Origin of the sequence: Psychroserpens luteolus (assembly GCF_021032705.1) — a bacterium.
Lineage (GTDB): Bacteria > Bacteroidota > Bacteroidia > Flavobacteriales > Flavobacteriaceae > Psychroserpens > Psychroserpens luteolus.
In genome coordinates this window covers 230,687-288,357 of sequence record NZ_JAHVXI010000002.1, presented here as the reverse complement: position 1 = coordinate 288,357, position 57,671 = coordinate 230,687, and the positions used below count along the sequence as shown (strand labels likewise).

Genomic DNA, 57,671 nt, shown 5'->3' with positions numbered 1-57,671 from the left:
GCTGTGTCAACAATAATATAATCGTATTGTTCTTTAACATTTTCGAAGAGATACTTTATGCGATCACTCATTAATAACTCTGCAGGATTAGGAGGTATGGTTCCTGAAGGAATCACATCTAAAAATTCGTTGTCCTTAACACTAACGGTAACATCTTTGATGCTTAATGATTTATCAGAAATGAAATCGGTAAGTCCTTTATTACTTTTTATTTTCAAGTAATCATTAACTCTGGGTACTCTAATATCTGTTTCTATAAGTAATGTCTTTTTCTCAGAAAAGGAGAATGAACTTGCCAGATTGGTCGTTGTATGTGATTTTCCTTCTTGAGCTGTAGTAGAGGTTACAAAAACAGTTTTACATTTTTTATCTACTTTTTGAAGCATGAAATTAACATTTGTTCTAATGATTCGAAAGGCTTCAGCTTTAGGAGAATAATCAACTTTGTTTACCACTTTAGTTTTGGTGTCAGCCTTGGGTATGTCTCCAATAAAAGGTGCTTTAACTAAGCGCAATACATCTTCTTTACTGTGAACTTTAGTATCAATTAGATCTTTAGCATAAATAAATGATACTGGGATGATGAGACCAATTAATATAGCGGTTAGGTAAATAATTTTCTTCTTAGGTGCTACAGGATCGTCATTTGTATAGGCATAATCAATAACTTTTGCGTTTGCTGTTGACATGCCAAGTGTAATTGCTGTTTCTTCACGTTTTTCTAATAAATAGAGGTAAAGGGACTCTTTGATATCTTGCTGACGTTTGATGTCTCTAAATTGACGCTCTTTTCCCGGTGCAGAATAAATTTGCCCACGAATTCTAGAATCTTCTCTGTTTAAGTTATTTAAGGTAATTTGATTAGCATCTTTAATATTGTTTAAACTTTGATTGAGATTGTTTTTTAGAGCTCTAATTTGATCATTTAGTTTGATAACCGTTGGGTTTTTCTCACTAGAGTTTTTAAGAATACGATCACGTCGTAGTACTAAATCATTATGATTTTGAGTAATCTGTGCCACATTACTATCAGTTATACCAATGTCTGCAGGTAGTAAATCTGTACCAGAATCGTTATTGTTTAGACGGTCGCTCATAAATTCAACCAATTGCAATTGATTGCTAGTTTGATTAATCTTTGCTTCCGTTTGACGTTCACTTTCTAGAAAGATATTAGACTGAGAGGATAAGGCAGTTAACCTGTTGTCTTTTTGTAATTTTTCAGCTGTAAAATCGACCTGTTCTAATTCGTTTGAAACAACATTTAAACGGTTAGTGATAAAATCTGAAGTGGCCTTTACAATAAGCTCTTTATCATTAATGACATCTGCATTGTATTTCTTAATGACCTCGTCTAATATTAAACGCGCCTTTTCTTTAATGCTTTCGTTTAAGGATAGTTTTATAACATTAGATTTATCTGTAGTTCCTATCTTAACCTTAGATAAATAAGCTTCAACAACACTGTGAATTGGTCTAATATGTATTTCAATAAAGGAGCCTGGTTGAGAGCCATATGCATCAATATTTGGTGTAATAACAAAGTCGCCAAAAGACCCTTTGACACGATCACCAAAACTATGTGTTGTGGTTTCTCCATCATCAAATTCTAAAAGCTTATTCGTGTTTACTTTTGACAATTCATATTGTTGCGCAGATATAATTTTTATGTATAGTGATTTGTGCACATCGGCTAATACAGAATCACTCAAGAAGAAATTTATATTAACAGGAGGGTTGGAGTAGATTTCTTCTTTTTTTACTTTTCCACTGACATAGTAGCTAATATTTAACTTTAGATCTTTAACGACTTGAGTAAGTATAGATCGTGATTTGATTACTTCTATTTCATCCACAACATTAGGAAGTGTAGATGAAAGTCCTCCATTTTGCAAAGAAGATATTTCAGATAAACTTCTAGAGTTTTCATCTTCTTTTAATTTTATTGTAGCATTGGCTTGGTACATAAATGTACTATATCTAATTTTTACAAATGCCGCAGCTAATGCTATTAATAGACAAAAAGCGATGAGTTTCCATTTAGATAGGTATAACTCAACCAAGTTTACTATAGTGTCTTTATTTGTTAGGGAATCTTGAGACATAATACTATAAATCTATTATTAGTTTCTGAAAATAAAAATTGCAGCTACTGTTGCAAGTGTTGAGATTGCAGAAATTAAAACACCTGTATTTGGCGTATACGAAGAGGTTTTAATTCTTGCACTATTTGGCTCTACATAAATGACGTCATTCTGTGTTAAATAATACACAGGAGAGTTAACAACGTTTATAGAAGTCAAATCATATTTTGCATATTTTTTCTTTCCATCAACCTCGCGAATTAAAAATACGTTATCTCTTTTTCCATAGATTGTTAAATCTCCTGCCAAACCTAATGCTTGCGTCAAAGAAATACGTTCACCTTCAACAGTATATGCTCCAGGTCTATTAACTTCTCCAAGAACCGTCACTGTAAAATTGATAAGTCGTATATTCACAATAAACTCCTTTACATATTCGCCAATCTTTTCTTTGAGCATAGCCGTTGCTTCCACGCGTGTAAGTCCGCCCATTTTTATAGTTCCAAGTACTGGGAATTCTATATTGCCTTCAGGATCTAATAAATATGTTTGCCTTAAAACGGTTGGTTGATTAGCAGCACCTCCAGAAGTATTATAAGCAACTGCAGGTAAATTAAACGCAGCTACAGATTCTGGAATTTCAGCAGACACATCAATGGTTAATATATCATTTGGTTTATATCTAATTTGAAAATTATTATCCAATTCACTCAAACTTACATCTGTAATTGGCTCATCTTGAAAATATACAAGCTCTTTTCTTGTACCGCAAGATGATAGTATTACAAAAGAAAATAAAAGAAATAATTTTAAAGTGTTACTCATATTTTGATGCATAATATTTTGATTTGGTCAGATTTATTTTTTTGAATCTAAGACTTCGTATTTAGAGTTGTTAGAAATGTATTCTGGAATAATTTCTTTGATTAAAGAAACAATTTCAAGATTTTGAGACTTAGAATTTAAAGTACATAAAGTTGCAATCTTATCACTTATGGTCAAAGTGTCGATAGCTTTAGTTTTAGCAATCATAATCTTTTCATGATAAGTTGGTCTTGTATTTTCACCATCGGCTAGTAATTCTTCATAAATTTTTTCACCTGGACGTAAGCCCGTTATTTTAATCTTAATATCTTCAGGATATCTCAACCCAGAAAGGATAACCATATTCTTGGCGAGGTCATAAATTTTCACAGACTCTCCCATGTCAAACACAAAAATTTCCCCACCATTACCCATGGTCGCAGCCTCTAATACTAACTGACAAGCTTCTGAAATGGTCATGAAATAACGCGTAATGTCTTTATGTGTTACAGTTAATGGGCCTCCATTTTCTATTTGCTTTTTGAACAATGGAATCACAGAACCATTAGAGCCTAATACGTTACCAAATCGAGTTGTTATAAATTTTGTCTTTCCTTTTCCCTGTAAGCAATTGACATAGAGCTCAGCAATACGTTTGGTTGCTCCCATAACGTTTGTAGGGTTTACAGCTTTATCTGTAGAAATGAGTACGAACTTGTTTACGCCATGTTTTACAGATAAACTGGCAATGTGTCTTGTGCCACCAATATTTACGCTAACAGCTTCGTAAGGATTGTTTTCCATTAAAGGGACATGTTTGTAGGCTGCCGCATGAAATACAATTTTAGGTTTATGAATCTGAAACAATTGTTCCATACGTCTAAAATCTCTCACGTCGGCAACAATAGCTGTGAACTTCTTTACGTCTTTTTGAACAAATTCCTGTTGTAATTCATAAAGTGGTGATTCTGCAGAGTCTAAAAGAATCAGTTTTTTATAATTATAGTTTGTGGCTTTCCTGGCTATCTCACTACCAATAGAACCTGCTGCTCCTGTGATTAAAATAATCTGATTTTCATATTCATCTAAAAGGGCAGGGTTAGTTATTGAAATAGGATCACGGCCTAGGAGATCTTCAATATTGACCTCTTTTATTTGACCAACACTTAAGTCACCATCGATCCAGTTTTGAACTGGAGGTACAATTTTTACTTTTAAACCAAGTTCAAATAAGAGTCCTGATATTTGTAATAATCTGGCCGACTCAATATTTTGAATAGAAATAATAACCTCCTCAACTCTATATTTTTCAATAAACTTTGGAGTAATTTTATCTAAACTATACACAGATAATGTATTTATCTTTTTACCTATTTTTCGTTCATTATCATCAATAAAACCTATAATGACGTGACTATTCTTTGGATCATTCGTTATAGCGTCATAGGTAATCATACCAGAATTTCCTGCTCCAAATATTAAAACACGTTTTTGTGTTTTAATATCCTGCATCAACTTATTGTACATGGATTTTATAAACAGTTTAAATCCAACAAGAAATAGAATATTGAGAAGTAAATGAATATAGATTATAGATCCTGAAATATTAAAAATACTTTCATAATTTAATCGTCTACTGAAAAAGGTAGATACAATTAAAATAGTCGCTAGAATATTAACGCCTATAATTATATTGATGACATCTTTAAAACCAGTAAATCTTACAACACCTTTGTAAGATCCAACAAGTAAAAAGCTAATAAGAGCAGCTAAAAATACAAACGGAATTTGTTTGAACATGACTACAAAATCAAAATCTAGATTGAAATTGAATCGTATAATATAGGCAGCAATAAAGGTAAACGCTACGATATTTAAATCGAAAAGCATTACCAACCATTTGGATGCATATCTATGTGAAATATTTTGTAGTAGACGTTTAATCATGCTCTAAAATACGTTTTTATTGCTGATGTTACTCTATTTATTTCATTTTCAGTCAAGTTGGAGCCACTAGGTAAACATAATCCTTTTTCAAATAAATCGTCGGAAACACCATTAAGATATTTGGGAGCATCTTTAAAAACAGGTTGTTGATGCATTGGTTTCCAAAGCGGTCTGGTTTCTATATTTACTTTTTCTAGTGCTAATCTGATAGACTCTCTCATGGTTTCAGAAGACGTTAAAAGACATGATAACCAGCGATTAGAAAAACACCCTTCAGGTTCATCAAAAAACTGAAGTTCTTCTATATCTTTTAAGTGTTCTCTATATGTATTAAAATTTTGTCTACGCGCATCTACACGACTATCTAAAACTTCCATTTGACCTCTCCCTATACCAGCTAATACATTTGATAACCTATAATTATAGCCAATAGAAGAATGCAAATATTCTACAGCCTTATCTCTGGCTTGAGTAGCCAAAAAAACAGCTTTCTCTTTGAGTTCAACATTTTTGGTAACAATAGCGCCTCCACCAGAAGTTGTAATAATCTTGTTTCCATTAAATGATAACACTGCGATATCACCAAATGTGCCACACTTAACCGATTTATAAGTACTGCCAAGAGCCTCGGCACTATCTTCTAAAATTGGAATATTATAAGTATTGGCTACATGATGAATTTCTTCAACATTGTAAGGCATGCCATATAGATGTACAGCAATTATAGCCTTTGGTTTTTTTCCTTTATCAATGCGATCTTTAATAGCAATTTCCAATTGTTCGGGGCACATATTCCATGTGTCACGCTCACTATCAACAAAAATTGGCGTGGCTCCTTGATAGACTATTGGATTTGCTGAAGCAGAAAATGTCTTTGTTTGACAAATGACTTCATCACCTTGACCAACTTTTAATAAAATAAGACCGATATGAATGGCAGCTGTGCCAGAACTTAAGGCAGCAACATGACTATCTTCTTTGAGATAGTTTTGAATATCGCTTTCAAAACCATTAACATTGGGTCCTAAAGGAGCTATCCAATTGGTTTCAAAAGCATTGTTAATATAAGATTGTTCTTTTCCGCTCATATGAGGGGATGACAACCAAATTTTTGATTCCATAATCAACCTGTTAAGTAAGTTTATTACTATACAACGTCTTGTTTAGTGAGGGATTTGGGTGAAATTTTATTGAATTACTACCTAGTTTATAGGTAAGAATCAGAAAAATTTCATGTTAAATATGCATTAATACCATAAAACCAACCAAATAAACACGATAAAAAACAATTTTTCACGTTAACTTAGAATTGTAGGTTTTACAAGAAAAGTTTAATCTTAAGAAGTAGACTTTATTTTAGTAGCTAAACCAGTCATAGTCTCACTCTCAAAATTATATTTCTCATTGAGCTTTTGATATGTTTTAAAGACCTCTTCGAGGTTTCTAAAATTGTCATCCATTTGAGTTCCAAAGTTATGGGGATGCCACCACAAGTGATAAAGTTCATTATTCTTAGCAGCGTGAGTCATTGCTTTTTTAATTCGTCTAACTTTTAGCGGTTCTAAAAATTTGAGTTTGCTACTATACGCTCTAAATAATCTACTAGATGGAAGGTTAAGTACATCTTTATTTTGGTTGATCTCTTTTACATTATAGGTATTAGCTCCTGTTACATTGATATAGGAATCTAAGAGTCTTAAAAATTTAAATATGTACCAACCATGATAGGATTTGGTGGTATGAATATTATAGATATATGCTTTTTCTTTACCTCTAAACGATGTAATACCATGTTTGTGGCAGACATCTAAATACGGCTTATCTATTGGCTTGTCGGCTTCAATCATGTTTCTAGGGAATACTATGCTCTTAATATCTATATCCAAGGGTTGTGCAATGGCTATTGCTGCTTTCAGATCTTCATCAAATTGCTCAACAGTTTGGCCGTGTTCATGACAGTAGAAATGGCAAAATGTATGAGTGCCTATTTCATGATTACCATTATCTCTAATTTTTTTGATTCCAGAGATAGCATAATGGAAGGGATCATTGTCTTCATTATCACCAATAGAATCAATAAGTGGATACGGGCTAAATTTTTTATGAAGATATGTGGGTTTATGCTTTGGGAGGTGGTTTAATAAATCATTTTTGTCTTTAGCAAATAAAAAACCAACGGTAGAGAACGTGATTTTTACACCATAAGCATCGCTCATCTCTAAAAGTCTGTCTATCACTTTTCCAACATTAGCGAGATTTTCTCTGTATTCATCAACAGATTTCTTATCAAAAACTCCCCAATGAATTTCATAATCTAAAGAAATAACAAAATGACCGTTCATAGCATGATTTAAATTCGCATCAAATGTAAATAAAATTAACAGTATTTTTTAATTCTCTTAATTGATTATAACTTTATAAAAATGTTACTTTTGCATCTCGTATTTGTAATTCAATGAAAACCAACCCATTTACATCTTCAATTTTTGAAAACACGTGGTCCAAGCACTTTAATGGGGGAAAGGATTTAGTGGCTTTTGAATTTATTAAAGGCTTGAAGTTTGTAAAGAATTCACCAAATGGTATTTATGTAAATGCTGGTAGAAATTTAACTAAGGGTTTATATTACGACTTAGATTTGACTAAGAGTGATTATAAAGGCAAGACATTTTTAATTTATGATGTGCCATCGTATTTTAATCTAGAAGAATTCAATGCAGCTTCTAATTCGTCATTACGACTCAAGACAGTATTTCAGTATCGTGGGTTTTTAATGGATATCACTTCCTTTAATTCTCAAGATGACTATATAAATTCCCAATTCAGCTCAAAAAACAGAAGAGAATTTCGTTCTAATCAACGTCGATTAGAAACCTGTTTTGATATTGATTATTCGTTTATACATGGTGGCATTTCTCAAACAGAATTTGATGCGCTTTTCAAGCATTTTTATGCCTTGCTAAGTAGGCGTTTTGCTGATAAACAAACGAACTACCACCATTTGAGTGCAAAAAAGTGGGGTTATTACAAAGACCTGGTATTTAGAATGTTGCAAGAAAAGAAAGCCTCGTTATTAGTCATAAGTAACACTAATACTCCAATAGGAATTACACTTAATTTTCACGCAGAAGATATACTTTTTGAGACCATTACTGTCTTTGATCCAGATTATTACAAATTCAGTATAGGTAAAACATCTATTATAAAATTGTTGGAATGGTGCTTTGAAAATAATTATAGAATTTCTGATTTTTCAAAAGGAGATTTCAGCTATAAGCACAAGTGGAGTAACCTTGTTTATGATTTTCATTATCATATTTTGTACGATTCTAAATCTATAATGTCTAGACTGAGGGCTCAATATGCTGTTTCATATTATAAATTGAAATTGTATTTAAGAGAAAAGAAGGTTAATGAATTGTATAGAAAATATAAGTTTTTTATCACAGGAGGTCACAAGGAAAAAGACGATAAAGCCTATGAAAACTATAGGTTTGAAAAAATGAATGATTTTGATCCGTCTGAAGACTATGAGTCTATAGATTTTGAATTAGACATGTATCGCTTTCTACGACAATTTGTGTATACGTTTATGTTTGCAAATCCTGAATCTATTAAAAATATAAAGGTTTTCAAGAACAAGGTTAAAAATGAGTTTGTTATTTCTGGATCTAAAAGGTCTCAAAAAATTATTTTTGATTAGAGCTTTTTATTTCTAGCATTCTATCACATTTTGAAAATGTTACGCCAGCTTTGTAATTATTAAATTGTTCCACATTTTTATTCCCTTTAAGCCATTCAATATAAATTGAAGCTGTATTAATTCCTGCTTCATGTGAGAACGGGTAACCTCCTCCAAATCTAGGATTTAGCTCTAAGGTGTAAAGTTGATTGTTAGCAATAAACACGTCGCAATCCAAACTTCCAATATGCTTGAGATGTTCTGATATTTTTTTTCCAATGGCTTCAAATTTTTTGTCGATTACAGATACAGCCTTATCGGTTTCTCCAGATCGCATATTTAGTTTTTCCCTTACGAAGGTTCCATAGTATTCACCATCAAAATCATTCACGATATCCATTCCAAATTCTCTACCATCCAATTTCTCTTGAATGAGAATTGCATTATCAATATCTTGCTCGCTTGCCGTATTTAATATGGACTTTTTTAGTTTTATATGTTGAAGTTTAAATGCCAATTCTAATTCTTCTCTCGACTCTGGAAAATCGATACCTATTGAGGCACTTCCCCAACGTGGCTTAACCACTAAAGGATAATCTAGCGCACCATCTTTAATAGCCGTTAATGCTTGTTTAAGGTTAGTATATGTTTGTGGTGTTTGTAGCCCGATAGATTTTAAAAAATTAAATGTTTCAATTTTATCAAATGCGATGTCGATTACCTTTTCATTAGAGACAATAATTTTTGTTCCAGTGGCTTCTATTTCTGTTTTATGTTTTGAAAGCAACGGAAGTTCTAAATCATTTAATGATATAACAGCGGTGATATGATGATCTATAATAATCTTCTTAAGCTCATCCATATAGGTGTCGTCATAAATACTTGGCACTAAAATCGCCAAATCTGCATCTACCATTGCAGGCGCAGTCAGGCTCATATCGGCAGCAATTATGCGACCTTCATCTTTAATTGCTTCTTTGAAGTAATTGATGAGATAATTGCGTCGGCCTGCACAAGTAAATAATAGGTTAATTGCCATGAGTTGAGTTTTGATTGGTTTCTGTTCCCATAAAATCAGGAACGATATCATTTTCTACACTGTAAATTCCGTCTTTTTTAAATACTTTATATACTGTTAAAAATAGAATTTTTATATCTAATATAAACGACATGTTTTTTACATACCAAACATCATATTCAAATTTTTGTTCCCAACTAATTGCATTTCTGCCATTTACTTGAGCCCAGCCAGTAATACCAGGTTTAATATGATGTCGTTGTTTTTGAAAATCATTGTATCGCGATAAATACCTAATCAATAACGGTCTAGGTCCAATAATACTCATATCGCCTTTAATGACATTTAATAACTGAGGTATTTCATCTAATGAGTATTTGCGAACAAAAATCCCGGCCTTAGTTAAGCGCTGAGAAGGAGGGAGGAGTTGACCATTAGCATCAGTTTTATCGTTCATGGTCTTAAACTTGATAATTTTAAAGATGCGTTCATTTTTACCAGGTCGTTCTTGATAGAAAAAAGCTTTTCCATTATTTTTAATCATAAGAACTAACCAAGTAATAGAAAATATTGGAAATAGTAAAATAAACCCAATACTAGCTGAGAGAATATCAAAAAATGGCTTAACAATATGTTTGTATAGTCCCATTAACCTAAACTATTATAATATTTTAAAATTTCACTCCACACAAATTCTTGCTCATAACGCTCCAAAATTCTAGATCTTGTATGGTTGATCATATCCTTTCTTTTTTTAGGATTGTCAATCATAAACTGCATCGCATTTTCTAAGGCCAATTCATTCTTTACAGGTATGACTAATCCATTAACTTTATCCTCAATAACCTCATTACAACCATTTATGTCTGAAACGATACAAGGTAAATACATGCAGCTACACTGCAGTACTACATTAGGAAAACCTTCTCTATAACTTGGAAATGTTAATACATCTGAAATAGCTACATATGGTCTAATGTCCTTTTGCATGCCAACTGCTAATATTTGATTGTTTTCTTTAATAAGTACTTCAGTTTCTGGTAATAAAGGGTCTAGATGATTCTCTCTTGGTCCAACCAAAATCAGTTTACATTTGAGTTGCTTTTTTGAGAGTCGGTTAAAGGCATTCACTAACTCATTAATACCTTTGTCTCTAACTATTCGTCCGATAAATATAAAAACTATATCATCTTTAGAAATGCCAAGCTCCTGTCTAAGTTCTGTTTTTGTTTCTTCTGAAACATGTGCTGTGTCATAGTGCTTGGTATCAATGCCATTAGAGCTTCCATTAGCAATAACCAATAATTTTTCTGGAGTTGTGTATTTGTTCTCAATAATGATCTTTTCTAATCCGAATGAATTGGGTAGAATTTTAGTAGAACAGCTATAAGTGAATTTTTCAACGGCATCTAATAACGTCCTCTTAGTGCCTTTAGTTTCCAATAAAGGGAGACCAGCAATAGTATGCAGTCTATGTGGTACACGAGCTAGTTTTGCAGCTAACATGCCTAATGTTCCGGCTTTGGGCGTATGCGTATGAACAATAAAGGGCTTTTCAGATTTAAAAAATTTATAGAGTTGATATGTTGCTTTTAGATCTTTTAAAGGTGTAATGGTCCTAGTCATCTCTACAACATGGGTTTTGATGCCTTCATTTTGCCTTACTTCTGCTAAAGCGTCACCATCTCCTGAAACACCAATAACGTCATAATGATCACTCATAAAGCGCGATTGACCTTTTAAGAGTGTTCTTAATGATGAAGGAACTGTTGTGATGCGAATGATTTTTTGCATACTAATTGTTAATTTGATTTAGCATGGTGTTAATAAAACTATCTATTGACCTTGATTTTATATAATCATTAAAATACAATTCTCTTTGGTTATTTGAACTCATTAAACCTTTATCTAGTGCTTCTTTTAAGGCATCAACACTATGTGTTTTACAGGTTATTATCCCTTTTATATTAGAAATTTCACCAGCGCATCTTGTACTTACAACCCTATCATTTTGAGACATCATTTGTAATAATACATTAGGAAAACCTTCAATTCTTGAGGATACCACACACAAGCGTGCCTTATTAAAAATAGGATATACATTGTTTACATAACCATATAAAATAACGCGCTCCTGTAAATTTAGGTATTCAATTTGATCTATAAGTTTTTGTTCTTCTTCAGTTGTGCCTACACCAAGAATCACCAATTTCAATGTTTTGTCTTCAAGTAAATTGAAGGCATCAATAAGAATATCAAAACCTTTTTCAGGAATAAAACGTCCAGCAGCTACTAAGAAATTATCAATTTCAAAATCGAAGGTTTCCTTTGCCTTTGTTGAAATTTCATCTAAATTGACTGGGTTTGGTATTACAACCACTTTGTCATTTTTCTTTAGCCACGGCAAGGCCTCTAAGAGTTGCTCTTTCATTAACGGTGTTTGACAAATAATGAGGTTGGCTTGCTTGTAACCCATTCGATATGCTGTTTTGTAGAGTAGGAGCTTGAATCCTTTAAATCTTAGAAAAATAGAAGTTGATTCTCTTAAAACTAGTTTAGTATGTTTTAGAATATTAACATATTTCAAAAAGCCAAGTAAACCGTTTACCAGCGCTTGCGAACTAATGGCATGTTCAATATGATTCGTTTTTTTTAGTCTTCTAATATATTTTGCAGCACTAAAAAAACCTTTGTAAACAGAACTGTTATCTAAATATACGATAGCGCACTTGTCTTCGAGAGATTCCCAACCATGGTGCTTTTTATTTACTAAAAAAACAACCATACAGTTTTTTCCTTGTGCAATAAAAAAGTTGATAATTGTAAATAACACTTGTTGTGCACCACCACCAATTAAATCATCAGGAAGCACAAAGAGCCAATCTATGGTTTCTTTCTTTTGCATCAGCTTTTAATTAAGTTAGTGAACACCTTTTCGTATTGCCCAATAATTTGTTCTTTACTGAATTTGTCGGTCACAGATTTGATGATTTGTAATCTATCTAATGGCTGCTTTCTAAGCTGATTAAGTTTTTCTTTTAATTCATTTTCAGAATTTACTAAAAACCCGTTAACGCCATCTACTACAATTTCAGATGTGCCGCCAGGTGCATTATAAGCAATGACTGGTGTCCCAACCGCACAACTTTCTAAAAGCGCATTAGGGAACCCTTCTGCATAAGAACCTTGGATAAATACAGTACTCTGTCTAAGGTGATTTTCTACAGTATTTGTAAAATCTATCCATTTCACTTTTTCAGTAAGGTTTAATTCTTCTACTTTATCCTTAATAAGTTGTTTATGTGGACCACTTCCAATAATAGTATACATAAAATCAAAATCTAATGCATTCAAGGCTTCTAAAATTCTATTATGACCTTTTTCATTGTGTAATCGTCCCACGGTAATATATTGTGGAATTGGGTTATCATTTGTTTCTATTTCCGAAGACAATACCTTTGTGATAGGATTGTTGATAATATGAACTTTATGTGCAGTTTTTGGACGCAACTCTATCAATTCATCAGCCATATCTTTTGATTGACAAATAATTGCATTCAAAAGTTTATAGCTTATTTTACTTAGTGTTTTACCAAAAGGTAAAGTCGTATTATTATGATAAATTTTAGTGATCTTTTTGATATTGGCCTCACGAGCTACAAACTTTGTTTTTCTAAAATATAAAGCTTGTATAGTGGTAACCGAAGTCAGGTGCGCAATGGAGGTCATTACAATTTGAGGTTTGATGGATCTTAATTTAGAGAAAATTCCGGTAACGCCTTGCAATACGCGATTTTTATTTAAAAAATGTGTTTCGACGCCTGTTACTGAAAATGCCGCATCCTTCTCAAAGCCAATGATTAACAGAATAGGTTCAAATTTAGTTTTGTCAAGATTTTGAGCAATGAACGATACAACGCGTTCTGCTCCTCCAGCTTTTAATGATGGTAGAATGAATAAGATTTTGATTGTTTTCTCCATCGCGTTATTATACAATAGACAGTCCTTTTCCGTTGTTATTAAGCCATTGCTTTAATACTAATAATTTCCATATTAGGGGATATCTGTTCCAGCTTCCATCCATATGCTGCCCAATCATAAATTGTACTTTTTCAATATCAATACAAGGTATGGATCTCAAAGCATCATCATTAAGTTCACTCAAAACAAAATCTTTAAGGTCTTCTTTAAACCAACGAGCAAATGGCATTGTAAACCCAGACTTTGGTCTATCAAAAATCTCTTTAGGAACAGATTGATACAACACATCTTTTAGGATGCGTTTCATATTTCCTTTTTGAAATTTAAATTCGGTTGGAAGAGAATTCGCAAACTCAACAACACGATGGTCTAGGAGAGGCGCACGCGCTTCTAACGAAAATGCCATGGTCGCTCTGTCTACTTTAGTGTTAATATCGAAATTGAGATAAGTTTTGGTGTCAAAGTTTGAAATACGTTCCACCAAATTTTTATGGTCGTGCATTAAATACTTAAGTTCATCCACCTCCCGATTGTTGTAATCTGTTTTGATAAATGATTGATCTACTCCAGTCATGGCACTCAAATAGGCTTCATTAGAATCTTTATATTGGATAGCTTTAGCGATTACCTTGAGTTTGTAATACGGAATCAGATTTAATCCCATAGCCGATAATTTTCTAAATGACTGTGGGAGTTTATAAATTTTACTGCCTTTTCGAGTCCAATTATACCGATGATACCCAATAAAACTCTCATCACCTGCATCGCCAGAAAGTGCTACTGTTACATGTTTTCTGGTATATTTTGCCAAAAGCATTGATGGGATAGCAGACGAATCTGAGAATGGCTCATCATAAAACTCGTTGAAGTTTTGGATAAGATCAATACCTTCATCATAATTACATTCTATAATATGATGATCGGTTTGTAAATGATCAGCAACCTTCTGTGCATATGCGCTCTCATCAAACCCTTTTTCATTGAATTTCACAGAAAACGTTTTAATTTTTGAGGAAGATGTTTGTGTGGCTTTTGCTGTAATTAATGAGGAATCTACACCTCCTGAAAGAAATACGCCAACAGGTACATCGGCAAATAATCGCGTAGACACAGCATCTTTCAATATGTCATCAAGTTCTTGCTTTGCATCTTCATATGAACCTTTAAATGGTCTTTCGTTTTTATAATCTATATCCCAATAGGGTGTTGAATTAAAATCGCCAGTGTTTAAATCAAACGTAAATAAATGGCCAGCTTTTAGTTTCTTTACTTCATTAAAAATAGATTGCGGATCTGGAATATTTCCCCATGCTAGGTAGTATGAGATTGCTTTTTCAGAAATAGTAAGGCCGTCCATATGGAGTTGAATAGACGAAATCTGACTCGCAAACTCAAAGTCTTTTCCGTTGTGGTAATAATAGAATGGTTTTTGCCCTAGACGATCTCTAGCTCCAAAAAAGAGCTGTTTTTTCTCATCATAAATCACAAAGGCAAACATGCCATTGAAATGTTTGACACAATCTTGACCATATTCTAGATAAGCTGCACATAACACTTCTGTATCGCTGGTCGTTCTAAATGTATATCCTTTTTGAGAAAGTATTTCCTTTATAGACTGGAAATTATATACTTCACCATTAAACACAATATGGATGTGCTCATTATAAGTAAATGGTTGATCTGATCTTGGGTCAAGATCAATGATAGATAACCTGTTATGACCAAATGTGATATTATGATCATTATGATTATAAAATTGCCAACCCATTTTGTCTGGACCTCTAAACGCAGTACGCTTTAGTTTGTCCTTAACTTGTGATTCATTATACTTTAAGGTTGTTCCGTATATTCCACACATAAATTTATGCTTGTTTTTGGGTGTTTTATGTTCTGAACAAAAATAGATATTAAATCCACTTCTACTTAAAAAAGACTATTAAATGTCGTTTTAGACTACGAAATGAAAACCTATTTTCTAGAGTACTGATTTATATATGTTTAAATGCGCTTTGTAAACGGCATCTATATCATAACTTGATCTTAGTTCGGTATATAATAACTCGGCTTTTTGTAAGGCTTGCTCATAGTTTTTAATGCAGTCAATCATAGCATTATGAAATTCATCTAAGCCAGATACATAGGCATTATCATTATTAAGAAAATCAGGAATACTACCAACAGGAGTGGAGATGATAGGTAATTTAGCGGCTGCAGCTTCAATAATTACCATTGGCATACCTTCCCAATTAGAAGGTAATATCAAGCTGTTTGCCGATTGTAAATAAGGCTTAATATTACTTTTAAACCCTAAAAGATTAAAATGTTTTTCTAGACTCTCAGTCCTTATATTGGCAACTAATTCGTCTTTCAGGCGTCCTTCACCTACAACATCAAAACTAAAATTTGTGAGCCCGTTATCAATTAACTTCTTTGCTGCACTAATCATATAGAGCGGATTCTTTTCATCACTCAATCTTCCGAGATATAGAAACTTAAATATTTGATTTGGATCTATTTCTCTTGAGGAAACCATAGCAAGTTCGTCAAAATCTACGCCATTAGGAATAATAGCGCTATTTTTTAAATACCATTGTTTAGCATTAGAACTAAATACAATATCTTTTCTTCGGAAGGCTTTAGTTGCAAAAAGAATTAGTTTTCTTCTATATATTTCAATGGTACTAGAATGTAAGGTAAATACAATAGGTTTTTTTGTGTAAAATGTATTGTAGAGCGTAGCAAGAATAGCGCTATGGTATTGATGACAGTGAAATACAACGGCATCAAGATCTTTGATAATTGTATGAAGTTTGCTAATTCCTTTTTTTAAACTTGAATTTTTGAAAGAGGTAATATTCAAAAAGTGATATTCAATATTATGCTCTTGAAATTTAGGTTCGAGTGTATTGTCATCAGAAATCGAAATGACCACTGTTTTGAAGTGAGCATTTGAACACTTCGCTAATTGGAGGACCATTTGTTCGGCACCACCACCACCTAGGCTACTTGATATATGAATGATTGTCACTAACTTGTTATTGTTCTAATTAATAATACTGTCTTTTTGTAATTTTTTTCTCAGAAATTCAGTGAAAATGTCGGCTCCTTTAGACGACATGTGTGTTTTATCTCTCCAATAGCTCAAGTCATTTTGTTCTAAAAAGAACCCAGAATAGTCTTTATAAGCAACACCTATAGTTTTTAATTCGGTTTCTAAGGTTGTGTACTGAACTTTACATTCAGGAGCATATGTTGGTGTGGTAAGCATAACTAAAGTCTTGTTGTTGGCTTTACAAAAATCATTTATTTGGTTAAGGTACTTCCAAACTGTAGGGTTTATTTTTTTAGCGGCATCACAATTGTAATTGGATTTTTTTAGCAGCGACTTCTTAAATAATTCTGTTTGAGCATCTGTAATGTGTAAAGGGTCAAATCCGTAATACAATTTATGATCATACTTTGGTGATATATAATTTTTTACAATACCTAAGGCTTTACTATTATAATCTAATGACCACAAGAAGTGTTGAAGACTATTATCTTGGCTTGCGTCTGAGATCGCTTCTTTTATAGTTGGATTACGGTTGTACTTTGTAATTAGCCCTTTAATATCTGAAGCATCGTAGTCATCTACAAAAACTTTGTTTGGGTCGATATTAAAAACGATCACTTGAGCTTTGTCTTTTGGCAATAACTGAATTAACGTTGCCGCATAGGCTATAGCACTACCATCCATGCCCACATTATAACTTGCGGGCTTCAATTTTTTTACATCTATATGATGGTTTGATCTCGACGTTCCAAAGGCAATAAGATCTATAGAGTCCTTAACGGTCATGAACTGATTCAATTTTCCAATGGATTGTCCAGACATTACCTTGTCGCTAATTGTATTCAATACCACATAGACGACCTTGTCTATACCATAGGTAAGGAGTAAAATAATTAGAACAAGTTTTAGTGCTGATTTCATTGGTTTATCATGCTTTTAAAATTGAAAGTAAATAAAATTATTAGACGTTGAGTAAAATAAAGTGATAATCATTATAACAATAGATACAAAAACGGCTAGAGATCCAGTTTTAAGTGAGCTTCCATAATATTCTAATGCTACTTTCTTTCTGAAAATAAACACATCAAAACTTAGTCCTAAAAACAGCATGAGAATAGCAATAATAACCGTATTCATATTTCCTATGAAAGGCGCTCCAAAATCGAAACTCAAGATACGTTTGATGATCAACATTGAAGACGATAAGTCTTGTGCTCTAAAAAACACCCATGATAAGAGCACCACAGTAAAAGTCCACAGGCTTCCTAAGGCATTAAAGTTTTTAATGTTCAGTTTTGAAAACGTAAATTTTTCTATAGCTAGTGCTATCCCATGTATGGCTCCCCAAATCACAAAATTCCAAGAACTTCCATGCCATAATCCTCCGAGTAGCATGGTTATCAATAGATTTCGATACGTGATCTTAATACCTTTTCTATTTCCGCCTAAAGAGATATAAAGATAATCTTTAAGCCATGATGATAATGATATATGCCAACGTCTCCAGAATTCTGTAATTGATTTAGAGAAGTAAGGGAAATTAAAATTTTGGTTAAAATTAAACCCTAAGAGTTTAGCACTACCAATAGCAATATCTGAATACCCAGAAAAATCGTAATAAATTTGAAATGCATAAAATAGCGTTGCAATTAGCAATGAAGACCCGTTGTGTAGGTCTGGATTTTCATATACTGTGTCTACATAAATAGCTAGGTTATCTGCAATCACTATTTTTCTAAACAACCCAACAATAATTTGAAAAATGCCATCATTAAACTGAGATGCTTTAAATATGCGTTTGTTTTTTATCTGTGGTATTAAATTAGAAGCACGTTCAATTGGTCCTGCAACGAGTTGTGGAAATAAGCTTACATATGTAAAAAAGACTACAATGTCTTTAGTAGGTTTTAATTTATCTCTATAGATATCAATAGTATAGCTCAATGTTTGAAAGGTATAAAAGCTAATACCTACAGGTAATATGATGTTTAGGGTGAGATCATCAACTTGCCATCCTAAACTTGCCATAGATTGCGCAAATGAATCTGCAAAAAAGTTATAATACTTGAAGACAGCCAATAGCCCTAAATTAGAGATAAGACTTACTAATAACCATCTCTTCTTAAGTGTCTTTGTTGGAGAATTTTCAATTTTTAATCCTGTTAAATAATCGATAAAAGAGCTATATACAATAAGAGAAAGAAATCTCCAATCCCACCATCCGTAGAACACGTAGCTAGAAATTAACAGCAATATGTTTTGTTTAGAAACACTCTTCTTTAGCATCCAATAAATCGCAAAGACTACTGGGAAAAATATTAAAAATTCAATGGAGTTGAACAGCATTTTATAGTGGTCTTATTAATGGCGTATCAGTATCTGCTTCTTCATTCATTATGGTTTGGGTTGAAGTACCTAATTTAATAAGTAACCACATTGAAATAAAGATTAAGAAATCGTTTGAAAAATAATTATGAATTACCATGAGCATTCCCACTAAAGAGATTGCCATTAAAGTAAGATGTATCTCAGATTTAAAAAAAGGTAAACTTTTAAAAAACATAGACACATAAATCGCAATGAGCAATAAAAATGGAACAACACCAGATTCACCTATCACCATCAAGTAGGTGTTGTGCACACCTTGCCTTCCGGAAGATCCCATAAAACTCTTATATCCATTTCCAAATATTGGATTATCATATATATCATCGAGATAGGACGTCCATTGTTTTGTTCTAGAGTCTTCGGTAAATGCGGTGGTTTGAATTTCACTTTCGAATAAACTTTCTATAATTGAAAAACGAGCTGTGTTTACTTGAAGAATAGCAGCAACGCTAACAAGAAGCACCAATGCTCCAAAACCAATAAAGAGACCTTGTGCATTTTTCCGATTTGAAAATACGGCGAGAATGCTTATAAACAACCACATTATTAAGAAAAACCTCGAAAAAGTGATAACACCTGTAAAGGTAAAAGCAAATAATAAAATTAATCGGATCTGTCTATTTTGAAGTTTATAAGTTAGGCAGTAACCTATTAAACTTACAAAAGCTGCAGCATTCGGATCTAAATAAAAGCCGCTATACCTTCCATAGCCATCAACAAAGAAAAGCGAATGCACCAATATACTTAGGGATCCAATTAGGAGAATAAAGCACAAATCTTTTAAGCTTGTATCTCGGGCGACTTCAGCACCACCAACGATTAAGATAAGGTATTTAATAAATTCATTAATAAAAGCCTTAGCATCAGGAACTTCGACCAAGCCAGAGATCATGAAATATAAAAGCCCTAAGATGAGAAAAGGGAATAGTAATTTTCGTTTCTTACTAAGGAAATAATAACCAATAAGTAAGATGTTGGCAAGGTGACTGGTATAGCTTCCAGCAGTTTCGCCAAAGACCTCAAGTGAGAAACTTGAAATCTCCCACAGTAAAAGCATAAGTATAATGTATCGTAGTAACTTCATATAAGCTTTTTCACTATACGTTTAGGAAGGCGTGTCAAAAATATGAAACCGCTTGCTATAGATTTCAAGCTGTCAAGCTTTAAATTTTTATCAGAGAACAAGACCCTTGATTTAAAGTAATCAAATGCTAAATTACGATAGTATTTGTGCTTTAGGATTTCAGATACTGAAACATCTTTTAGACCATAATATCCACCATAATAGTAAACCATAGCTAGATCTTTTTTTGATTTTTTAGACGCAATTAAACCGTCTTCAGAGCTAAAATAACATCTGTGAGCTATATTCACACATAAAAAATCAAAATTCTTATTTATTGTATTCCAGGTATGACTCTCCTGAATATGACATTTGTCACTAGTATACATTTTTTGCTTTGATAGAATAGAAGTTCTCCAACAGGCCCATTTTTCACCATCAATATGATGATTTAATACGCGTTCTTTAAAGTTAACTTGCCAGTAGTCTTGAGGGAATTTGTCTCCAACTATAGTTCCGTTTTCATTCTTAGTTAATGTCCAAATTGAGGCCACTTTATTTTCATTGCCGCTAATTGATTCCCATAGTTGTTTTAGATCAGATAGTGTATTCTCACTAAACGAATCGTCACTATCTGCAATAATGGTGTAGGGCTGGTTACAATATTCTAATCCAAAATTCACTGCGGCAGATTTACCTTGATTCTTGTTTAGCTTGTGATATGTAATGTTTATGTCACCAGAACTCATCCATTGATGCACTAATTCTTGAGTATTATCTGTACTACAATCATCAATAATAATCCAATAAAAATCTTTGAAATCTTGATTTTTAAGAGAGTCATAGACTCTGTTTAGTGTATGTGCTCTATTATATGTAGGTGTAATAATACTAAACATTCTTTTTATCTAGATGATTGATGTAGGCATATAAAATGATACCATTAATTGTGGCAACTATAGAAGTTGCAAGTGCTAATCCATATACGCCCATACTTTTAATAAGAATATAGTTAAGTACAATATTAAAAATTAGATTTATTATGGATGTTAAAACCATAAAATTATTCTTATTAATAGAGGTTAAAAACTTCACCATAATAAGACCAGCAATATATGATGGGATTTGAAGTAAATACATTTGTTGAATTCGAGAAACAATAACGGTATCGTCACTTTCAAAAGCATTACCTTCAAATATTAGTGTAATAATAGGCTTGGATAGAAGAATGACTATAACCATTACGGTACTACTGCCAATAATTACAAATCTTAAAATCTTTTTTAGCTTTTTAAACGTTTCTATCTTATTGTCGACAGCATTTTTCGAAAAATAGGGCAGAAGCACATTACCAATGGCGATACCAACAATACTTATCGTAAAGGCAGGGATTTTTATTCCATAATTGAGAGCAGCAATAGATCCAACAATAAGTTGAGCCGAAAAGTACTGATCAATTAGAGGATTTACACCACTTAATAAACTAGCCGATAGTTTTGCAGGTAGTTGTCCGAATAATGTTTTTATGTTTTCAGATTTAAAATCTGGACGATTCAAAAAGATAACGCCTCTTTTAAGTGCTATAGATAACACAAATAAAAATCCGAGAACACTACCCATTAAAGTTCCAATGGCTAATACCAATGTATTAAGCTCTTCTCTAAAGAATACGACACAAACTATAATCGAGATAGGTGTAAATATAGCACTCATCGATGAGTATCTAAACTCGTTGTCAATAGTAAGTAGTCCATTAATTACTGAGGTAAAGCCCCAAAATAAAATACAAGGCGCTACATAATAGAATTGTGTTTTTACAAGTGTATAGTAGTTTTCGGTGTGACCTTTATATAGTGTTTCAAGATAGACGTCTGTAAATAAAAATGCAATGATTAAAAATACCAGAGCAACACCAATAGTGACTATAAAACTGGTGCTTTGAAAAGCACCAATACGTTTACCAGTTTTTAATTCACTAACATAATTTGGAATAAATACACTGTGAAAAGACCCTAAAAAGACTCCGCTAATAAAAGCTGGGACTAGTACAGCAATTAAGAATGTATCTATGAGTTCAGATAAACCAAATCTATCTGCAATAACCATTTCTTTAAAGAATCCCATTCCTGAGACAAGAAATGTTGAAAAACCAGCAACTAGAACATTAACTATGGTAGCATTACCTAATAGTTTGTGTAGAGCTGTCTTTAAATTAAATTTTGGTTGCAAAGGAAAAAATTTATGATCTAGTATGATTTGGTATAGGGCAATAGTACAAATAAATTATATAAAGGAATCAATCAAACGATGTTATGCTTTTTTTTTGGATGACTTGATATTTCATTTGTAAGTAAATCTGACAAATATAGGGAAGTAAGTTCCTACAAACGTTAAAGTTTCATAATCGAACATCTTTTATTTGCTATTTGACCGTATATAAAAATAAAAATTGCATTTCATCTAACAAAACATACATATTATAGGAATTTTCTGTTTGTTGTAAGTAAATATTTACTTTGAAAAGCTTTTTAACGAAAAATTAATACTTTAAACGGTTGTACTCAAAAAAAATTATAGATTGCTCTAGCAATTAAGCCCCAAAATTAATAGCAAATGATATCCCCAACTTTTAAATGGGATTCCTATGGAATCTCAACAAAACATTTTTATAGCCTATTTACAACACTACTTTTTATCCTCTCTTTTAATAGTTTTGCCCAAACTAAAGCATTTCCAACTGCAGAAGGTTTTGGTAAATATGCATCTGGTGGACGAGGTGGTGCAGTGATTAAAGTCACAAATTTAAACAATACGGGACCAGGAAGTTTAAGAAACGCCTTGCTAGCGTCTGGACCAAGAACTATTGTTTTCGAAGTAGGTGGTACTATCAATCTTACGAGTAACATATATGTCACTAATGGTAATTTTACCTTAGCTGGACAAACAGCTCCTGGTGATGGAATTTTGATTAGAGGAGGAATGGTAGAAATCGAAGCATCAAATGCAATCATTAGATATATTAGATTTAGACCAGGACCATCAGCACCTAACGGAGCAGATGCATTAAACATTACAGCCTGGAGTGGCCAACATCATGAAGACTTAATTATAGATCATTGTTCTTTGAGTTGGGCTTCAGATGAGAATTTTGATATTAGAGCGTTACCAAATGGTAGTGTAACCAATGTTACTATTCAAAACTCAATCATGGCAGAGTGTGGTTATGGGTCATTAGCTGCTGAGAGAACAACCAATTTAACATACTACAGAAATTTATACGCTCACAACAGTGAAAGAAATACAAGAAAAGGATATCCAATACCTAATACATTTGATTTTGAATTAATCAATAATTTGATATATGGATTCCGTTATGCAACTGTACCAAGTATGGGAGCAAAATTTACAGTACTTAACAACAAGTACAAAAAATCAAGTCAAACAACTATTAATGGTGGTGCTGTTGTAGAAGGAACAACTGCAGGAGCTGGTCAGACATCGCAAACTTATGCTTATATAAGCGGAAATATATTAGCACAAGGTACGTCGCTAAATAATTCAGCACTATCTTCTTATCTTCAATCTACACCTTATGCCTCATCTGGTATTCAAGCAATACCTGCAGATCAATTAGAATCGGAATTGTTAGATAACGTAGGTGCAAGTTTCCCTGCAAGAGATGATGTAGATACCAGATTAATTAATCAATATACCAATGGTAATGGTGGATTGGCAACTTCTGGTGCTTACCCTACAATTCAAGGAGGTACAGCGCCTTCTGATAGTGATAATGACGGAATGCCAGATTTTTGGGAAAACAACAATGGATTAAATCCAAATAATGCATCAGATAGAAATATTGTACAGCCAGATGGTTATACAAATCTTGAATACTACTTAAATGGAATGACTTTAGATGTTCAAGGTAGTCAAGTGACAGTTAGTGCAAATAACGATACTATATGTGAAGGTGAAGATGTTATATTAACGGCATCTGGAGCAGATTCATATACATGGAGCGTTAACGGTGAGACTGCGGCAAGTATTACAGTTACTCCAACCGAAACGACAACTTATACTGTTACTGGTTCGCATTCTGATGGAAGTACGACTCAAGCCGATATTACAATTACCGTAAATAACATTCCAACAGCAAATGCTGGTAATGATGTAGAAACATGTGAAGGTACAGCTGTAACCTTAACAGCATCAGGCGGAACATCTTATCAATGGAATACAGGAGCTACCAGTGCTTCAATTACCGTAAATCCTAATGTAACTACAACCTATTCAGTAGAAGTTACTCAAAATGGATGTTCTAGTACTGATACAGTGGTTGTAACTGTAAATCAAGTTCCGAATGTAGATGCAGGAACAGATGAAACCATTTTTATGGGTGAAAGCGTTACATTAACAGCAACAGGAGCTGACTCTTATTTATGGAGTACAGGAGAAACAACACAATCAATAACAGTTACGCCTACGTCGGACACCTCATATTCAGTTACTGGTACTACTAATACTTGTGAAAGTACAGATACAGTTACCGTTTTTTTGCAAGATGACAGTGTCGATGCCAATGCTGGAAACGACATGGAGATTTGTAATGGAGAATCTGTTACACTTACAGCAACGGGAGGAACAACTTATTTATGGAATACAGGAGCAACGACTGCTAGTATAGTCGTATCACCAACGACTACTACAACATATACAGTAACAGCATATAGTGCTTCTGGAAATAATACAAGTGACGATAGTGTTATTGTTACAGTTAATGAGATACCAGTTGCAAATGCTGGAAATGATACTACTATTTGCTTCGGAAATACAACAACATTAACCGCTTCGGGCGGAACATCATACTTGTGGAATACAGGAGCAACGACTTCAAGCATTACCGTAAGTCCAACTGCAACAACAACATATTCAGTAGAAGTATTTGAAAATAATTGCTCTAGTACAGATGAAGTTATTGTAACTGTTAATCCGTTACCAAACGTAGATGCAGGAAACAATGTAACAATAAATGAAGGAGAGACAACAACATTAACAGCTACAGGAGCAGACACCTATTTATGGGAGACAGGAGAAACGACTTCAAGTATTGATGTAACTCCTAATATAACCACGACTTATACTGTGACAGGTTATTCTAATGGATGTGAAGCCTCTGCAAGTGTTACTGTATCTGTGCAATCTGAGACAGTTACAGCTAACGCCGGAAATGATATAGAGATTTGTAATGGTGAAACGACTACATTAACAGCCTCTGGAGGAGCAACATATCTTTGGAATACAGGTGAAACTACTGCTAGTATTAATGTGTCTCCAAATACGACAACAGTGTATACTATAACAGCTTTTAATAATGCAGGAACAATTTCAGATGATGACAGCGTTATTGTTACAGTTAATGATTTACCAGTTGCCAATGCTGGAAATGATACTGCAATTTGCTTCGGAAATGCAACAACATTAACCGCTTCGGGCGGAACATCATATTTGTGGAATACAGGAGCAACAACTTCAAGCATTACTGTAAGTCCAACTGCAACGACAACATATTCAGTAGAAGTATTTGAAAATAATTGCTCTAGTACAGATGAAGTTATTGTAACTGTTAATCCGTTACCAAACGTAGATGCAGGAAACAATGTAACAATAAATGAAGGAGAGACAACAACATTAACAGCTACAGGAGCAGACACCTATTTATGGGAGACAGGAGAAACGACTTCAAGTATTGATGTAACTCCTAATATAACCACGACTTATACTGTGACAGGTTATTCTAATGGATGTGAAGCCTCTGCAAGTGTTACTGTATCTGTGCAATCTGAGACAGTTACAGCTAACGCCGGAAATGATATAGAGATTTGTAATGGTGAAACGACTACATTAACAGCCTCTGGAGGAGCAACATATCTTTGGAATACAGGTGAAACTACTGCTAGTATTAATGTGTCTCCAAATACGACAACAGTGTATACTGTAACAGCTTATAATGTGAATCAAACCGCATCAGATGATGATAGTGTTACAGTTACTGTAAATGAGTTGCCAAACACAAATGCTGGAAATGATAGTACGATAGTAGAAGGTGAATCTACTACATTAACTGCTTCAGGAGCAGAAACATATGTATGGAGTACAGGAGAGACTACTTCAAGTATTTCGGTTGCGCCTATAGTTACAACAACCTATTCAGTTACAGGGTTTTCTAATGGGTGTGAATTTACAGATGATGTAATCGTTACGGTTGAGCCTTTCGAATTTATAGCAAGTGCAGGAGCCGATCAATCTATTTGTCAAGGTTATGAAACAACCTTAACAGCTTCTGAAGGTGATAGTTATTTATGGAGTACTGGTGAAACTACACAAAGTATTACAGTTAATCCTGCAAATACGCAAACATATACAGTAACTGTTTTTATTGGTAATTATTCTGATGAAGCTGATGTAATGGTATCTGTAAGCCCAAACCCGAATGTAGTGATATCAAATGGTGATGATGTCACAATTCTAGAAGGCGAATTTATTACGCTTTCGGCTTCAGGAGCTAATTCTTATCTATGGAATAATGGAGCAACACAACCTAATATTGCCGTTAGTCCAACAGTGACAACCACTTATGAAGTAACAGGTTTTATTAATAATTGTGAAGACACAAAAGCTGTTGTAGTGAACGTGGTAGAAACAGTGGAAGCCTTTGCTGGTGAAGACTTAACGATTTGTTCAGAAGAAACAGTGACGCTAACAGCTAGTGGTGGAGATGAATACTTATGGAGCACAGGAGAAACAACGCAAAGTATAGAAGTATCTCCAACTGAAGATACAGAGTACTCTGTTTTAGTGTATAATGTATTGGATAGTGATGAAGCTACAGTTATGGTTTTTGTTGAAGAATGTAATACCACTATTGAAATACCTGGAGAATCTGATGATTTCGAATTTATAGTATTTCAAGACCCAATAAATGATATATTAAAAGTTAAAATTGATGGCTTGAATTCGGTTAATGCTACAGGAATTCTGTTGTATGATTTATCAGGAAAAGTGCTTTACAATGAAACATTTAATGCATCAGAATTACAAAATCAATCTCAGATGACAAGAGGAATTAATACGTCTTCTTATGCAAGAGGTATATATATAGTTAAATTGATTTATGATGATACTAGCTTGACAAAGAAAGTACCAATCAGATAAATCAGTTAGTTTTTTGAATTTAATTAATATAACCATTGTTAGTATTTACTGGCAATGGTTTTTTATTTGATTATTAACGATTGGATGGTTGCAGATGAGTCACAATTTTTAATCGTTAACTCTACAGTTTTATCTTCTAATTCGTTTTCGATAAGATAGGTTTTACAACCTTTTGCTTTGGTATCGCTTTCAGAAAAATTGACATCTCCAGTTTTTATCAAATTAGAAATATCGAGTGAGTCAAGATCATAATTTTTCATGGCGCTTTTAGTAGTTTCTGAGTAGAGTCGGTACTTTTTCTCACTAATATTCTTTATGGTTCTTGCATTAGGACCATAAGCACAAGATGTTTTCTTTCCACTTAAAAAGAAAGCTAATAAAATAAGACCAATTGAGAAACCTCCCAAATAGTAGCCTATTCGATGAATTAATTTCATAAGTAACTAACTGAATTGTTTTTAGAAAATTAACAAGTTTACATCGCTACAGTCAAGGTCAAACCAATCTGCAACTGATTTATTGGTTAAAATTCCGTGGTAAAAATACAACCCATTTTTTAATCCACGGTCAAAACGGATAGCATTTTCAATTCCACCATCTTCTGCAATCTTTAAAAGGTAAGGTGTAAAGATGTTACTAATTGATACTGAGGCTGATCGTGAATATCTTGCAGGAATGTTTGGCACACAATAATGTATAACACCATTATGCACAAATGTTGGTTTGTCGTGGTTCGTGACTTCGCTGGTCTCAAAACATCCACCCATATCAATACTTACATCAATAACAACGGCACCAGCTTTCATAGTATTCACCATAGCTTCAGTAACAATAATAGGAGATCTGTTTTTTCCTCTAATGGCACCAATAGCCACATCACATCGCTTTAGGGCTTTAACTAGATTCTTGGGTTGCATTGTTGAGGTATAGATGGTGCGACCTAAATTTGATTGTACACAACGCAATTTTGTTATTGAATTATCAAATATTTTTACATTGGCGCCGAGTCCAATAGCAGATCTTGCTGCAAACTCACCAACAGTACCTGCACCAATAATAAGCACTTCAGTAGGAGGGACGCCACTAATGTTTCCAAACATGAGTCCGTTTCCACCATTCACATTAGATAATAGCTCAGAAGCTATTAAAATGGAGGCTGTTCCAGCAATTTCACTAAGTGAGCGAACAGCAGGATAAGCGCCATCATCATCTTTTATAAATTCAAAGGCTAAAGCTGTAATTCGCTTGGAAGCTAGTGCTTCAAAATATTTTTTGTTTTGCGTTTTTAGTTGTAATGCCGAGATTAAAATGGTCTGCGGATTTATTAGTTTTATTTCATCCAGAGAAGGTGGTTCAACTTTTAATAAAATAGGGCAGGAGAATACCTTTGCGGTGTCATTGGTGACTTCGGCACCAGCATCGCTATAGGTTTTGTCTTTAAAATTGGCGCCTTCACCAGCACCAGATTCGATCATAACACGATGACCATTAGATACCAGAGCAGAGACTGCATCTGGTGTTAAACACACGCGTTTTTCTTGAAAATGAGTTTCTTTTGGGATGCCTATAAATAGATCGCCTTTCTTTTTGAAGACTTCAAGGGTTTCTTCCTGAGGTAATAATTGGGCCTTTGTAAAAGGAGATAATGATTTGCTCATTGTGTTTATTAAGTTGGAAATTCAAATTACAAATAAAAATCGATTTTTTACAAAATTAGTTTTATATTCGTTATAGATAATTTTCTATATAATGTATCGTTTTAAAAATATAAAAATAAAAGAAGTCCTAATTGTAGTACTCATTTTAGGCATTACTTTTGGGTATTATTTGGATTCCTATATTTTTGATTTGGATGATATCGAAGAGTTAGATTTTTATAGTATAGAAGGAATATTTCATTATTCTAAAATGAAGATTTTAATTATAGCGTATTGTTTGATATGGTATTTTACATCAAAAAACTGGTGGAGATATTCAATATTAGTAGTTATTGCAATCGAGCTAATGAAGCTGTTTAGTACATTTAATTCAAATCAAAGTAATGTAGATGATTTTGAATACTTTATAACTTTACCTATTACTCTTCCAATTATTCTTATAATGATTTTTATTTCTCATAAAATAAATCAATATAACTTAGCTAAGCAGGTTAGATCTGAAATTGATAAGGAGATTAATGAAACGTTTTTTAGTATAAATAGTGGTAAAAAACAAGAGTTAGACAGTTTGCATAAAAAATTCATTGAACTAAAAAGTGAAAATTTTTCAGAAGAAGAATCAATAGAGTATTTAAAAAACCTTATTAAGTTAAGAGATGAGTTTTATGAAATTTAATTAGTATAATTTTGAAAAGCATATCAACAAACAAATTATATTTGAGAGATATAATAGTACTTTTTACTATTATAATTTTGCCATTTTTGTTTTTTACATATAAGTTAATTCCATTAGATTATAATATTTGGTCTTCAGAATTTTTGTCATTAGATTCTGAAGTTATAATAGATGTTGATTATTGTATTTGGATATTTTATATTAAAGTCTTTACACTTTCAATTTTATCTATTTGGTTTGTTACTAATCCCTACGAATGGCGTTTTTTTATTGTTTTGCCTATTATAATTGAGGTTTATAAAGTTTATGTTCAAATAGCAAACCTGAAATGGGGATATGATTATAAAATAAATTTTTTTGAAAGCTTATTTTTATCGTTTCCTTACATACTTATTTTGTTTATTTTTTCGAGATGGACTGGTTTCTATATAAAAAAAGAAACATTTAAAATAAAGATTAATGAAGAGATTAATACTGAATTGAATAAAATATCATCATTCAACTCGGAAAGTTTTAAAGCCGTCAAGAAAGATTTGTCGTTAATAGTAAAGCAAAAAGAGATGATGAATAATAAAGAATATCTTATAAAACTTATAGAATTAAGAGATAAATTGACTCTTTAATTATTTTTTGCGTTTTCAATTTCCAATAATATTTCATCTAAGAGTGCTTTCTTTTCATCAGACCATTGGGCTTTAAGTTTTGTATCTATGTAAGCTTCAATTTCTTTTTTGCTGCGCACTTTGGGCTTGGGTTGCTCCTCAATAAACATATCACCCTTACCTGTAATCAGCCAAATAAGGTTGACCTGAGGATATTCCTTGACAATACGCTCAATGACATCGCTGCCAACCGAGGCATTATTTTTTTCCATGCGTAATATATAACCGTTAGCTGTACCAATCGAAATATCAAATTGTCTGGCGCTCATGTTTAAGGCAGAGATTACTTTCATGATGCGGTGTATCGTTTTACTCATAATTATAAAGGGGTTTGGAGTGCTATTGATATTATAAACACAAATGTAATTTTTTTTTAATTAAAATGTTTTAGTTATAGATTTTTTTCTATATTTAGTTATAAACAAAAGGCATAATTAATCAATTATGCCTTTCAATTTTTTATAAAACGGAAATTAAAAATATTGTTTGACTTTTCCCCAAAGTCCCTTAGGTTTTATCATAAACTCTTCTTCTAGTTCTTGCATGGTCTTGCCTGCATCATTAATTTTATTGAACATTTTTGCCCTAATCAGATAAATTGAAGGAATTACAATAGCCATTATTGGAAGCATATATACAATTTGGAATTCATCAAAATATTTAACATCTGCACTTAGAGTCACAATAATTTGAAAAATATACATGGCTATAGGAACAAGTAAAGCATGATACCACCAATTTCTATTTGTGAAGAACCAAATAAACAACAACATTAGCGGAATGAATTTTCCAGTAAACACCCACATGGCATACTGAGCACTCTCCCAAAGACTACTATCATATGTAAACAAAAAAGTGCTCCAGATTTTTTCATCTGGAACACTTTCGTGTAAAGAAAATAATATAGGAGTAGACGCGATTAAGGTACCAATAATTGTTCCAGTAACAGCACTCCTAGATATACTTCTATCCGTTTTTAACGAGTTTTCGCTTTTTCTTTTCCATTTCGGTTTTAACTTGTCCATCTAAGTTGATTAAATCAGTTGCTTGAGCTGTGAACAACATTCCACCGAAAATTGCGATTGCTAGTACGTACTTTTTAGTCTTCATAATATAAGGGATTAAATTAATTAATTACTCAAATATAAGCAGCACTTACATTTTGAATAGTTAAACCGACTGTTAAAAACAGCTCTAATAATCACCTATAGTTACGGTTTTTCCGTAATCTCTAACAATAACGTGGTGTTAGGTTGTCAATTTATTTTCTAAATTTTGTACTGCTCCATAGCGTTTTTCTGGGTTAAAGTTGTGTTTTGGCTCAATTTGAGGGATCTTGAGATCTTATTTTTATGTGTAATTTCTATGCAATTTACATCTTCAGGCAACAAATTTTTAGCGTTATCTGGCCATTCAATTAGCACCCAATTTTGGGTATATAAATAATCTTCAAAACCAAAATTTAAGGCCTCTTCTTCATCATTAATTCTGTACAAATCAAAATGATAAATAGAACAACCTTTAGCTACATATTCATTAACAATCGAAAATGTTGGACTGCTTACTTCATCTTCACTACCTATGGCTTTTACTAATGCTTTTATAAGTGTTGTTTTACCAACACCCATATCACCATAGAACAGAATAGTCTTAGAACTACATTGCTCTAAAATTTGCTGTGACACAGCGTTAATGTCTTCAATATGATATGTTATTTCCAATAGTTTTGACATGATAATAGGGTGTCAAAAAAGTATTCAGCCTAATTTGATGAGCAATAATAAGAAATATTAATGAAAAAAACTAGAAAAAAGTGTATTTCATCGGATTTTTATGCAATACATAGATTTATTAACATATAAATGACTTCAAAAAACTTACGCCTATTTTGGATTCATTACCACAAACGGGATTATCATTTCTTCCAAGGAAACACCACCATGCTGGTACGTGTTTCTATAATAACTTACATAGTGATTATAGTTATTTGGGTAAGCTAAAAAGTAATCACTTTTAGCAAAAATAAATGAACTACTCATAGTAATAGCTGGTAAATGAATAGCTTTTGGGTCTTTTGCAACCAAGACTTCTCTGTCTTCATAAGTTAAACTACGCCCAGTTTTATAACGCAAGTTCAAACTCGTATCTCGATCGCCAATTACCTTTGAAGGGTTCTTCACATTTATGGTACCATGATCTGTAGTTAAAATAAGCTTGAATCCCAAATTTTGAGCTTGCTGTATCATTTCTAATAAAGGGGAATTTTTAAACCAACTCACAGTAAGGGAGCGGTAAGCTTTATCATTTGAAGCTAATTCTTTTACCACATCCATCTCTGTTTTAGAATGTGATAGCATGTCTACAAAGTTGTATACTATAACCGATAAATCATTATCCTTTAAAGTTTTGAAATTCTCAACAAGCTTTTTACCCGATTTGAGATTGGTAATTTTATGATATTCAGTTTTGAGATGTTGCAAGCCTAAACGTTTTAATTGTCCTTCGAGGAATTCGGCTTCATGCATGTTTTTTCCACCTTCATCAATGTCATTTTTCCATAAATTCGGATGTAGTTTTTCCATGTCAGCAGGCATTAAACCTGAAAAAATCGCATTTCTTGCATATTGTGTAGCCGTTGGCAGTATACTATAAAAAGGGACTTCAGAATCTTTTTTATAGTAATTATTTACTATAGGTTCAAAGGCTTTCCATTGGTCATAACGCAAATTATCTATAACAATTAAAAGCGTTGGTTGGTTCTTGCTTAATTCAGGAACAACTTTATCTTTAAAGAGGTTATGTGATAATGTAGGAGCATCAGCTTTATGATCAAACCAAGTTGGATAATTTTTATCAATGAACTTTCCAAACTGTACATTGGCCTCATTTTTTTGAGATTCTAGTATTTCTGTCATTCCTACATCTTCAATGTCTTCCAGTTGTAATTCCCAGTATATTAGTTTTTGATAGAGATCACTCCATTCTTCAAAAGTATTTACCATAGATAAATCCATAGCAATCTTTCTAAACTCTTGCTGATAGTTAGATGTCGTTTTTTCCGAAACAAGTCTTGAGTGGTCTAGATTCTTTTTTAAACTCAATAAGATTTGATTCGGATTAACTGGCTTAATTAGATAATCGGCAATTTTATTTCCAATAGCCTCTTCCATAATATATTCTTCCTCACTTTTAGTAATCATTACCACAGGAAGGTTGGCACGCCTTTCTTTAATCTCATTTAGTGTTTCAAGACCTGTTAAGCCAGGCATGTTTTCATCTAGAAAGACAATATCAAAGTTAGTATCATCAATAATCTCGATTGCTTCGGTACCACTTTGACAGGTCGTAACTTTGTATTGTTTTTGTTCTAAAAAGATGATATGAGGTTTTAAAAGATCAATTTCGTCATCAACCCAAAGAATATTTATAGTGTTCATGTATATTTGTTTAATATTAATGTAAAAGTCCACAGTTTGAAGACAAACAACAAACTCAAAATCTTTAACGACCCAATTTACGGATTTATTACTATTCCGAACTCGGATATTTTCGATTTAATTGAACATAAATATTTTCAGAGGCTCAGACGAATTTCTCAAATGGGTTTATCATATTTGGTATATCCAGGAGCTCACCATACTCGTTTTCATCATGCTATGGGCTGTATGCATTTAATGCAAAAAGCGGTTAATGTGCTTCGTTTTAAGGGAGTTGTGATTTCCGAAGAAGAAGAAAAAGCACTTTATATAGCTATTCTATTGCACGATATTGGTCATGGACCATTCTCGCATGCAATGGAGCATAGTATCGTAAATGGGATTTCACATGAAGATATTTCGAAGCATTTCATGCGTAAACTCAATGAAGAATTTAACGGAAGTTTAACGCTGGCGATTAAAATATTTGAAGGAAAGCATCATCGTCCATTTTTATGTGAATTGATTTCTAGCCAGTTTGATATGGATAGGGCAGATTATTTAAAACGGGATAGTTTTTATACTGGAGTTGCAGAAGGGAATATTAATAGCGAACGCCTTATCACGATGCTTAATGTTGTTGATGATAGACTTGTTGTTGAAGAAAAAGGAATCTATAGCGTTGAGAAATTTTTGGTTGCTAGACGTTTTATGTATTGGCAAGTATATCTCCATAAAACTGGTTTGGTAGCCGAACAATTGTTGGTACGTGTTTTAAAACGGGCGAAAGAACTTAGCAATTCTGGAGTGCAACTTAAGTCGAGTGAAGCTTTGTCTTATTTTCTTAATAATGAAATAACAGCTGAAAACTTTACTGATGATACATTGGAAACATTCTCTCGTTTAGATGATTCAGATATCGTTTGGGCAATGAAACAATGGCAGTATCATGATGATTTTATCTTAAAAAACCTCTGTGATATGATTATTAATAGAGACTTGCTAAAGATTAAATTAAAGAACAAGCCTATTAAACCATCTACACTAAACATGCATATTGATGATTTAATTGAAAAGTATAATATATCTAGGGATGATGCTAAATACTTTGTTTTTATTGATGAAATATCTAACCAAGCATATCAGTCAGAAAACCAAAACATAAAGATTTTGCAAAAGACAGGTAAAGTTGTAGATATCACAAAAGCTTCAGATCAATTTAGCATTAAAGCTTTATCAAAACCAGTTACTAAATATTATATCTGTTATCCTAAATAAACTTTGAGACATTTTTCATATTTTTGCGAGAATGAACTTTACAGCACAACAAATAGCTGGAATTTTAGAAGGTGATATCGTAGGAGATCCTGAGGTAGAAGTTTCTAAACTTTCAAAAATTGAAGAAGGCACAGAAGGCTCTTTGACCTTTTTGGCAAACCCTAAGTATAAATCGTATATATACTCTACTAAAGCGTCAATTACTATTGTAAATAAAACGTTTGAGCCAGAAAATGATATTACGACAACACTTATAAAGGTTGAAGATGCCTATAAATCTTTTTCAAAACTTTTAGAATACTATAATCAGGTAAAACTCAATAAGCATGGAATTGAACAGCCATCATTTATATCTGAATCTGCAACATTAGGTGAAGATATATATGTAGGAGCATTCACTTACATAGGCGATAATGTTAGTATTGGAAAAAATGTAAAAATTTTTCCAAATACTTATATAGGAGATAATGTTACTATTGGAGACAATACAATTGTGTTTTCTGGAGCTAAAATCTATTCAGAATCTGTAATCGGTAATCATTGTGTGATTAATGCAGGCGTTATTATTGGCGCAGATGGTTTTGGTTTTGTTCCAGATGAAAATGGTGAATACAGCAAAGTACCACAAACAGGAAATGTTATTATCGAAGATCATGTTGATGTTGGAGCTGCCACCACTATAGATAGAGCAACTCTTGGTTCTACAATAATTCGAAGAGGTGTAAAGTTGGACAACCAAATCCAAATTGCTCATAATGTAGAAATAGGAAGAAATACCGTAATAGCAGCTCAAACAGGTATTGCAGGTTCATCTAAGATTGGAGAAAATTGTCAAATTGGTGGCCAAGTAGGTATTGCAGGTCATATAACTATAGGTAACAATGTAAGAGTTCAAGCACAATCGGGAATAGGAAGACACGTAAAAGACAATGAAGTCCTTCAAGGATCTCCATCATTCAATTATGGTGATTGGAATAAGTCTTATGTGTACTTCAAAAATTTACCTAAGATCGTTAAAACTATAAATGAAATAGAAAAAAAAGTAGATGGCAATTATTAAAACAGACGTTAAGCAAAGAACTATAGAGAAAGAGGTGTCTCTTAAAGGAGTTGGCTTACATACTGGAAAAGATGTAACACTAACCTTTTCTCCAGCACCTGTAAATAACGGATTTTCATTTAAAAGAGTAGACCTTGAAGGTGCTCCAGTTATTGAAGCAGATGCTAATTATGTAACAAATACACAACGAGGAACTTGCTTAGAAAAAAATGGTGTGACTATCCAAACTTCAGAGCATGTGCTAGCTGCATTGGTAGGTTTAGATATTGACAATGCAATTATTGAACTCGACGCATCTGAACCTCCTATTATGGATGGCTCATCCAAATTTTTTGTTGAAGCACTAGAAAAAGCAGGCATTACAGAACAAGATGATTTTAGAGAAGAGTACGTAGTGTCAGACGTTATATCATATTCAGATGAAGAATCTGGAAGTGAAGTCATTGTTATGCCAGCTAAAGAATATCAAGTGACAACCATGGTTGACTTTGGTACTAAAGTTCTAGGAACTCAAAATGCCACGCTTAATCATATTTCAGATTTTAAAGAAGACATCTCAGATTCGAGAACGTTTAGCTTCTTACATGAATTGGAAATGTTGTTAGAGCACGGACTTATAAAAGGAGGCGATCTCAATAATGCGATTGTGTATGTAGATAAAGAATTATCTGCAGAAACCACCGAAAAACTAAAAGTTGCGTTTAATAAAGATTCGTTATCCATCAAACCTAATGGGATATTAGATAATCTTACACTTCATCATCCTAATGAGGCAGCTAGACATAAACTTCTTGATGTTGTAGGCGATTTAGCGCTTGTAGGAACAAGAATAAGAGGAAAAGTTATCGCTAATAAGCCTGGTCATTTTATCAATACCCAGTTCGCAAAGAAATTATCTAAAATAATAAAGAATGAACGTCGTAATAATGTGCCGCAAATAGATTTGAATCAAGAGCCATTAATGGATGTGATTCAAATTATGGACATGCTACCTCACAGACAACCATTTTTATTATTAGATAAGGTTTTTGAATTGTCAGATTCTCATGTGATTGGTATGAAAAATGTAACCATGAACGAAGAATTCTTTAAAGGTCATTTTCCTGGAGCTCCAGTAATGCCTGGTGTTTTGATTGTTGAAGCTATGGCTCAAACAGGAGGAATTTTAGTGCTGAGTACTGTTCCTGACCCTGAAAATTATCTAACATTCTTTATGAAAATAGATAAAGTAAAATTTAAACAAAAAGTAGTTCCTGGAGATACTTTAATTTTTAAATGTGACCTAATCACACCTATACGTCGTGGTATATGTCATATGCAAGGATATGCCTATGCCAATGGTAAACTCTGTGCAGAAGCAGAATTAATGGCGCAAATTTCAAAAGTAAAATAAAATGAACCGAGCCAATATAAATGCACTACATTGTTCGGATAATCTGATAGGCGAACACATTTTTACCTATAAAAAATTAAAATTACAAAAATGAACCAACCTTTAGCATACGTACACCCTGGAGCAAAAATTGCCAAGAATGTAGTTATCGAACCTTTTACAACCATTTATAGTAACGTTACTATTGGTGAAGGAACTTGGATTGGAAGTAATGTGACCATTATGGAAGGTGCTCGTATTGGAAAGAACTGTAATATTTTTCCTGGTTCTGTGATTTCAGCAGTGCCTCAAGATCTAAAATATAACGATGAAGATACACTTACAATAATAGGTGATAATGTTACTATAAGAGAGTGTGTTACAATTAACAGAGGAACTACAGATAGAATGAAAACTGTTATTGGTAATAACTGTTTGATTATGGCCTATTGCCACGTAGCACATGATTGTGTAGTTGGTAATAATTGTATCTTTTCAAACAATAGCACATTAGCTGGTCATATTACTGTTGGTGACTATGTCGTACTTGCTGGAATGACAGCTGTACATCAATTTTGTTCTATAGGAAATCACGCTTTTGTAACTGGAGGTTCTTTAGTTAGAAAAGATGTACCACCATTTGTAAAAGCTGCACGTGAACCTTTATCTTATGTAGGTATTAACTCTGTAGGTTTGCGTAGACGTGGTTTTTCAACTGAAAAAATTAGAGAAATTCAAGATATTTATCGTATTCTTTATCAAAAAAATTATAACAACTCGCAGGCATCAGACTTAATTGAGGCCGAAATGCAAGCAACACCCGAAAGAGATGAAATTCTACAGTTTATTAAGAATTCACATCGCGGAATTATGAAAGGGTATTTCAAATCAAATTAATATAAAATTATACAACATAAATTATGGCAAGTACATCAGATATACGAAACGGATTATGCATTAGATATAATCACGATATCTTCAAAATTATAGAGTTCTTACATGTGAAACCTGGAAAAGGACCTGCATTTGTTAGAACAAAGCTAAAAAGTGTGACTACAGGAAAAGTGATAGATAACACGTTTTCAGCAGGACATAAAATTGATGATGTACGTGTAGAAACACATAAATTTCAGTACCTCTACAATGATGGTGAGTTTTATCATTTTATGAATGAATCAGATTATACGCAAATACGTTTGCTAGAAGCTGCACTGGATAGACCAGATCTAATGAAAGAAGGTGAAGTTGTAACGGTGTTAATTAATACTGAAGACAATTTGCCGCTCTCTGTTGATATGCCAGCAAGTGTGATTTTAGAGGTGACTCATACAGAGCCTGGTGTTAAAGGAAATACAGCAACAAACGCAACAAAACCAGCAACAGTAGAAACAGGAGCCATAGTTAATGTGCCTTTATTTATCAATGAAGGTGATAAAATTAAAGTTGAAACTGAAAAAGGGACTTATAAAGAACGTATCAAGGAATAACGAATGAAATTTCCTAAACCGTATACACTTAAAGAGATTGCCAATCTTATCAATTCAGAATATGTTGGCGCAGATGATTTTCCAGTTTTGGGAATGAACGAAATACATGTGGTTGAACCTGGTGATATTGTTTTTGTAGATCATCCAAAATATTACGACAAAGCACTAGAGTCTGCAGCGACAGTTGTTCTAATTAATAAAAAGGTAGAATGTCCTGAAGGTAAAGCACTGCTCATTAGTGACGACCCGTTTAGAGATTTTAATGCCTTGACATCACATTTCAAACCATTCAAATCGGCTCATGTTTTAATTTCTGAAACAGCTAAAATTGGAGAGAATACAGTGATTCAACCCAATTGCTTTATTGGTCATAATGTAACTATTGGTAATAACTGTACCATTCATTCTAATGTGAGTATCTACGATGATACAGTCATAGGAAATAATGTCACAATTCATGCTGGAGCTGTACTTGGCGCAAGTGCATTCTATTATAAAAATCGTCCTGAAGGCTTTGATCAGTTGCGTTCTGGTGGTAGAGTTGTTGTTGAAGATAATGTCGATATAGGTGCATTGTGTACAATAGATAAAGGTGTAACTGCAGATACAACCATAGGTGAAGGTTCAAAATTGGATAATCAAATTCAGGTTGGGCATGATACTGTTATTGGTAAAAAATGTCTTATTGCATCTCAAGTTGGTATCGCTGGTTGTGTGATCATTGAAGATGAAGTGACTATTTGGGGACAAGTTGGTATTACCAGTGGAATTACCATAGGAACAAAGGCAGTTATCTCAGCAAAAGCAGGTGTCAGTAAATCATTAGAAGGACATAAAAGTTATTTTGGTGTACCTGCCGATGACTTTAGAAGTAAGTATAAGGAAATTGCTGCCATCAGAAAGATTCCAGAAATTTTAGAAAAACTAAAAAACATATAAATGACTGCAAAAGAAATCGTCAAATCATTTTACGATTTAGATTTAGCTAAAGCTGAAAATGCTATAGATTTAGTTCATAAAGACTGCAAATTACTTTGGAATAGTAGTAACGGATTTACATCATTGGATTACGACGGAATTAAAAACATGTTAGACGGTTTAAGAAAAGCGTTTTTATCATTCAATTATAGAGTGAGTCATCTGCTTGAAGATCAAAATATGATTACTGCTCGATATACTATTTATGTCACATCAATTGAAAGACCAGAAAAAGAAGATGCTCTAGCACATTTTATTTCTATATGGGAAGTAAAAGATGGTAAACTTTATAAAGGGTATGAGATAAGTCAGTTAGCAGATGATAGTTCTGAAAGCTTAAATTCATATGCTGAAATAAAAGTTTAAAAAGGTTTAATAATCATAAGCAAAAACTTATTTTTGCACTGCGAATTTTTCTTTTTAAAATTCATTAAGAAATAACAAACACAAATCATATAAAACAAACACAAATGAGCGTTTTAGTTAATAAAGATTCAAAAATAATCGTACAAGGTTTTACTGGTAGTGAAGGAACGTTTCATGCTGGTCAAATGATTGAATACGGAACAAATGTTGTTGGAGGTGTTACTCCAGGAAAAGGTGGTCAAACCCATTTAGACAAACCTGTATTTAATACTGTTGAAGAAGCTGTTACAAAAGTAGGAGCAGATACTACTATTATTTTTGTACCGCCTGCTTTTGCTGCCGATGCAATTATGGAAGCTGCAGATGCTGGAATTAAAGTAATCATTACAATTACTGAAGGTATTCCTGTAGCCGATATGATTAAAGCCTCTGATTATATTAAAGATAGAGATTGCAGATTGGTTGGTCCTAATTGTCCTGGTGTAATTACTCCAGATGAAGCAAAAGTTGGTATCATGCCAGGGTTTGTTTTCAAAAAAGGAAAAGTCGGCATCGTCTCAAAATCTGGTACCTTAACATATGAAGCTGCAGATCAAGTAGTGAAACAAGGTTTGGGTATAACAACAGCTATTGGTATTGGTGGAGATCCAATTATTGGAACAACAACCAAAGAAGCTGTAGAATTATTAATTAACGATCCAGAAACTGAATGTGTCGTAATGATTGGAGAAATTGGTGGTCAGTTAGAAGCAGATGCTGCTAAATGGTATCAAAACAGCGGAAGTAAAAAACCAGTTGTTGGATTTATTGCTGGTGAAACTGCTCCAGCTGGACGAACAATGGGACATGCAGGTGCTATTGTTGGTGGAAGTGATGATACAGCTCAAGCAAAAAAAGCAATCATGAGAGATTGTGGTATTCACGTCGTAGACTCTCCTGCCGAAATTGGTAAAAAAGTAGCAGAAGTTATTGGATAATAGTCCGTAACTTGTTAAAATAAATATAAAACACAATCGTTATTATTCCGTTGACTTTAACTTAGTCAACGGAATTTTTTTTTAAACTAATCTATATAAAAATGAAAAAGATCAAACTATGCATAATGCTTTTTGTAATTGCATTAGCTTACAATTGCAAAACTGAAAGCAAAACAGACTTGGCCTACGCAGTCGAATCTAAAACAGATACCAATGGGCTTTCTTATGAGTCTGTAATAAATGACCCAACAGGTCTGCGTCTATATACATTAGACAATGGCTTAAAAGTCTACTTAAGTAAAAATATTGATGAGCCTAAAATCCAAACTTATATTGCTGTTAGAGCAGGTTCTAATTATGACCCAAAAGAATCTACAGGGTTAGCACATTATTTAGAGCATATGGTTTTTAAGGGTACTGACGAAATTGGTACTGCCGATTGGGATAAAGAAAAAGGATATTTAGATCAAATTTCAGATCTATATGAGCAGCATAGGGCAGAAACTGATCCAGAAAAGAAAAAAGAGATTTATAAAAAAATAGATGAAGTGTCTTTAGAGGCTTCTAACTTTAGTATTGCAAACGAATATGATAAGATGTTATCTTCTCTTGGTGCTACTGGAACAAATGCTTATACATGGTTTGAGCAAACGGTCTATGTGAATAAGATACCAGCAAACGAATTAAATAAATGGTTAAAGGTTGAAAGCGAACGTTTTAGCCAATTAGTTTTACGATTATTCCATACAGAATTAGAAGCTGTATTTGAAGAGTTTAATAGAGGTCAAGATAACGATTTTAGAAAACGCTATGCAGCAATGTTAGATGGCTTATTTCCAAATCATCCTTATGGACAACAAACTACTATTGGAACAGGAGAGCATTTAAAAAACCCATCTATGGTAGATATTCATAATTATTTTGATAAATATTATGTGCCAAATAATATGGCAATGGTTTTAGTTGGTGATATAGATTTTGATGAAACAATTAAAGAAGTAAATGATGCCTTTGGGAAGTTTGAACGAAAAGAATTATCTCACCCAAAACTTCCAAAAGAAGACCCTATTACGTCTCCTGTAATTAAAGAGGTATTTGGACCAACTGCTGAAAATATTTCTTTGGCATTTAGAACAGATGCTATAGGTACTAAAGAAGAGAAATTTGTTACAATGGCTGATATGATACTAGCAAATGGTACTGCTGGATTAATTGATTTAAATCTAAACCAACAACAATTGGTTCAAAATGCAGGTTGTACAACAACATTCTTAAAAGAATATGGATACCATACATTTACAGGTACACCAAAGGAAGGTCAAACTTTAGATGAAGTCAAATTGTTATTATTAGCTCAAATTGAAAAATTGAAAAATGGTGAGTTTGATGAATGGATGATGGATGCCGTAATTAATGATCTAAAGCTTAGTCAAACACAGACTTATGAAAACAATTCTGGACTGGCAAATATGTATGTGGATGCATTTATTAAGAATCAAGATTGGAAAAGCAGAGTACAGTTTTTAGAAGATTTAAGAGGAATAACTAAACAAGAGTTAGTTGATTTTGCAAATTCATTTTATAAAGACAACTATGTAGTTACGTATAAAAGACAAGGTGAAGATAAATCAATAGTTAAAGTTGAAAATCCTGGAATAACTCCTGTTAATCTTAATAGAGATAAAAGTTCTAATTACTTAACAAGTTTTAATGAAATAGAATCTAAGCCATTACAACCTAAGTTTATTGATTATAAAGAAGCTATAAAAGAAACCAAAACAGATAATGGTATTCAAGTCTCTTATATTATAAATGAACAAAATGATCTATTTAATATGAATATCATTTTTGATATGGGAAGTGATAATGATAAGAAATTAGGTCTTGCAGCTGGCTATATGGAATACTTAGGTACTGATAAATATTCTGCTGAAGAATTAAAAAAAGAATTCTATAAGTTAGGCGTTAATTATTATGTGAGTGCTGGAGCAGAAACCACTTATGTAGGTTTAAGTGGAATTAAGGAAAATTTACCTAAAGGACTTGAGTTGTTAGAACATCTATGGAATAATGCGGTTCCAGATCAAGAGGCTTATGATAAATATGTAGAATCAATCGCTAAAGGAAGAAAAGATAACAAAACACAAAAAGGCAGTATTCTATGGAATGGTTTAATGAATTATGGTAAATACGGAGAAAATTCTCGTTTAAGAAATATTTTTCAAGTTAGCGAACTTCAAAACATGGACCCAGCAGAATTAGTTGAGATCGTCAAAGGAATGAAAAACTATGAACAACGAGTATTTTATTATGGGAAAGATGTTGAAGCTGCAGTTGTAGCATTAAATGAAAATCATAAAGTAGCTGATGAACTAAATCAGTATCCAGAAGCTATGGCGTATTTAGAAAAGGAAACTGGCGGAAATGTATACTTCGTCGATTTTGATATGGTGCAATCAGAAATGTTGTTTTTAGCGAAAGGAGATCCTTTTAAAGCTGAAAACATGGCTGCCTCAACCTTGTTTAATACGTACTTTGGAAGTGGGTTGTCTTCTATTGTTTTTCAAGAAATTAGAGAATCGAAATCATTAGCGTATTCAGCATTTTCTGGTTATAGTAATGCCAACAAAAAAGATGATTCTAATTATATCATGGCATATATTGGAACGCAAGCTAATAAAATGCCACAAGCAGTTGATGCTATGATGGAATTAATGACCAATATGCCAGAAGCCGAAAAACAGTTTAATGCGGCAAAAGAGTCTACACTTAAAAAACTAGCGGCACAACGTATTACGAAATCTAATGTATTTTGGAGTTATGAGCGTCTCAAAAAATTAGGAATCGATAATGATAATCGTGAAGAAATCTATAACACTATTAAAAATATGACTATGGCAGATCTTCGTGATTTCTTTAATAAAAATATTAAAGGAGAGCATTATAACGTTATGGTAATCGGTAATAAAAAAGACATAGATTTCAAGGCATTAAGTAAATTAGGCAAGCTCCATGAGATGGATATTGATTATCTATTTAATTATGAACAACCTGAAGAATTAAAGATGTAATTACTACCTCAAATATTGTTAAAAACCTCACAAGATTTTGTGAGGTTTTTTTATTTCTTGCAACTTGTAATTGCTATATTTGACTACCAACTATTAAAAATTTAAATATGAAGTTACTCGAAGGAAAAACAGCAATTATTACTGGCGCTAGTCGAGGGATTGGTAAAGGGATTGCAGAAGTTTTTGCACAACATGGAGCCAATGTGGCATTTACATACAGTTCTTCGGTTGAAGCAGCAAACGCTTTAGAAAAAGAACTAAACACCCAAGGCATTAAGGCTAAAGGGTACCAAAGTAATGCAGCTAATTTTGATGACGCTCAAAAACTAGCCGAAGATGTACTAGCCGAATTTGGAAGTATAGACATTTTAGTCAACAATGCTGGAATCACAAAAGATAACTTACTCATGAGAATGGGCGAGGACGATTTTGATAAAGTGATTGAAGTGAATTTGAAGTCAGTCTTTAATATGACCAAAGCAGTTCAGCGCACTATGCTAAAACAACGTAAAGGATCTATTATAAATATGAGCTCTGTTGTAGGCGTTAAAGGTAATGCAGGACAAACCAATTATGCAGCCTCTAAAGCTGGTATCATTGGGTTTTCAAAATCTGTCGCTTTAGAGCTAGGTTCTAGAAATATTAGAAGTAATGTCATCGCTCCAGGTTTTATTGAAACCGAAATGACTGCAAAATTAGATGAAGAAACAGTAAAAGGTTGGAGAGCTGCCATACCTCTAAAACGTGGTGGTAGTCCAGAAGATATAGCTAATGCTTGTGTGTTTTTAGCAAGTGATATGAGTGCTTATGTTACTGGACAAACCTTAAATGTTGATGGTGGAATGCTTACTTAATATAGATGTGTAATACTTGCAAACAGAAACAATAACTTATATCATCATATCTGGAATTATAGCGCTATTACTAGCGCTATTTCAGTATGCTTATAAATTCAAGATCAAAGGACCTCGTTCCTGGTTATTATCAGCCCTGAGATTTATAACATTGTTCTCTGTTTTTTTGTTACTTATTAATCCAAAATTTGATCAGGTTAGTTATTACAACGAAAAGCCAAATCTTGTTATAGCTGTTGATAATTCTGAATCTGTTAGCTATTTAGAACAGTCACAAAATACTTTACAACTCATAAATTCATTAAAAGCGAATGAGGCTTTAAATGATAATTTTAATATTGAATTTTATAGCTTCGGAAAAGAAGTAAACGCAACAGATTCGTTGTCATTTGATGAAAAACAATCTAACCTAGCTTTAGTGTTTGAACGTTTAACTGAAGTATATAACAGTTCCATATCACCAACGCTTCTTATTTCAGATGGAAACCAAACCTACGGAAACGATTATGCCTATCTTACTAAGCGTTATAAACAAGCTGTGTTTCCTGTTATCTTGGGTGATACAACAACATATACAGATGTCAAAATTCAGCAGTTAAATGTGAATCGCTATGCGTATTTAAAAAATAAATTTCCTGTTGAAGTCATAGCAACTTATAATGGCAATTCAACTGTAAACACCCAGCTCAAAATTACATCTGGTGCAACTACAGTATTTTCAACGCCTATAACGTTTAGTAAAACGGTAACCTCACAAATTGTGAATTTGACGCTACCAGCAAATAGAGTGGGAGTCACAAGTTATAGAGCACAAGTTGTACCGTTAAATAACGAGAAGAATACCATAAATAATGTAAAGAATTTTGCTGTTGAAGTCATAGATCAAAAGACAAATGTGGCTATTGTTTCTGATGTGTTGCATCCAGATCTTGGTGCATTTAAAAAAGCGATTGAAAGTAACGAACAACGAAATGCCGAGATTTTATCAACGACTGAGTTTTTAAATAAAGCAAATGACTTTCAACTCGTAATTGTATATCAGCCTACCAATAATTTTAGAGCACTATTTAATGAAATTGATCGCTTGAAGCTAAACAAGATTGTTGTAGCTGGAACCAAAACCAACTGGTCGCTTTTAAATCAACTGCAGACAAATTATAAGCAACAACTCACTAATCAAACTGAAGAATATCAGCCTACTCTAAATCAGAATTATGCCACATTTATAGTTGATAATTTAAATTTTGGTGAATTTCCGCCTTTAAAAGCAGAGTTTGGTGAAACGATATTTTCGATTCCATTTGAAACCATTTTGTACAAAACTATAAACGGAACACAAATAGAAGAACCGCTTATTTCTACGTTTGAAATTAATGATAGACGAGAGGCTCTAATTTTAGGTGAGGGTATTTGGAGGTGGAGAGCTCAGGCTTTTCTCAATGAAAATTCATTTAATTCGTTTGATAATTTTATAGGAAAATTGGTTCAATACCTTAGTACAAGTCAGCGTCGTACGCGATTGAATGTAAATTATGAGTCATTTTATAACGGAAATGATAATGTCAAGATTACAGCGCAATTCTTTAATAAGAATTATGAATTTGAAGACAATGCCAATTTAAATATTACGCTTAAAAATAAAGATACAGATAATACTAGATCGTTTCCATTTGTACTAAAGAATACAAATTATGAAGTGGATTTAAGCGGATTAGATGCTGGAGATTATTCGTTTACAGTGAGCGTTAACAATGAAAATATTTCGAAATCTGGTGAGCTCAAAATATTAGATTATAACGTCGAGCAACAGTTTTTAAATGCCAATGTAACAAAGCTTCAAAGTCTTGCAAGTAGTAGTAATGCACAATCTTATTTTATTGATAATACTGTAGCAATAGCAAATGACTTGCTCAACGATTCTAGATTTGCAACCATTCAAAAAAGCACCAAAAAAGTCGTACCTTTGATTGATTGGAAATATCTTCTCGCACTCATTGCATTAAGTCTAGCAGCTGAGTGGTTTATTAGAAAATATAACGGACTTATTTAAAAACTATAATTATGGAAAAATTACCAAAAATTGCATTGCCTGTTATTTTTGTGGTTATCGTATTGATAATATTATTAGCAAAATCGGCAGTCACTATTGGCTCTGGTCAAGCAGGTGTATTGTACAAAACATTTGACAATGGTGTGGTTACCGATGCACCACCTTTAGGTGAAGGTTTTCATGTTATTGCACCATGGAACAAAGTAATCATTTACGAAGTTAGACAACAAGAATTATTTGAAAAAATGAAAGTGTTATCATCTAATGGATTAGAAATTCAAATTGATGCCTCTGCATGGTATGAGCCTGTTTATGATCAATTAGGTAATTTGCACCAGTCACTTGGGGAAGGTTATTTGCAGCGCGTTATTCAGCCTGCAATTCGTAGTGCAGCAAGGAGTGTTATAGGACGTTATACACCAGACGATTTGTATTCAACAAAACGTGACGCTATTCAAGTTGAAATTTATGAAGAAACCAAGAAAATACTTGACAAGCAATATGTTCAATTAAATGAGGTGTTGGTAAGAGATGTAACTTTGCCTCCAACAATTAAAGAAGCTATTGAGCGTAAATTAAAGCAAGAGCAAGAATCTTTAGAATATGAATTTAGATTGGTGACTGCTGAAAAAGAGGCTGAAAAAGTAATCATTGAAGCCAAAGGTAAAGCTGATGCAAACAAAATCTTGAGTGCATCGTTAACTGATAAAATTCTTCAGGACAAAGGTATTGAAGCTACAATCAAATTAGCTGAATCACCAAATAGCAAAGTTATTGTAATTGGTTCTGGAGATTCTGGGATGCCTATAATTTTAGGAAATCAATAAATGAAAACGATTATCATCTCTTTATTATGTTGCTTGAGTTTCCTAATTCATAGCGACAACAACTTACTATCAAATAGTTATGTAGAATGCTATTATGACAAAGAGGTGAAACGACCAATACTAGTATATGACAGTATTAATGGAACGGTTGTAGACTCACTTTATAATATTGATGATAAATACGCATGGTATAAATTAACCATTTTGGAGAGTGAGTATGGCTGGTTTAAAATTAAAAAGATTTCACGTTTGCCTTCTTCTCATATAGATTATGATTATGAGAATTATTGGGTAAAGAATATTGGTTTTTTAATTAATGCAGATAATTATAGTGATAAACATCATGTATATTTATACGATTTGCCATCCATAACGTCTAATAAGATTCACAGGTTAGATAACTTTCAAAAAGTAAATGTGATCGAAGTTGATGACCTATGGGCAAAAGTAAAGTTTACCGTTGGTAAAAAGCAAATCGAGGGTTGGCTAGGATATAATGACCAATGTGGATTGCCTTGGACGACATGTCCAAAATCGGATTAATATTAAATAAATCATAATAATTAAAAAAGGATTTGGAATTGTAGATAAAAATTTGCAACCTTTGTTCAAACAAAACAACAAATGACTTTTATTCAACTACATCATCATCATTTTCACTCTAGCACTCAAGCGAGCTGAAGATGTATTGAATAAAATCAACATATTTAAAAACCGTTTGAGTAAATCAAACGGTTTTTTTTATTTCCATAATTTAAATGACCAAAAGCGATTTACTCAAACTGAAACATTAAAATCAAAAAATGAGTAAATTAAAAATTGCAGTACAAAAATCAGGTAGACTTCATGACGACTCAATGAAGCTATTGAAAGATGTTGGAATCTCTATTGATAATGGAAAAGACCAACTCAAGGCATCTGCCAAGAATTTCCCTTTGGAAGTCTTTTATTTAAGAAATGGTGATATACCTCAATATTTAAAAGATGGTGTTGTAGATGCAGCAATCATAGGAGAAAATGTTTTAGTTGAAAAAGGCAATGGCATTTCTATTTTAGAAAAACTTGGGTTTTCATCATGCAAAGTGTCTATAGCGATCCCGAAATCTGAAAATTATAACTCGATTAAAGATCTTGAAGGCAAGCGCATTGCAACATCGTATCCAAATACGGTGAACCTGTTCTTAGAGCGAAATAATGTCAATGCCAACTTGCACATTATTAATGGTTCGGTTGAAATTGCTCCAAATATTGGATTGGCAGACGCTATTGTTGATATTGTCTCTAGTGGAAGTACATTGTTCAAAAATGGGCTAAAAGAAGTAGACGTCCTATTAAAATCTGAAGCTGTACTTGCAGTTTCGCCTTTAATCACTTCGGAAAATGAGAGCATTTTAAATAAACTGCGGTTTCGCTTGCAATCAGTTTTAAAAGGAAGACAGAGTAAATATGTATTGCTTAACGCACCCAATGATAAGCTAGACGCTATCGTCAATATTTTACCTGGTATGAATAGCCCAACTATTTTACCCTTAGCAAAAGAGGGATGGAGTTCTCTACACTCTGTAATCAATAAAAATGAATTTTGGGAAATTATTGATGAACTCAAACAGAATGGTGCAGAAGGAATTTTAGTATGTCCAATCGAAAATATGGTACTATAATGAAAACGATAATAAACCCAAAAAGATCTGATTGGTCTAAGATTTTAAAGCGACCAACACAAACTGTAGAAAATATTGAAAATACGGTCAATGAGATATTTAATGATGTACAACGTAATGGTGATAAAGCAATTTCTAAATACACAGAATTATTTGATGGTGCAAAATTAGAGTCGGCTATTGTATCTAAAAAAGAAATTGAAGAGGCTTCTAAGTTCATTTCTGAAGATTTAAAAACAGCCATTCAAACAGCAAAGCTTAACATTGAGGCTTTTCACAAAGCTCAAAAAACTGAACGCGTTACAGTAGAAACGAGTCAAGGTATTAATTGTTGGCAAGAAAAACGCCCAATTCAAAAAGTTGGATTATATATTCCTGGAGGAACAGCTCCTTTGTTTTCTACTGTTTTGATGCTAACTGTGCCAGCTAAAATTGCTGGATGCAATGATATCGTATTGTGTTCACCACCAAATAGTAAAGGGAAAATTGCTAATGAAATTTTATATACCGCTCAGCTATGTGGTGTTACCAAGATCATTAAAGTTGGAGGTATACAGGCTATTGCTGGATTAACTTTTGGTACAAAGCTGATTCCACAGGTTTATAAGATCTTCGGTCCTGGAAATCAATTCGTAACAGTGGCGAAACAATTGGCAACAAAATTTGGCGTTGCTATTGATATGCCTGCTGGTCCAAGTGAATTGTTAGTGGTTGCAGACGATACTGCAAAAGCTAATTATGTGGCCTCAGATTTATTGAGCCAAGCCGAACATGGTGCAGATAGCCAAGTGATTTTAGTATCTACATCTAAAGGGTTTATTAATGAGGTTAAATTAGAAATTGAGCAGCAAATACTAAAGCTTCCTCGTCGAGATATGGCACAAAAAGCTATTGATAATTCTAAATTAATATATGTTGAAACTCATGATGTCGCGTTGGATGTTATCAATGAATATGCACCTGAACACTTTATCATATGCACATCTAATGAAGATTTTTATATTGATAATATTTCTAATGCTGGCTCTGTATTTATTGGAAATTATACGCCAGAAAGCGCAGGTGATTATGCTTCTGGAACTAACCATACGTTACCTACAAACGGATTTAGTAAAGCGTATTCTGGTGTGAACCTAGACAGTTTTACCAAGAGTATTACATTTCAGAAGATATCAAAAGAAGGGATGCTCAACATTGGAAAAACCATCGAGTTAATGGCAGAAGCTGAAGGTTTACAAGCACACAAAAATGCGGTAACACTAAGACTAAAAGACTTACAATAACATGAGAAATTTTAATATAAATAATTTAGTCAGGGAGAATATTAAAACTCTAAAACCATATTCGTCTGCAAGAGATGAATATGATAAGTGGTCTAGCGATATGGTCTTTCTTGATGCAAATGAAAACCCGTTTGAAAACGGTGTCAATCGTTACCCAGATCCGCAGCAGATTGTCGTGAAAACTAAGCTCTCTGAAATAAAAAATATTCCTATTGAAAATATGCTTTTAGGCAATGGGAGCGACGAAGTCTTAGATTTAATCTTTAGAGTGTTTTGTGAACCTAATAACGACAATATAATGACATTGCCTCCAACGTATGGAATGTATGAAGTGCTTGCGCAGACTAATGCGATTGAGGTGCAGAAAATTCAGTTAGATCAAAGTTTTCAGCCTAGAGTTCAAAACATTTTAGATGCAGCAAACCCCTTTACAAAGTTGTTATTTTTATGTTCTCCAAATAATCCTACGGCCAATAGTTTTGAAGCAAAAATTGTAGAGCAGCTATTACATAATTTTAATGGTATTGTAGTTATTGACGAGGCGTACATCGATTTTTCTAATGCCGAAAGTTGGTTGAGTCGTTTAGATGAGTTTCCAAATTTAATTGTAACACAAACCTTATCTAAAGCTTATGGAATGGCCGGAATTAGATTGGGGATTTGTTATGCTTCCGTAGGCATAATTTCAATGTTAAATCGAATTAAACCTCCATATAATGTAAATGAGTTGTCACAACAAAAAGCGTTTGAAAGATTAAGGAATGAAAGTGAAATTTCACAAGAAATTCAAGGCATTCTAGAACAGAGAGACCTATTATCTAATCAACTTGAAACTATAGATTTTATAGAAAAGGTATATGTGTCTGATGCAAATTTTATCCTAGCCAAGGTTGATGATGCAAATAAACGTTATCAACAACTCATAAAAAAAGGAATTGTAGTGAGAAATAGAACCACTCAGCCTTTATGTAAAGATTGCTTGCGGTTTACAGTAGGAACAATTACAGAAAATGAACGATTAATAAATACCATAAAAGACATACAAACATGGGAAAGAAAGTACTCTTTATAGATAGAGATGGAACCATCATCAAAGAACCTGCCGATGAGCAGATTGATTCATTTGAAAAATTAGAGTTCTATCCTAAAGTATTTCAATATCTAAGTAAGATTGCAAAAGAGCTAGACTTTGAAATCGTTATGATTACCAATCAAGATGGTTTGGGTACAGCTGTATATCCTGAGAACACCTTTTGGCCAGTACATAACTTTATTTTAAAAACCTTTGAAGCTGAAGGTATCGTATTTAAAGAGCAATTCATAGATCGAACATTCGCAAAGGATAATGCACCAACGCGAAAACCTAATACAGGTTTATTGACCAAGTATTTTTCTTCGGAATACGATTTGGAAAACTCTTTTGTTATTGGTGATCGATTAACAGATATCGAATTAGCCAAAAACCTAGGAGCAAAAGGTGTTTTTATTAATGATGACACCAATCTTGGAACCGATGAAATCACTGTCGAACGAGAAGCTTTAAACAAATTCATTGCACTAGAAAGTAATAATTGGGAAAGTATTTACACCTTTTTAAAGGCTGATGCTAGAACTAAAAGTATTGAACGTAACACCAATGAAACAAAGATCAAAATAGATTTAAACCTTGATGGAACTGGGCAAAGTGACATTGATACTGGAATTGCTTTTTTTGATCATATGCTAGATCAAATTGCGCGTCATGGACAATTAGACCTAGCTATAAAAGTCGATGGTGATTTGGAGGTCGATGAACACCACACCATTGAAGACACTGCCATTGCTTTAGGTGAAGTGTTCGCGATGACCTTAGGCAACAAGCTTGGTATTGAACGCTACGGATTTTCATTGCCTATGGATGATTGTTTTGCACAGGCTGCTATAGACTTTGGCGGACGGAATTGGTTAGTTTGGGAGGCTGAATTTAAACGCGAAATGATAGGGAAAATGCCAACAGAAATGTTCTACCACTTTTTTAAATCGTTTACAGATGGTGCTAAATGCAACTTGAATATAAAAGCTGAAGGTACGAATGAACATCATAAGATTGAAGCGATTTTTAAGGCTTTTGCAAAAGCTATTAAAATGGCTGTAAAACGCGATGTAGAAAAAATGATATTGCCATCAACTAAAGGCCTTTTGTAATGAGTGTAGTTATTGTAGATTATGGCGCAGGAAATATAAAAAGCATACAGTTTGCTTTTAAGCGCTTAGGAATTGAAGCTAAACTTTCTAATGATCCAACTATTATAAAGGCAGCAAACCGAGTGATCTTTCCTGGAGTAGGAGAAGCAAGTTCTGCAATGAAAATGCTTAAGCAAAGTGGTTTGGATGATATAATACCAAAATTAAAACAGCCAGTACTCGGAATCTGTTTAGGAATGCAGCTGATGTGCAATGGTTCTGAAGAAGGAGATACTAAAGGACTAGGAATTTTCAATGTAGAGGTTAAACGATTTTCTAATCAAGTGAAAGTGCCTCAGATGGGATGGAATACCATTACTAATTTAAAATCTGAATTATTCAATGGTATAAAAGAGAATGAATTCATGTACCTTGTGCATAGTTATTATGCAGAGCAATGTGAAGAAAGTATCGCCACTACCGATTATGAATTTACGTATGCCTCTGCATTACAAAATGAGAATTTTTATGGTGTTCAATTTCACCCTGAAAAAAGTAGTACAGCAGGAGAACGATTATTAAAGAACTTTTTAGAATTATGAGAATTATACCAGCAATAGATATCATAGATGGCAAGTGTGTACGTCTTACTAAAGGAGATTATGATACCAAAAAAGTATATAATGAGAACCCTGTTGAAGTGGCTAAAGAATTTGAATCTTATGGGATTCAGTATTTACACTTGGTAGACTTAGATGGTGCAAAAGCCAAGCATATTGTAAACTATAAAATTTTAGAGCAAATTGCTTCAAAAACCAATTTGAAGATTGATTTTGGAGGTGGTTTAAAGTCTAATGAGGATTTGCACATTGCTTTTAATTCTGGTGCTAGACAGATTACTGGCGGAAGTATTGCTGTTAAAGATCCAGCAACCTTTGAAGGTTGGCTGAATACCTATGGTGGAATAAAAATTATACTGGGAGCCGACTGTAATAATGAAAAAATTGCAGTGAGTGGTTGGCAAGAAGAAAGCGATATGAATGTGATTCCTTTTATAAATGCTTATGAAAGTAAAGGTGTAAAATATGTAATCTGTACCGATATAGCCAAAGATGGAATGCTTGAAGGCCCATCATTTGATCTTTATAAACGTATACTTAACGAATCTAAAGAGGTGAGGTTGATAGCCTCTGGTGGTGTAACATCAATTGATGATTTAAACGCCTTGGAGGATTTAGGCTGTGAAGGCGCCATCGTAGGAAAAGCTATTTATGAAGGCCATATTTTATTGAGAGACTTAGAAACACACTTGTAGTATGCTAACAAAACGAATTATTCCTTGTTTAGATATCAAAAATGGTAGGACAGTTAAAGGGGTCAACTTTGTAGACTTGCGTGATGCTGGTGACCCTGTTGAGTTGGCAAAACAATATGCAAACTTGGGAGCAGATGAATTGGTGTTTTTAGATATTTCGGCCACATTAGAAGGAAGAAAAACTATGTACGATATGGTATTGAAAGTAGCAGAGCAGGTTAATATTCCATTTACAGTAGGAGGCGGAATTTCCTCTATTGAAGATGTTGATGATTTACTGCACTGTGGTGCTGATAAGATCTCTATAAATTCGAGCGCTGTAAAACGCCCGGAATTAATTAACGAGTTATCTCAAAAATTTGGAAGCCAATGTGTGGTGGTAGCAATTGATGCGAAACAAATAGATGGTAAATGGATGGTACATTTGGCTGGAGGTACTATTCCTACCGATCTTAATCTATTTGATTGGGCTAAAGAAGTTGAGCAGCGCGGTGCTGGAGAAATTTTATTCACATCAATGAATAACGATGGTACTAAAGCTGGGTTTGCAAATGATGCTTTAACCAAGCTTTCTGAAATTGTAAATATTCCAATTATTGCTTCTGGTGGCGCTGGGTCAACACAGCATTTTATAGATGCTTTTGAAAGAGGGAATGCAGATGCTGCTTTGGCTGCTAGTGTATTTCACTTTGGTGAAATAGATATTTTAGATTTGAAAAAAGACTTGAGGAATAATAATATTGAAGTACGACTATAAGTCGTTATGCTGAACAATTTCAGCATCCAAAATAAATAACAAATGAATATAGATTATAATAAAAATAACGGACTCGTACCTGCAATAATACAAGATGCTTCGACCCACAATGTATTGATGTTAGGATACATGAATGATGAAGCGTTAAAGAAAACACTAGAGACGAAACAGGCGACTTTTTTTAGTAGAACCAAGCAACGTTTGTGGACTAAGGGAGAAGAGAGTGGAAATGTGCTTAGTCTGGTTGATATCAAATTAGATTGTGATAATGATACGTTATTGATCAAGGTAAAACCTAAAGGACCAACATGCCATAAAGGTTCAGATACGTGCTGGAATGAGGAAAACACTCAAGGTTTTGGATTTCTTTCAGAATTGGAAACGGTTATTGAGAGTAGAAAGCATAATGCTCAAGACGATACGTCTTATGTGGCGTCTCTATTTTCTAAAGGCATTAATAAAATAGCACAGAAAGTGGGAGAGGAGGCCGTAGAAATGGTTATTGAAGCCAAAGACTCTAATGATGAACTGTTTTTAAATGAAAGCGCCGATTTGTTATTTCATTACTTGATTCTTTTGCAAGCTAAAGGCTTTAAATTGAATGATATTGTTAATATCCTTAAAAATAGAAAAAAATAAACTGCCGCTATACTATTAGCGACAGTTACTCTAATGTATAACAGAAAGTTTAATCGCGCATTAGAAACACTTAAATTATGGCTACTGTTAGCTGTTACTTTCTATAATTTCCAATGTTTGTTCTATCCAATCACGATCAAAATCTAATTTGATATCTGGAGTAATTCCATGACCTTCATAGTTAAAGAACCGATGAAAATTCATATCTGTAGGAACAACTCTAAAATGTCCAGATGGCATGTCGTAACTTGTTCCATAATTGATCCCATATGCAAGGGAGCCATAGGTGGTTTGACCCAAATGAATTGCCTCTTTTATCTTTTTAAGCTTTGTTGTAAATTGTTCTGCATTACTCCCTGTATAACAGTTGGTTAACACATATACTTTTGCTTTACTTTTTCTGAATAATTTTATAAAAGGATCTGAGAGTTTTTTATTTCCACCACCATTACTTCTCAGATCAATGATGATATGTTTAGCTGTAAAGGCGTTTTTATGTTTTTCATAGAAATTTTTAAATGCTTTTCTGTTTTCTGTTGTGAAAGAACTAAACTCACCAAAGTACACGTATTGTACATCATCATTAATTTGCTTAAAATCCCAATTCGATTTGTTATTGATGCGCGTTTCAAAATTAAAAGTATTGCCAACCTTTTTATAACTCCATAACCTTCCATTTTCAAAAGTTAAATTTTTAACCAATAATAATTGTCGACTTCTATTATGGTAAGTAAACATGTCATACTTTCCAAATTGATTTTTTTTAGCAATGAATTGTATTTGACCAGGTTCCCATATTTTAATGGCACTAGATAGTATGACTCCAACGATAGTATTCTCATCAGATTTGTAAATTCCAGATGTTATTTGTGTTCCATAGTTATAAATGCCTTCAATACTATGTTTTGGTTTATTCTTAAGTTCATTTTCCAAATTAGTAAGTTCTAATGTGGTTCTTGGGTGTTTAATAAAAGTATCAGAATTTAAAAACGCTTGCTGTTTGTCTTCATCATAGTAATTTTCTTCTGAAAGGTAGGAATCATTAGCTCTTACTTTTGCATGAAAATCGGTAACAACCATAAGTTGTTGGTTTAGCATTCTGAAACATTCTGAAACAGAAACTGGCGACATCATTTTGCTAGACAATTCATTGTAGGTGTTTTGAAATTCTACAAGTTTTTGCCCTTTGATCTGCTTTTTATAGGAGGGCATACTTTTCATTTTTTCAACTAAAAAATCTAAATCTGATTTACAATCACAAGGTTGAGACTGAGCAAAGGTAGATGTGACAGAGAAGATGAGAATAAGACTAAATGTGATTAAATTTTTCATTGTAAACTAATTGTATGTGATTAAACTTTCTGAAACAAATGTATTTTAGAAATCACATATTACTCAATAATAACGTGCATTTGGGGTGAAATGTATCTAGACTGTGGTGAAATTTAATTGGGTTTTGATATTCTCTAAATACGTTTTAGAAATTGGAACTTCAATTTGGTAGGATAATGCTAAAAAATGTTTGCTTTTCTCTGTTTTCCAGCTTTGAAAATGGAAAGGGTTGATTATAAAACTTCGGTGTGTTCTTAGTAATTCAGGAAAGGATTCTTCAATAACTGATAGTTTATTTCTAATGAGTGTTTTTTTGAGTTGGTTACCATTGCTATAAAATATTTCAATGTAATTATCGGATGATTGGATACAGATCAAATCCTTCAGTAATAAACGTAAGCCTTCATAATTACCTTCTCCTTTTATTTCAATTTTCTGTTCCTCAAGTTTTTTGTTTTTATACTTTCCAAAAGCAAAACGTCCTATAATTACTATAGGTAAAATTGTCAATATTGCAGGTAGCATGATGGCTTTTAAATGGTACCAGAACTCATAAGC

The 57,671-nt window shown here is 33.1% G+C and carries 51 protein-coding genes (2 of these 51 running past the window's edge); 25 read left to right on the top strand and 26 right to left on the bottom strand.

Going from position 1 to position 57,671, the window contains the following annotated elements; translation table 11 throughout:
- The 5 genes from KWG70_RS06930 to KWG70_RS06910 form a co-directional block, all read right to left on the bottom strand.
- Positions 1-2,105: the 5' portion of a GumC family protein gene (locus tag KWG70_RS06930; RefSeq protein ID WP_230935271.1), read on the bottom strand. Its footprint begins 238 nt before the window's first position; only the first 2,105 of its 2,343 coding nucleotides appear in the window; its start codon is at positions 2,103-2,105; the stop codon falls past the left edge of the window.
- Between the two features lie 18 nt (positions 2,106-2,123).
- Entirely contained in the window at positions 2,124-2,909 is a 786-nt protein-coding gene (locus tag KWG70_RS06925) for a polysaccharide biosynthesis/export family protein (RefSeq protein WP_230935270.1), read from the bottom strand.
- Between the two features lie 33 nt (positions 2,910-2,942).
- Positions 2,943-4,835 (bottom strand): polysaccharide biosynthesis protein, encoded by a 1,893-nt coding sequence (locus KWG70_RS06920; RefSeq protein ID WP_230935269.1) that lies wholly within the window; start codon positions 4,833-4,835, stop codon positions 2,943-2,945.
- Entirely contained in the window at positions 4,832-5,956 is a 1,125-nt protein-coding gene (locus KWG70_RS06915) for a DegT/DnrJ/EryC1/StrS family aminotransferase (RefSeq protein WP_230935268.1), read from the bottom strand. The genes KWG70_RS06920 and KWG70_RS06915 overlap by 4 nt, the downstream gene beginning before the upstream one ends.
- A 216-nt stretch (positions 5,957-6,172) precedes the next feature.
- The gene (locus KWG70_RS06910) at positions 6,173-7,177 is read right to left on the bottom strand and encodes a polysaccharide deacetylase family protein (RefSeq protein WP_230935267.1); all 1,005 of its coding nucleotides are present in this window, start codon (positions 7,175-7,177) and stop codon (positions 6,173-6,175) included.
- A gap of 113 nt (positions 7,178-7,290) precedes the next feature.
- On the opposite strand from KWG70_RS06910, the gene KWG70_RS06905 reads away from it, so the two are divergent.
- A complete protein-coding gene (locus KWG70_RS06905; RefSeq protein ID WP_230935266.1) occupies positions 7,291-8,538 on the top strand; it encodes a GNAT family N-acetyltransferase in 1,248 nt (415 codons plus the stop codon).
- Here KWG70_RS06905 and KWG70_RS06900 read toward each other — a convergent pair.
- From KWG70_RS06900 to murJ, 12 genes are all read right to left on the bottom strand, one after another.
- Positions 8,525-9,556 carry an ATP-grasp domain-containing protein gene (locus KWG70_RS06900; protein ID WP_230935265.1) on the bottom strand — a complete coding sequence of 344 codons (1,032 nt, stop codon included), beginning with the start codon at positions 9,554-9,556 and terminating at the stop codon, positions 8,525-8,527. The genes KWG70_RS06905 and KWG70_RS06900 overlap by 14 nt on opposite strands.
- The gene (locus KWG70_RS06895) at positions 9,546-10,184 is read right to left on the bottom strand and encodes a sugar transferase (RefSeq protein ID WP_230935264.1); all 639 of its coding nucleotides are present in this window, start codon (positions 10,182-10,184) and stop codon (positions 9,546-9,548) included. The genes KWG70_RS06900 and KWG70_RS06895 overlap by 11 nt, the downstream gene beginning before the upstream one ends.
- The gene (locus KWG70_RS06890) at positions 10,184-11,329 is read right to left on the bottom strand and encodes a glycosyltransferase family 4 protein (protein WP_230935263.1); all 1,146 of its coding nucleotides are present in this window, start codon (positions 11,327-11,329) and stop codon (positions 10,184-10,186) included. Before KWG70_RS06890 ends, KWG70_RS06895 begins: the two co-directional genes overlap by 1 nt.
- Position 11,330: 1 nt before the next feature.
- Positions 11,331-12,440 carry a glycosyltransferase gene (locus KWG70_RS06885; protein ID WP_230935262.1) on the bottom strand — a complete coding sequence of 370 codons (1,110 nt, stop codon included), beginning with the start codon at positions 12,438-12,440 and terminating at the stop codon, positions 11,331-11,333.
- Positions 12,440-13,516: a glycosyltransferase gene (locus KWG70_RS06880; RefSeq protein WP_230935261.1), complete on the bottom strand. Its 1,077-nt coding sequence runs from the start codon at positions 13,514-13,516 to the stop codon at positions 12,440-12,442. Before KWG70_RS06880 ends, KWG70_RS06885 begins: the two co-directional genes overlap by 1 nt.
- 7 nt (positions 13,517-13,523) lie before the next feature.
- On the bottom strand, positions 13,524-15,374 hold the full coding sequence (asnB, locus tag KWG70_RS06875; RefSeq protein ID WP_230935260.1) for an asparagine synthase (glutamine-hydrolyzing): 1,851 nt from the start codon (positions 15,372-15,374) through the stop codon (positions 13,524-13,526).
- 117 nt (positions 15,375-15,491) lie between these two features.
- A complete protein-coding gene (locus KWG70_RS17960) occupies positions 15,492-16,544 on the bottom strand; it encodes a glycosyltransferase (protein WP_230935259.1) in 1,053 nt (350 codons plus the stop codon).
- Positions 16,545-16,559: 15 nt separating this feature from the next.
- Positions 16,560-17,489, bottom strand: coding sequence for a hypothetical protein (locus KWG70_RS06865; protein ID WP_230935258.1), 930 nt, complete (start codon positions 17,487-17,489; stop codon positions 16,560-16,562).
- 15 nt (positions 17,490-17,504) lie between these two features.
- Positions 17,505-18,821: an MBOAT family O-acyltransferase gene (locus tag KWG70_RS06860; protein ID WP_230935257.1), complete on the bottom strand. Its 1,317-nt coding sequence runs from the start codon at positions 18,819-18,821 to the stop codon at positions 17,505-17,507.
- A gap of 94 nt (positions 18,822-18,915) precedes the next feature.
- Positions 18,916-20,040, bottom strand: a complete 1,125-nt coding sequence (locus KWG70_RS06855) for an O-antigen ligase family protein (protein ID WP_230935256.1) — start codon at positions 20,038-20,040, stop codon at positions 18,916-18,918.
- Positions 20,037-20,918 carry a glycosyltransferase family 2 protein gene (locus KWG70_RS06850; RefSeq protein WP_230935255.1) on the bottom strand — a complete coding sequence of 294 codons (882 nt, stop codon included), beginning with the start codon at positions 20,916-20,918 and terminating at the stop codon, positions 20,037-20,039. The genes KWG70_RS06855 and KWG70_RS06850 overlap by 4 nt, the downstream gene beginning before the upstream one ends.
- A complete protein-coding gene (murJ, locus tag KWG70_RS06845; RefSeq protein WP_230935254.1) occupies positions 20,911-22,248 on the bottom strand; it encodes a murein biosynthesis integral membrane protein MurJ in 1,338 nt (445 codons plus the stop codon). Before murJ ends, KWG70_RS06850 begins: the two co-directional genes overlap by 8 nt.
- Before the next feature lie 384 nt (positions 22,249-22,632).
- Here murJ and KWG70_RS06840 point away from each other — a divergent pair, with 384 nt between their 5' ends.
- Positions 22,633-27,231, top strand: a complete 4,599-nt coding sequence (locus KWG70_RS06840) for a T9SS type A sorting domain-containing protein (RefSeq protein WP_230935253.1) — start codon at positions 22,633-22,635, stop codon at positions 27,229-27,231.
- Between the two features lie 62 nt (positions 27,232-27,293).
- On the opposite strand, the gene KWG70_RS06835 is transcribed toward KWG70_RS06840, so the two are convergent.
- Positions 27,294-27,668 carry a hypothetical protein gene (locus KWG70_RS06835; RefSeq protein WP_230935252.1) on the bottom strand — a complete coding sequence of 125 codons (375 nt, stop codon included), beginning with the start codon at positions 27,666-27,668 and terminating at the stop codon, positions 27,294-27,296.
- 21 nt (positions 27,669-27,689) lie between these two features.
- Positions 27,690-28,889, bottom strand: coding sequence for an alanine dehydrogenase (locus KWG70_RS06830; protein ID WP_230935251.1), 1,200 nt, complete (start codon positions 28,887-28,889; stop codon positions 27,690-27,692).
- 91 nt (positions 28,890-28,980) lie between these two features.
- Here KWG70_RS06830 and KWG70_RS06825 point away from each other — a divergent pair, with 91 nt between their 5' ends.
- Positions 28,981-29,565 carry a hypothetical protein gene (locus KWG70_RS06825; RefSeq protein ID WP_230935250.1) on the top strand — a complete coding sequence of 195 codons (585 nt, stop codon included), beginning with the start codon at positions 28,981-28,983 and terminating at the stop codon, positions 29,563-29,565.
- A gap of 41 nt (positions 29,566-29,606) precedes the next feature.
- Complete coding sequence (locus KWG70_RS06820) at positions 29,607-30,188, top strand: hypothetical protein (RefSeq protein ID WP_230935249.1); 582 nt, start codon at positions 29,607-29,609, stop codon at positions 30,186-30,188.
- On the opposite strand, the gene KWG70_RS06815 is transcribed toward KWG70_RS06820, so the two are convergent.
- The 5 genes from KWG70_RS06815 to porX form a co-directional block, all read right to left on the bottom strand.
- Entirely contained in the window at positions 30,185-30,520 is a 336-nt protein-coding gene (locus KWG70_RS06815; RefSeq protein WP_317206753.1) for a hypothetical protein, read from the bottom strand. The two genes, KWG70_RS06820 and KWG70_RS06815, sit on opposite strands and share 4 nt — an antisense overlap.
- A 180-nt stretch (positions 30,521-30,700) precedes the next feature.
- Positions 30,701-31,252: a hypothetical protein gene (locus KWG70_RS06810; protein ID WP_230935247.1), complete on the bottom strand. Its 552-nt coding sequence runs from the start codon at positions 31,250-31,252 to the stop codon at positions 30,701-30,703.
- A complete protein-coding gene (locus KWG70_RS06805) occupies positions 31,194-31,337 on the bottom strand; it encodes a hypothetical protein (protein ID WP_230935246.1) in 144 nt (47 codons plus the stop codon). The genes KWG70_RS06810 and KWG70_RS06805 overlap by 59 nt, the downstream gene beginning before the upstream one ends.
- Before the next feature lie 158 nt (positions 31,338-31,495).
- Positions 31,496-31,960, bottom strand: coding sequence for a tRNA (adenosine(37)-N6)-threonylcarbamoyltransferase complex ATPase subunit type 1 TsaE (gene tsaE / locus KWG70_RS06800; protein WP_230935245.1), 465 nt, complete (start codon positions 31,958-31,960; stop codon positions 31,496-31,498).
- A 150-nt stretch (positions 31,961-32,110) separates the two neighbouring features.
- Positions 32,111-33,664, bottom strand: coding sequence for a T9SS response regulator signal transducer PorX (porX, locus tag KWG70_RS06795; protein WP_230935244.1), 1,554 nt, complete (start codon positions 33,662-33,664; stop codon positions 32,111-32,113).
- 36 nt (positions 33,665-33,700) lie between these two features.
- On the opposite strand from porX, the gene KWG70_RS06790 reads away from it, so the two are divergent.
- The 21 genes from KWG70_RS06790 to hisIE all read left to right on the top strand — a co-directional run bounded on the left by KWG70_RS06790 (position 33,701) and on the right by hisIE (position 55,781).
- A complete protein-coding gene (locus KWG70_RS06790; RefSeq protein WP_230935243.1) occupies positions 33,701-34,921 on the top strand; it encodes an HD domain-containing protein in 1,221 nt (406 codons plus the stop codon).
- 31 nt (positions 34,922-34,952) lie between these two features.
- Positions 34,953-35,981 carry a UDP-3-O-(3-hydroxymyristoyl)glucosamine N-acyltransferase gene (gene lpxD, locus KWG70_RS06785; RefSeq protein WP_230935242.1) on the top strand — a complete coding sequence of 343 codons (1,029 nt, stop codon included), beginning with the start codon at positions 34,953-34,955 and terminating at the stop codon, positions 35,979-35,981.
- Positions 35,968-37,374, top strand: a complete 1,407-nt coding sequence (locus tag KWG70_RS06780; RefSeq protein ID WP_230935241.1) for a bifunctional UDP-3-O-[3-hydroxymyristoyl] N-acetylglucosamine deacetylase/3-hydroxyacyl-ACP dehydratase — start codon at positions 35,968-35,970, stop codon at positions 37,372-37,374. The genes lpxD and KWG70_RS06780 overlap by 14 nt, the downstream gene beginning before the upstream one ends.
- Positions 37,375-37,464: 90 nt before the next feature.
- Positions 37,465-38,250: an acyl-ACP--UDP-N-acetylglucosamine O-acyltransferase gene (gene lpxA / locus KWG70_RS06775; protein WP_230935240.1), complete on the top strand. Its 786-nt coding sequence runs from the start codon at positions 37,465-37,467 to the stop codon at positions 38,248-38,250.
- A gap of 23 nt (positions 38,251-38,273) precedes the next feature.
- Positions 38,274-38,840, top strand: coding sequence for an elongation factor P (efp, locus tag KWG70_RS06770; RefSeq protein ID WP_230935239.1), 567 nt, complete (start codon positions 38,274-38,276; stop codon positions 38,838-38,840).
- A gap of 3 nt (positions 38,841-38,843) precedes the next feature.
- Entirely contained in the window at positions 38,844-39,779 is a 936-nt protein-coding gene (locus KWG70_RS06765) for a UDP-3-O-(3-hydroxymyristoyl)glucosamine N-acyltransferase (protein ID WP_230935238.1), read from the top strand.
- Positions 39,780-40,184, top strand: coding sequence for a nuclear transport factor 2 family protein (locus KWG70_RS06760; protein ID WP_230935237.1), 405 nt, complete (start codon positions 39,780-39,782; stop codon positions 40,182-40,184). It begins immediately after the preceding gene.
- Positions 40,185-40,288: 104 nt separating this feature from the next.
- Entirely contained in the window at positions 40,289-41,161 is an 873-nt protein-coding gene (gene sucD / locus KWG70_RS06755) for a succinate--CoA ligase subunit alpha (RefSeq protein WP_230935236.1), read from the top strand.
- A gap of 101 nt (positions 41,162-41,262) precedes the next feature.
- Positions 41,263-44,232: a M16 family metallopeptidase gene (locus KWG70_RS06750; RefSeq protein ID WP_230935235.1), complete on the top strand. Its 2,970-nt coding sequence runs from the start codon at positions 41,263-41,265 to the stop codon at positions 44,230-44,232.
- A 107-nt stretch (positions 44,233-44,339) separates the two neighbouring features.
- On the top strand, positions 44,340-45,086 hold the full coding sequence (gene fabG, locus KWG70_RS06745) for a 3-oxoacyl-[acyl-carrier-protein] reductase (protein ID WP_230935234.1): 747 nt from the start codon (positions 44,340-44,342) through the stop codon (positions 45,084-45,086).
- A 16-nt stretch (positions 45,087-45,102) separates the two neighbouring features.
- Positions 45,103-47,136, top strand: a complete 2,034-nt coding sequence (locus KWG70_RS06740; RefSeq protein ID WP_230935233.1) for a VWA domain-containing protein — start codon at positions 45,103-45,105, stop codon at positions 47,134-47,136.
- Between the two features lie 11 nt (positions 47,137-47,147).
- The gene (locus tag KWG70_RS06735) at positions 47,148-47,963 is read left to right on the top strand and encodes a prohibitin family protein (RefSeq protein ID WP_230935232.1); all 816 of its coding nucleotides are present in this window, start codon (positions 47,148-47,150) and stop codon (positions 47,961-47,963) included.
- Entirely contained in the window at positions 47,964-48,506 is a 543-nt protein-coding gene (locus tag KWG70_RS06730) for an SH3 domain-containing protein (RefSeq protein WP_230935231.1), read from the top strand.
- Positions 48,507-48,766: 260 nt separating this feature from the next.
- A complete protein-coding gene (hisG, locus tag KWG70_RS06725; RefSeq protein ID WP_230935230.1) occupies positions 48,767-49,624 on the top strand; it encodes an ATP phosphoribosyltransferase in 858 nt (285 codons plus the stop codon).
- Complete coding sequence (gene hisD / locus KWG70_RS06720; protein ID WP_230935229.1) at positions 49,624-50,907, top strand: histidinol dehydrogenase; 1,284 nt, start codon at positions 49,624-49,626, stop codon at positions 50,905-50,907. The genes hisG and hisD overlap by 1 nt, the downstream gene beginning before the upstream one ends.
- Position 50,908: 1 nt before the next feature.
- Positions 50,909-51,979, top strand: a complete 1,071-nt coding sequence (gene hisC, locus KWG70_RS06715; protein WP_230935228.1) for a histidinol-phosphate transaminase — start codon at positions 50,909-50,911, stop codon at positions 51,977-51,979.
- Entirely contained in the window at positions 51,955-53,091 is a 1,137-nt protein-coding gene (gene hisB, locus KWG70_RS06710; RefSeq protein ID WP_230935227.1) for a bifunctional histidinol-phosphatase/imidazoleglycerol-phosphate dehydratase HisB, read from the top strand. The genes hisC and hisB overlap by 25 nt, the downstream gene beginning before the upstream one ends.
- Positions 53,091-53,672 (top strand): imidazole glycerol phosphate synthase subunit HisH, encoded by a 582-nt coding sequence (hisH, locus tag KWG70_RS06705; RefSeq protein WP_230935226.1) that lies wholly within the window; start codon positions 53,091-53,093, stop codon positions 53,670-53,672. Before hisB ends, hisH begins: the two co-directional genes overlap by 1 nt.
- On the top strand, positions 53,669-54,385 hold the full coding sequence (gene hisA, locus KWG70_RS06700) for a 1-(5-phosphoribosyl)-5-[(5-phosphoribosylamino)methylideneamino]imidazole-4-carboxamide isomerase (RefSeq protein ID WP_230935225.1): 717 nt from the start codon (positions 53,669-53,671) through the stop codon (positions 54,383-54,385). Before hisH ends, hisA begins: the two co-directional genes overlap by 4 nt.
- A gap of 1 nt (position 54,386) precedes the next feature.
- Positions 54,387-55,142 carry an imidazole glycerol phosphate synthase subunit HisF gene (hisF, locus tag KWG70_RS06695; protein ID WP_230935224.1) on the top strand — a complete coding sequence of 252 codons (756 nt, stop codon included), beginning with the start codon at positions 54,387-54,389 and terminating at the stop codon, positions 55,140-55,142.
- A gap of 42 nt (positions 55,143-55,184) precedes the next feature.
- Positions 55,185-55,781, top strand: coding sequence for a bifunctional phosphoribosyl-AMP cyclohydrolase/phosphoribosyl-ATP diphosphatase HisIE (hisIE, locus tag KWG70_RS06690; RefSeq protein ID WP_230935223.1), 597 nt, complete (start codon positions 55,185-55,187; stop codon positions 55,779-55,781).
- A gap of 87 nt (positions 55,782-55,868) precedes the next feature.
- Here the strand turns inward: hisIE and KWG70_RS06685 are convergent, their stop codons facing one another.
- Together KWG70_RS06685 and KWG70_RS17955 are read right to left on the bottom strand one after the other, a co-directional pair.
- Complete coding sequence (locus tag KWG70_RS06685) at positions 55,869-57,113, bottom strand: S41 family peptidase (protein WP_230935222.1); 1,245 nt, start codon at positions 57,111-57,113, stop codon at positions 55,869-55,871.
- Between the two features lie 96 nt (positions 57,114-57,209).
- Positions 57,210-57,671, bottom strand: partial view of a LytTR family transcriptional regulator DNA-binding domain-containing protein gene (locus KWG70_RS17955; protein ID WP_230935221.1) — the 3' portion only. 336 nt of this gene lie beyond the right edge of the window; 462 of the gene's 798 nt are visible here — the last part of the coding sequence; its start codon lies beyond the right edge, outside the window; its stop codon occupies positions 57,210-57,212.

What these genes read in the sequence shown, in the direction of transcription:
- asnB (WP_230935260.1), bottom strand. Translation starts at nt 15,374, where the DNA reads ATGTGTGGAATATACGGAACAACCTTAAAGTATAATGAATCACAAGTT.
- KWG70_RS06730 (WP_230935231.1), top strand. Translation starts at nt 47,964, where the DNA reads ATGAAAACGATTATCATCTCTTTATTATGTTGCTTGAGTTTCCTAATT.
- KWG70_RS06885 (WP_230935262.1), bottom strand. Translation starts at nt 12,440, where the DNA reads ATGCAAAAGAAAGAAACCATAGATTGGCTCTTTGTGCTTCCTGATGAT.
- hisG (WP_230935230.1), top strand. Translation starts at nt 48,767, where the DNA reads ATGAGTAAATTAAAAATTGCAGTACAAAAATCAGGTAGACTTCATGAC.
- KWG70_RS06835 (WP_230935252.1), bottom strand. Translation starts at nt 27,668, where the DNA reads ATGAAATTAATTCATCGAATAGGCTACTATTTGGGAGGTTTCTCAATT.
- KWG70_RS06880 (WP_230935261.1), bottom strand. Translation starts at nt 13,516, where the DNA reads ATGGAGAAAACAATCAAAATCTTATTCATTCTACCATCATTAAAAGCT.
- KWG70_RS06685 (WP_230935222.1), bottom strand. Translation starts at nt 57,113, where the DNA reads ATGAAAAATTTAATCACATTTAGTCTTATTCTCATCTTCTCTGTCACA.
- KWG70_RS06815 (WP_317206753.1), bottom strand. Translation starts at nt 30,520, where the DNA reads ATGAAAGTAATCTCTGCCTTAAACATGAGCGCCAGACAATTTGATATT.
- sucD (WP_230935236.1), top strand. Translation starts at nt 40,289, where the DNA reads ATGAGCGTTTTAGTTAATAAAGATTCAAAAATAATCGTACAAGGTTTT.
- hisD (WP_230935229.1), top strand. Translation starts at nt 49,624, where the DNA reads ATGAAAACGATAATAAACCCAAAAAGATCTGATTGGTCTAAGATTTTA.
- KWG70_RS06905 (WP_230935266.1), top strand. Translation starts at nt 7,291, where the DNA reads ATGAAAACCAACCCATTTACATCTTCAATTTTTGAAAACACGTGGTCC.
- KWG70_RS06915 (WP_230935268.1), bottom strand. Translation starts at nt 5,956, where the DNA reads ATGGAATCAAAAATTTGGTTGTCATCCCCTCATATGAGCGGAAAAGAA.
- porX (WP_230935244.1), bottom strand. Translation starts at nt 33,664, where the DNA reads ATGAACACTATAAATATTCTTTGGGTTGATGACGAAATTGATCTTTTA.
- KWG70_RS06780 (WP_230935241.1), top strand. Translation starts at nt 35,968, where the DNA reads ATGGCAATTATTAAAACAGACGTTAAGCAAAGAACTATAGAGAAAGAG.
- fabG (WP_230935234.1), top strand. Translation starts at nt 44,340, where the DNA reads ATGAAGTTACTCGAAGGAAAAACAGCAATTATTACTGGCGCTAGTCGA.
- KWG70_RS06920 (WP_230935269.1), bottom strand. Translation starts at nt 4,835, where the DNA reads ATGATTAAACGTCTACTACAAAATATTTCACATAGATATGCATCCAAA.
- KWG70_RS06890 (WP_230935263.1), bottom strand. Translation starts at nt 11,329, where the DNA reads ATGCAAAAAATCATTCGCATCACAACAGTTCCTTCATCATTAAGAACA.
- KWG70_RS06750 (WP_230935235.1), top strand. Translation starts at nt 41,263, where the DNA reads ATGAAAAAGATCAAACTATGCATAATGCTTTTTGTAATTGCATTAGCT.
- hisA (WP_230935225.1), top strand. Translation starts at nt 53,669, where the DNA reads ATGAGAATTATACCAGCAATAGATATCATAGATGGCAAGTGTGTACGT.
- KWG70_RS06910 (WP_230935267.1), bottom strand. Translation starts at nt 7,177, where the DNA reads ATGAACGGTCATTTTGTTATTTCTTTAGATTATGAAATTCATTGGGGA.
- hisF (WP_230935224.1), top strand. Translation starts at nt 54,387, where the DNA reads ATGCTAACAAAACGAATTATTCCTTGTTTAGATATCAAAAATGGTAGG.
- KWG70_RS06765 (WP_230935238.1), top strand. Translation starts at nt 38,844, where the DNA reads ATGAAATTTCCTAAACCGTATACACTTAAAGAGATTGCCAATCTTATC.
- KWG70_RS06735 (WP_230935232.1), top strand. Translation starts at nt 47,148, where the DNA reads ATGGAAAAATTACCAAAAATTGCATTGCCTGTTATTTTTGTGGTTATC.
- hisC (WP_230935228.1), top strand. Translation starts at nt 50,909, where the DNA reads ATGAGAAATTTTAATATAAATAATTTAGTCAGGGAGAATATTAAAACT.
- hisB (WP_230935227.1), top strand. Translation starts at nt 51,955, where the DNA reads ATGGGAAAGAAAGTACTCTTTATAGATAGAGATGGAACCATCATCAAA.
- KWG70_RS06805 (WP_230935246.1), bottom strand. Translation starts at nt 31,337, where the DNA reads ATGAAGACTAAAAAGTACGTACTAGCAATCGCAATTTTCGGTGGAATG.
- tsaE (WP_230935245.1), bottom strand. Translation starts at nt 31,960, where the DNA reads ATGTCAAAACTATTGGAAATAACATATCATATTGAAGACATTAACGCT.
- hisIE (WP_230935223.1), top strand. Translation starts at nt 55,185, where the DNA reads ATGAATATAGATTATAATAAAAATAACGGACTCGTACCTGCAATAATA.
- KWG70_RS06855 (WP_230935256.1), bottom strand. Translation starts at nt 20,040, where the DNA reads ATGAAGTTACTACGATACATTATACTTATGCTTTTACTGTGGGAGATT.
- KWG70_RS06810 (WP_230935247.1), bottom strand. Translation starts at nt 31,252, where the DNA reads ATGGACAAGTTAAAACCGAAATGGAAAAGAAAAAGCGAAAACTCGTTA.
- hisH (WP_230935226.1), top strand. Translation starts at nt 53,091, where the DNA reads ATGAGTGTAGTTATTGTAGATTATGGCGCAGGAAATATAAAAAGCATA.
- KWG70_RS06895 (WP_230935264.1), bottom strand. Translation starts at nt 10,184, where the DNA reads ATGGGACTATACAAACATATTGTTAAGCCATTTTTTGATATTCTCTCA.
- KWG70_RS06760 (WP_230935237.1), top strand. Translation starts at nt 39,780, where the DNA reads ATGACTGCAAAAGAAATCGTCAAATCATTTTACGATTTAGATTTAGCT.
- KWG70_RS06925 (WP_230935270.1), bottom strand. Translation starts at nt 2,909, where the DNA reads ATGAGTAACACTTTAAAATTATTTCTTTTATTTTCTTTTGTAATACTA.
- KWG70_RS06850 (WP_230935255.1), bottom strand. Translation starts at nt 20,918, where the DNA reads ATGTTTAGTATTATTACACCTACATATAATAGAGCACATACACTAAAC.
- lpxD (WP_230935242.1), top strand. Translation starts at nt 34,953, where the DNA reads ATGAACTTTACAGCACAACAAATAGCTGGAATTTTAGAAGGTGATATC.
- KWG70_RS06830 (WP_230935251.1), bottom strand. Translation starts at nt 28,889, where the DNA reads ATGAGCAAATCATTATCTCCTTTTACAAAGGCCCAATTATTACCTCAG.
- KWG70_RS06825 (WP_230935250.1), top strand. Translation starts at nt 28,981, where the DNA reads ATGTATCGTTTTAAAAATATAAAAATAAAAGAAGTCCTAATTGTAGTA.
- lpxA (WP_230935240.1), top strand. Translation starts at nt 37,465, where the DNA reads ATGAACCAACCTTTAGCATACGTACACCCTGGAGCAAAAATTGCCAAG.
- KWG70_RS06900 (WP_230935265.1), bottom strand. Translation starts at nt 9,556, where the DNA reads ATGGCAATTAACCTATTATTTACTTGTGCAGGCCGACGCAATTATCTC.
- efp (WP_230935239.1), top strand. Translation starts at nt 38,274, where the DNA reads ATGGCAAGTACATCAGATATACGAAACGGATTATGCATTAGATATAAT.
- KWG70_RS06865 (WP_230935258.1), bottom strand. Translation starts at nt 17,489, where the DNA reads ATGAAATCAGCACTAAAACTTGTTCTAATTATTTTACTCCTTACCTAT.
- KWG70_RS06840 (WP_230935253.1), top strand. Translation starts at nt 22,633, where the DNA reads ATGATATCCCCAACTTTTAAATGGGATTCCTATGGAATCTCAACAAAA.